48 protein-coding genes and 1 riboswitch are annotated in these 50041 nt (G+C 61.3%); of the genes, 27 read left to right on the top strand and 21 right to left on the bottom strand.

The features are described 5' to 3' along the window. The first annotated feature begins 1 nt into the window (after position 1). The gene (locus AO692_RS19500) at positions 2-1681 is read left to right on the top strand and encodes a formate--tetrahydrofolate ligase (protein ID WP_054308532.1); all 1680 of its coding nucleotides are present in this window, start codon (positions 2-4) and stop codon (positions 1679-1681) included. A gap of 120 nt (positions 1682-1801) precedes the next feature. On the opposite strand, the gene AO692_RS19495 is transcribed toward AO692_RS19500, so the two are convergent. Beyond that, the gene (locus AO692_RS19495) at positions 1802-2971 is read right to left on the bottom strand and encodes an acyl-CoA dehydrogenase family protein (protein WP_054311711.1); all 1170 of its coding nucleotides are present in this window, start codon (positions 2969-2971) and stop codon (positions 1802-1804) included. A gap of 191 nt (positions 2972-3162) precedes the next feature. Here AO692_RS19495 and AO692_RS19490 point away from each other — a divergent pair, with 191 nt between their 5' ends. Next, the gene (locus AO692_RS19490; RefSeq protein WP_054311710.1) at positions 3163-3855 is read left to right on the top strand and encodes a winged helix-turn-helix transcriptional regulator; all 693 of its coding nucleotides are present in this window, start codon (positions 3163-3165) and stop codon (positions 3853-3855) included. Between the two features lie 71 nt (positions 3856-3926). Here the strand turns inward: AO692_RS19490 and AO692_RS19485 are convergent, their stop codons facing one another. Both AO692_RS19485 and AO692_RS19480 read right to left on the bottom strand, forming a co-directional pair. Further along, complete coding sequence (locus tag AO692_RS19485; RefSeq protein ID WP_054311709.1) at positions 3927-4400, bottom strand: 6,7-dimethyl-8-ribityllumazine synthase; 474 nt, start codon at positions 4398-4400, stop codon at positions 3927-3929. A gap of 76 nt (positions 4401-4476) precedes the next feature. After that, a riboswitch (FMN riboswitch) is annotated at positions 4477-4623 on the bottom strand. A 55-nt stretch (positions 4624-4678) separates the two neighbouring features. Then, positions 4679-5230, bottom strand: coding sequence for a sugar O-acetyltransferase (locus AO692_RS19480; protein ID WP_054311708.1), 552 nt, complete (start codon positions 5228-5230; stop codon positions 4679-4681). Positions 5231-5367: 137 nt separating this feature from the next. On the opposite strand from AO692_RS19480, the gene AO692_RS19475 reads away from it, so the two are divergent. From AO692_RS19475 to AO692_RS19465, 3 genes are all read left to right on the top strand, one after another. Further along, on the top strand, positions 5368-5829 hold the full coding sequence (locus tag AO692_RS19475) for a hypothetical protein (protein WP_054311707.1): 462 nt from the start codon (positions 5368-5370) through the stop codon (positions 5827-5829). Next, positions 5826-7208: an FAD-containing oxidoreductase gene (locus AO692_RS19470; protein WP_054311706.1), complete on the top strand. Its 1383-nt coding sequence runs from the start codon at positions 5826-5828 to the stop codon at positions 7206-7208. Before AO692_RS19475 ends, AO692_RS19470 begins: the two co-directional genes overlap by 4 nt. Before the next feature lie 226 nt (positions 7209-7434). After that, on the top strand, positions 7435-8487 hold the full coding sequence (locus AO692_RS19465) for a succinylglutamate desuccinylase/aspartoacylase family protein (RefSeq protein WP_054311720.1): 1053 nt from the start codon (positions 7435-7437) through the stop codon (positions 8485-8487). Between the two features lie 15 nt (positions 8488-8502). Here the strand turns inward: AO692_RS19465 and AO692_RS19460 are convergent, their stop codons facing one another. Together AO692_RS19460 and AO692_RS19455 are read right to left on the bottom strand one after the other, a co-directional pair. After that, positions 8503-9216, bottom strand: coding sequence for a DUF1868 domain-containing protein (locus tag AO692_RS19460; protein WP_054311705.1), 714 nt, complete (start codon positions 9214-9216; stop codon positions 8503-8505). 81 nt (positions 9217-9297) lie between these two features. Next, complete coding sequence (locus AO692_RS19455; protein ID WP_054311704.1) at positions 9298-10203, bottom strand: DMT family transporter; 906 nt, start codon at positions 10201-10203, stop codon at positions 9298-9300. A gap of 102 nt (positions 10204-10305) precedes the next feature. Between AO692_RS19455 and AO692_RS19450 the strand changes: the two genes are divergently transcribed. Further along, complete coding sequence (locus AO692_RS19450) at positions 10306-11172, top strand: LysR substrate-binding domain-containing protein (RefSeq protein WP_054311703.1); 867 nt, start codon at positions 10306-10308, stop codon at positions 11170-11172. A gap of 212 nt (positions 11173-11384) precedes the next feature. Then, positions 11385-12089, top strand: a complete 705-nt coding sequence (locus AO692_RS19445) for a L,D-transpeptidase (protein WP_054311719.1) — start codon at positions 11385-11387, stop codon at positions 12087-12089. Positions 12090-12169: 80 nt separating this feature from the next. On the opposite strand, the gene AO692_RS19440 is transcribed toward AO692_RS19445, so the two are convergent. The 4 genes from AO692_RS19440 to AO692_RS19425 all read right to left on the bottom strand — a co-directional run bounded on the left by AO692_RS19440 (position 12170) and on the right by AO692_RS19425 (position 16570). Continuing rightward, on the bottom strand, positions 12170-12949 hold the full coding sequence (locus AO692_RS19440; RefSeq protein ID WP_054311702.1) for an SDR family oxidoreductase: 780 nt from the start codon (positions 12947-12949) through the stop codon (positions 12170-12172). A gap of 91 nt (positions 12950-13040) precedes the next feature. Next, complete coding sequence (gene araH / locus AO692_RS19435) at positions 13041-13991, bottom strand: L-arabinose ABC transporter permease AraH (protein ID WP_054311701.1); 951 nt, start codon at positions 13989-13991, stop codon at positions 13041-13043. Between the two features lie 11 nt (positions 13992-14002). Beyond that, the gene (gene araG / locus AO692_RS19430; protein ID WP_054311700.1) at positions 14003-15514 is read right to left on the bottom strand and encodes an L-arabinose ABC transporter ATP-binding protein AraG; all 1512 of its coding nucleotides are present in this window, start codon (positions 15512-15514) and stop codon (positions 14003-14005) included. Positions 15515-15577: 63 nt separating this feature from the next. Continuing rightward, positions 15578-16570 (bottom strand): arabinose ABC transporter substrate-binding protein, encoded by a 993-nt coding sequence (locus AO692_RS19425; RefSeq protein ID WP_054311699.1) that lies wholly within the window; start codon positions 16568-16570, stop codon positions 15578-15580. A 186-nt stretch (positions 16571-16756) separates the two neighbouring features. On the opposite strand from AO692_RS19425, the gene AO692_RS19420 reads away from it, so the two are divergent. Beyond that, on the top strand, positions 16757-17506 hold the full coding sequence (locus AO692_RS19420; protein WP_054311698.1) for a FadR/GntR family transcriptional regulator: 750 nt from the start codon (positions 16757-16759) through the stop codon (positions 17504-17506). A 13-nt stretch (positions 17507-17519) separates the two neighbouring features. Next, on the top strand, positions 17520-18668 hold the full coding sequence (gene dgoD, locus AO692_RS19415) for a galactonate dehydratase (RefSeq protein ID WP_054311697.1): 1149 nt from the start codon (positions 17520-17522) through the stop codon (positions 18666-18668). Between the two features lie 22 nt (positions 18669-18690). On the opposite strand, the gene AO692_RS19410 is transcribed toward dgoD, so the two are convergent. After that, entirely contained in the window at positions 18691-20301 is a 1611-nt protein-coding gene (locus tag AO692_RS19410) for a GMC family oxidoreductase N-terminal domain-containing protein (protein ID WP_054311696.1), read from the bottom strand. 8 nt (positions 20302-20309) lie between these two features. After that, positions 20310-21371 carry an ABC transporter ATP-binding protein gene (locus AO692_RS19405; RefSeq protein WP_054311695.1) on the bottom strand — a complete coding sequence of 354 codons (1062 nt, stop codon included), beginning with the start codon at positions 21369-21371 and terminating at the stop codon, positions 20310-20312. 113 nt (positions 21372-21484) lie between these two features. Between AO692_RS19405 and AO692_RS19400 the strand changes: the two genes are divergently transcribed. The 6 genes from AO692_RS19400 to AO692_RS19375 all read left to right on the top strand — a co-directional run bounded on the left by AO692_RS19400 (position 21485) and on the right by AO692_RS19375 (position 28064). Beyond that, positions 21485-22882, top strand: coding sequence for an extracellular solute-binding protein (locus tag AO692_RS19400; protein WP_152979891.1), 1398 nt, complete (start codon positions 21485-21487; stop codon positions 22880-22882). A gap of 84 nt (positions 22883-22966) precedes the next feature. Next, positions 22967-23845 carry a sugar ABC transporter permease gene (locus AO692_RS19395; RefSeq protein ID WP_054311694.1) on the top strand — a complete coding sequence of 293 codons (879 nt, stop codon included), beginning with the start codon at positions 22967-22969 and terminating at the stop codon, positions 23843-23845. A 14-nt stretch (positions 23846-23859) separates the two neighbouring features. Next, positions 23860-24666: a carbohydrate ABC transporter permease gene (locus AO692_RS19390; protein WP_244483418.1), complete on the top strand. Its 807-nt coding sequence runs from the start codon at positions 23860-23862 to the stop codon at positions 24664-24666. Positions 24667-24697: 31 nt separating this feature from the next. After that, entirely contained in the window at positions 24698-26410 is a 1713-nt protein-coding gene (gene araD / locus AO692_RS19385; RefSeq protein WP_054311717.1) for an L-arabinonate dehydratase, read from the top strand. Positions 26411-26418: 8 nt separating this feature from the next. After that, a complete protein-coding gene (locus AO692_RS19380; protein ID WP_054311692.1) occupies positions 26419-27324 on the top strand; it encodes a dihydrodipicolinate synthase family protein in 906 nt (301 codons plus the stop codon). Positions 27325-27365: 41 nt separating this feature from the next. Beyond that, positions 27366-28064 (top strand): FadR/GntR family transcriptional regulator, encoded by a 699-nt coding sequence (locus AO692_RS19375; RefSeq protein WP_161808091.1) that lies wholly within the window; start codon positions 27366-27368, stop codon positions 28062-28064. 52 nt (positions 28065-28116) lie between these two features. On the opposite strand, the gene AO692_RS19370 is transcribed toward AO692_RS19375, so the two are convergent. The 8 genes from AO692_RS19370 to AO692_RS19335 form a co-directional block, all read right to left on the bottom strand. Beyond that, on the bottom strand, positions 28117-29001 hold the full coding sequence (locus AO692_RS19370; RefSeq protein WP_054311690.1) for an aldose 1-epimerase: 885 nt from the start codon (positions 28999-29001) through the stop codon (positions 28117-28119). Beyond that, the gene (locus AO692_RS19365; protein WP_054311689.1) at positions 29001-29756 is read right to left on the bottom strand and encodes an SDR family oxidoreductase; all 756 of its coding nucleotides are present in this window, start codon (positions 29754-29756) and stop codon (positions 29001-29003) included. Before AO692_RS19365 ends, AO692_RS19370 begins: the two co-directional genes overlap by 1 nt. 8 nt (positions 29757-29764) lie before the next feature. Beyond that, a complete protein-coding gene (locus AO692_RS19360) occupies positions 29765-30496 on the bottom strand; it encodes an ATP-binding cassette domain-containing protein (protein WP_054311688.1) in 732 nt (243 codons plus the stop codon). Next, positions 30493-31476 carry an ABC transporter permease gene (locus tag AO692_RS19355; protein ID WP_054311687.1) on the bottom strand — a complete coding sequence of 328 codons (984 nt, stop codon included), beginning with the start codon at positions 31474-31476 and terminating at the stop codon, positions 30493-30495. The genes AO692_RS19360 and AO692_RS19355 overlap by 4 nt, the downstream gene beginning before the upstream one ends. A gap of 63 nt (positions 31477-31539) precedes the next feature. Beyond that, complete coding sequence (locus AO692_RS19350; RefSeq protein WP_054311716.1) at positions 31540-32514, bottom strand: sugar ABC transporter substrate-binding protein; 975 nt, start codon at positions 32512-32514, stop codon at positions 31540-31542. A gap of 53 nt (positions 32515-32567) precedes the next feature. Continuing rightward, a complete protein-coding gene (locus AO692_RS19345; protein WP_054311686.1) occupies positions 32568-33257 on the bottom strand; it encodes a GntR family transcriptional regulator in 690 nt (229 codons plus the stop codon). 172 nt (positions 33258-33429) lie between these two features. Further along, a complete protein-coding gene (locus AO692_RS19340; RefSeq protein ID WP_054311685.1) occupies positions 33430-34629 on the bottom strand; it encodes a mandelate racemase/muconate lactonizing enzyme family protein in 1200 nt (399 codons plus the stop codon). Positions 34630-34632: 3 nt separating this feature from the next. Beyond that, positions 34633-35295 (bottom strand): FadR/GntR family transcriptional regulator, encoded by a 663-nt coding sequence (locus tag AO692_RS19335; RefSeq protein WP_082407454.1) that lies wholly within the window; start codon positions 35293-35295, stop codon positions 34633-34635. Positions 35296-35455: 160 nt separating this feature from the next. On the opposite strand from AO692_RS19335, the gene AO692_RS19330 reads away from it, so the two are divergent. From AO692_RS19330 to AO692_RS19315, 4 genes are all read left to right on the top strand, one after another. Further along, on the top strand, positions 35456-36346 hold the full coding sequence (locus AO692_RS19330) for an SMP-30/gluconolactonase/LRE family protein (RefSeq protein WP_054311684.1): 891 nt from the start codon (positions 35456-35458) through the stop codon (positions 36344-36346). 65 nt (positions 36347-36411) lie between these two features. After that, positions 36412-37194 carry a glucose 1-dehydrogenase gene (locus tag AO692_RS19325; protein WP_054311683.1) on the top strand — a complete coding sequence of 261 codons (783 nt, stop codon included), beginning with the start codon at positions 36412-36414 and terminating at the stop codon, positions 37192-37194. 24 nt (positions 37195-37218) lie between these two features. Further along, positions 37219-38466, top strand: a complete 1248-nt coding sequence (locus tag AO692_RS19320; RefSeq protein WP_054311714.1) for an enolase C-terminal domain-like protein — start codon at positions 37219-37221, stop codon at positions 38464-38466. An 81-nt stretch (positions 38467-38547) separates the two neighbouring features. Then, a complete protein-coding gene (locus tag AO692_RS19315) occupies positions 38548-39699 on the top strand; it encodes a fumarylacetoacetate hydrolase family protein (RefSeq protein WP_244483417.1) in 1152 nt (383 codons plus the stop codon). Here AO692_RS19315 and AO692_RS19310 read toward each other — a convergent pair whose 3' ends face one another. Further along, positions 39700-40554 carry a MurR/RpiR family transcriptional regulator gene (locus AO692_RS19310; RefSeq protein WP_054311682.1) on the bottom strand — a complete coding sequence of 285 codons (855 nt, stop codon included), beginning with the start codon at positions 40552-40554 and terminating at the stop codon, positions 39700-39702. A gap of 438 nt (positions 40555-40992) precedes the next feature. Between AO692_RS19310 and AO692_RS19305 the strand changes: the two genes are divergently transcribed. From AO692_RS19305 to AO692_RS19270, 8 genes are all read left to right on the top strand, one after another. Continuing rightward, positions 40993-41640: an isochorismatase family cysteine hydrolase gene (locus AO692_RS19305; RefSeq protein ID WP_054311681.1), complete on the top strand. Its 648-nt coding sequence runs from the start codon at positions 40993-40995 to the stop codon at positions 41638-41640. Continuing rightward, complete coding sequence (locus tag AO692_RS19300) at positions 41637-42950, top strand: ArgE/DapE family deacylase (RefSeq protein WP_054311680.1); 1314 nt, start codon at positions 41637-41639, stop codon at positions 42948-42950. Before AO692_RS19305 ends, AO692_RS19300 begins: the two co-directional genes overlap by 4 nt. A 126-nt stretch (positions 42951-43076) precedes the next feature. Further along, positions 43077-44309, top strand: coding sequence for an ABC transporter substrate-binding protein (locus AO692_RS19295; protein ID WP_054311679.1), 1233 nt, complete (start codon positions 43077-43079; stop codon positions 44307-44309). 152 nt (positions 44310-44461) lie between these two features. Then, a complete protein-coding gene (locus AO692_RS19290) occupies positions 44462-45193 on the top strand; it encodes an ABC transporter ATP-binding protein (RefSeq protein WP_054311678.1) in 732 nt (243 codons plus the stop codon). Next, entirely contained in the window at positions 45193-45918 is a 726-nt protein-coding gene (locus AO692_RS19285; protein ID WP_054311677.1) for an ABC transporter ATP-binding protein, read from the top strand. The genes AO692_RS19290 and AO692_RS19285 overlap by 1 nt, the downstream gene beginning before the upstream one ends. Next, entirely contained in the window at positions 45918-46781 is an 864-nt protein-coding gene (locus AO692_RS19280) for a branched-chain amino acid ABC transporter permease (RefSeq protein ID WP_054311676.1), read from the top strand. Before AO692_RS19285 ends, AO692_RS19280 begins: the two co-directional genes overlap by 1 nt. Beyond that, the gene (locus tag AO692_RS19275; protein ID WP_054311675.1) at positions 46781-47746 is read left to right on the top strand and encodes a branched-chain amino acid ABC transporter permease; all 966 of its coding nucleotides are present in this window, start codon (positions 46781-46783) and stop codon (positions 47744-47746) included. The genes AO692_RS19280 and AO692_RS19275 overlap by 1 nt, the downstream gene beginning before the upstream one ends. Positions 47747-47782: 36 nt before the next feature. Beyond that, positions 47783-48994: an amidohydrolase gene (locus AO692_RS19270; RefSeq protein ID WP_054311674.1), complete on the top strand. Its 1212-nt coding sequence runs from the start codon at positions 47783-47785 to the stop codon at positions 48992-48994. A gap of 18 nt (positions 48995-49012) precedes the next feature. Here AO692_RS19270 and AO692_RS19265 read toward each other — a convergent pair. Then, positions 49013-50041: ornithine cyclodeaminase (locus tag AO692_RS19265; RefSeq protein WP_152979890.1), on the bottom strand; the 1029-nt coding region annotated here is incomplete at its 5' end.

Genomic DNA, 50041 nt, shown 5'->3' with positions numbered 1-50041 from the left:
CATGGCCGAGTACAAGAGTGACATTGAGATCGCGCGTGGCGCGAAGAAGCAGCCGATCCAGGCGATCGGGGAAAAGATCGGCATTCCCAACGAGCATCTGCTGCCCTACGGCCATGACAAGGCGAAGGTCTCGGCCGAGTTCATCAAGTCGGTGAAGGGTAACAAGGACGGCAAGCTGATCCTGGTCACCGCCATCAACCCGACACCGGCCGGCGAAGGCAAGACCACCACCACCGTCGGTCTCGGTGATGGCCTCAACCGCATCGGCAAGAAGGCGGTGGTGTGCATCCGCGAGGCATCGCTTGGACCCAATTTCGGCGTCAAGGGTGGTGCCGCCGGCGGCGGGTATGCCCAGGTCGTGCCGATGGAAGACATGAACCTGCACTTCACCGGCGACTTCCACGCCATCACCACCGCCCACAACCTTCTGTCGGCCCTGATCGACAACCACATCTACTGGGGCAATGAACTCGGCATCGACATCCGCCGCGTCGCCTGGCGCCGTGTCATGGACATGAACGACCGGGCGCTGCGCCAGATCAACGTCTCGCTGGGCGGCGTCGCCAACGGCTTCCCGCGCGAGGCTGGCTTCGACATCACCGTCGCCTCCGAGGTGATGGCGATCCTGTGCCTGGCCACCGACCTGAAGGATCTGGAAAAGCGCCTCGGCGACATCATCGTGGCCTATCGCCGCGACAAGAGCCCGGTCTATGCCCGCGACCTGAAGGCCGACGGCGCCATGGCGGTGCTGCTCAAGGATGCCATCCAGCCCAACCTGGTGCAGACGCTGGAGAACAACCCTGCCTTCGTGCATGGCGGTCCCTTCGCCAACATCGCACATGGCTGCAACTCGGTGGTCGCCACCACCACGGCCTTGAAGCTGGCCGACTATGTGGTGACCGAAGCCGGTTTCGGCGCCGATCTCGGTGCCGAGAAGTTCTTCGACATCAAGTGCCGCAAGGCGGGCCTGAAGCCGGCCGCTGCCGTCATCGTCGCCACCGTGCGCGCCATGAAGATGAATGGCGGGGTCAAGAAGGACGACCTTGGCCAGGAGAACATCGAGGCGGTGAAGAAGGGCTGCGCCAATCTCGGCCGCCACATCGAGAACGTGAAGCAGTTCGGCGTGCCGGCGGTGGTTGCCATCAACCACTTCGTCTCCGACACCGACGCCGAGATCAAGGCGATGAAGGACTTCGTGGCAGCGCAAGGTGCCGAAGCGATCCTGTGCAAGCACTGGGCACAAGGTTCGGCCGGCATCGAGGAGCTTGCCCACAAGGTGGTGAAGATCGCAGAGAGCGGTGCCTCGCAGTTCTCGCCGCTTTATCCCGACGAGATGCCGCTGTTCGAGAAGATCAACACCATCGTCAAGCGCATCTATCGCGGCGACGAGGCGATTGCCGACAAGTCGATCCGCGACCAGCTGCACCAGTGGGAACAGGCCGGCTACGGCCACCTGCCGGTGTGCATGGCCAAGACGCAATATTCCTTCTCGACCGATCCGAACCTGCGTGGTGCGCCCACCGGCCACACGGTTCCGGTGCGCGAGGTACGCCTTGCCGCCGGTGCCGGCTTCGTCGTCATCATCTGCGGCGAGGTCATGACCATGCCCGGCCTGCCCTCCAAGCCATCGTCGGAGAAGATCTTCCTCAACGATCAGGGCCAGATCGAAGGGTTGTTCTAAAGGGAACGGCAGTGGGGCAGTAAGGGAACAAGGCAGTAGCTGCCCAACCTTACTGCCCTACTCCCCCAATGCCTTACTGCCCTACTCCCCCAATGCCTTACTGCCCTATTCCCCACTGCCTCAGAAAATACTGCCCGTCGGCACACCAAGCGCCATGGCTCCGGCATAACGTGCCTGCGGTCCGGCCTGAAGCGGGTGGAACCGTGCGGCCTGCATGTCGCGGAAGCGGCGCTCGAGCCCCCGGTCGCGATAGAAAGACACTCCGCCAGCGAGTTCCATGGCCAACGCAGTGACTTCAAGGCCATGGCTTGCCACCAGCGAGCGCCCGATCATCACGTCGTTGACGCTTTCCGCCGAAGGCGCATTCCGTTCCGCAGCTTCGACCATGGTGCGATGCGCCATCTGAGCGGCACGCAGAGCCGTATCCATCCGGCCTGCAAGGTTCAGCGCATTCTCGCCTGTGGGCTTCTTGCGGGCGATGTCGACAGCTATGTCCCGCGCGCTTTCTGCGATACCGAGATAGACCGCGTAGATCAGCGGAATGGCAACGGTGGCAATGATCTGGAACACCGGATGCCAATGCCCGGCAGTACGCGAAAAGCCCACGGCGGCATCGGGAATGAAAAGCCCGTCGATGACCACATCGTTCGAACCGGTGCCACGCATGCCGAGCGTGCGCCAGTTGTCCATGATCCGCACTTCCGGCGCCCGCATCGGCACCCCGAAATGGATAACCTTGTCGCCCCTTTCCTCATCGCAGAGTATCGCGCCGGTCATGAGCAGGTCCCCAGCGGCGGCGCCGGAAGTGAAGACCTTGCGAGCGGTAATGCGGTAGCCGCCTTCAACTTTCTCGGCTTTGCCGGAACCACCGATCCAGTCGGACCCGCCGCTAGAAAGAAGGATGATCTTTTCTGTCGCGACGCGCCTGAGCAGCGGCTCGACGGCTGCAACATTCTGGTGACGCCAGCGCCATGCGGGGATCGCCACCTGGTGCGTGTGCATGGCGAAGGCAAGCGCGGTTGATCCACAAGACCGTGCCATGATGCGCAGCATCTCGCACAGATCCGCAATTCCTGCTCCACCGCCGCCAAGTTCGAGCGGCACGGCGGCTTCGACAAGGCCAAATTCCTTCAGAACCACATAGTTGTCGGCGACGAAACGGTCGTCCTCGTCGAATTGAGCGGCTCGCTCGACAAGAATGGACGCCAGCTCACGGGCTACGCCCACCACATCGGTCGGCGCCGTATTACCACCCGCGTCACTCAAGCGAGCTTCTGCAATGTTTGTCATCGTATCTCCTCCTGTTGAACACAGGATCGCGCCATTGCTCGGATTGATCCAGTTCAGGAACTGAATCGCTACGGGAGGCTTACGCCTTGAGGTGTAGGGGCGGCCACCAGGGGGCGTAGGTGCGGGCCACTGGTGTTTGTGCTATCATTTGCCGGCCACCTAATAGCGGTGCGACCCAATAGCGGTGCGAAATGAGCGATCGCGGCGGCTACGGTCAATTCTGTCCGGTTTCGATGGCGTCGGAGATTCTCTGTACGCGCTGGACAACCTTGATCGTCCGCGAAATGCTCATGGGATCGAGCCGCTTCAACGACTTGCGGCGCGGCGTGCCAAGAATGTCTCCGGCGCTTCTGTCGAAGCGGTTGAAGGAACTCGAACGTGCTGGCGTATTGCAAACCGAACGCCGGGCACTGGGCACCGTCGAATACCGCCTGACAGAAGCAGGCGAGCATTTGCGCCCCATCATTCTAGGCCTCGGGGAATGGGGGCATCGCTGGGTGGAAAGCCAGCTAACCCTTAGAAATCTCGACCCTTCGCTCCTGATGTGGGACATGCGCCGGAACTTGAAGCCGGAACCCCTGCCGCCACGGCGCTGCACGATTCACTTTCTGTATCCGGAAGTCTCGAAAGCACGGCAGAACTGGTGGTTGGTGGTCGATAGCGGCAAGGTGGACCTGTGCAACTCCGACCCGGGCTTCGAGATCGACCTGCTGGTCACCGGCTCGCTGCGCAGCATGACGGCAGTCTGGATGGGACTGGCACGGCTTAGCCAGGAGATCGATTCCGGGCGGCTGGAAGTCGATGGCGATGACCGCATCGCCCGTGCGATGCAGGCTTGGCTTGGCTTGAGCAGCTTCGCGCCGATCGAGCGAAAGGTGCCCTGAAAAGGGCTTCCTCCGGAAGAACTTGGCTGCTTCTCCCCGGCTGGCGGGGAGAAGCTTCTTTACAGGGTTGATCAAGCGGCGATCAGTTCGCGGGCCTTGAGGATTTCCACACAGGCGTTAGCCGCCTCTCTGCCTTTGACCTTGAAATGCTCGAAGAAGAAGCGGTGATGCTCGGCGCCGTCATGGAAATTGTGCGGCGTCAGCACCGCCGAGAGCACCGGCACACCGGTCGCAAGCTGCACATTCATCATGCCGTCCAGCACCGCCTGCGCCACGAATTCGTGGCGGTAGATGCCGCCGTTCACGACGAAAGCGACACCGAGGATCGCCGCATGACGGCCAGTCTCGGCAAGCGTCTTGGCGTGCAGCGGGATCTCGTAGGCGCCCGGCACATCGAAGACGTCGACAACAAGGCCACCTCCGCTCAGCGCCTCGACCTCCTTGACGAAGCTTTCGACGCATTGGTCGACGATGTCGGCATGCCAACGTGCTCGGATGACGGCGACACGACGGGTTTCGAACTGTTTCTGGGATTGCTGATTCATGGGTCCTTCTTTCCGTTTCGAACCAGAATCAGGACGCACGACACGGAAAAGCGGAAGCTTGCGCCACCGTTCGCCCGCTCGTTCTCTTCCATCCGGACTGTAACCGTCGGCTCCGGAATCGCACCGGATCTGCTGACCTTTCCGGCAAGCCGGAAAGCGCTCGCGGGCTTGAGCCTAGGCTCTTACCGCCGGTGGGGACTTTCACCCCGCCCTGAGAACATTAACGGCGCTAGTAACGCGGCGGGGGGATCGCCTGTCAACCCGCAGGAACAATGGTTTCAGCCAACTGGCCGAGCGGGATTGCCGACGACGGTGGCACCGAAAGGCACATCGCGGGTCACCACGGAGCCGGCACCGACAATGGCATTGTCGCCAATCGTCACGCCGCCAAGGATGATGGCACCGCCACCGATCCAGACATTTTCGCCGATTGTGACCGGATGCCCGATTTCCAGACCGGCACGACGCTCGGCAGCACCCTTGTGATGTTCCGGGCAATAGATCTGCACATTCGGACCGAGCATGGCAGATCTGCCGATGCGCACAGGCGCGGTGTCGAGAATGGTGCAGGAGGCGTTCAGAAAGACGCCGTCGTCGAGAAAGATGTTGAAGCCATAGGCACAGTGGAACGGCGCTTCGATGCGCGCCCCCTCGCCTGCCCGCCCCAAAAGCGCGTGTAGCGCAGGTGCAATGTCACCACGCCGGCGAGGCGGCAGTGAATTGTGCTCGAAGACCGCCTCGCTTGCCGTGAGACGCAATGCATCGAGTTCCGGATCGACACAACTGTACCATTCACCGGCGGCCATCTTCTGCCGTTCGCTTTTCGTCATGTCGTGTCTCCGGAACGCTTGCCGTCGATCGGGATTCGTACCGATGTCAACTCGTCGCCTAAAGAGCGGTCATGGTCAAATGCCTGTCATATGATAGGTTGCTGATAATGGCTGCTGTCGGTCACTTGGGGGGTGGAATGCTCTACGTGCTTGCACTGTTGATCGGTGTTGTTGCGGGGCTAAGGACGATGATGGCGCCCACCGCCGTGGCTTGGGCCGCCTACCTGGGCTGGTTGCCGGTAACCGGCACATGGGCGAGCTTCATGGGGCATTGGATAACCGTCGGCATCGTTTCAGTCCTCGCCCTGGCTGAACTGGTCGCCGACCAGCTTCCGTCCACGCCAAGCCGCAAGGTGCCTCAGCAGTTCGGCGCGAGACTGGTCAGCGGGGCCCTGGCCGGCGCCGTCATCGGCACAACTGGCGGCGCAATGGTCGGCGGACTGATCGCCGGCATTGTCGGCGCGGTCATCGGCACCTATGGCGGGGCCGAGCTACGGGCCAGGATGGCGGCCGCTTTCGGGCGGGACCTTCCCGCAGCTCTGGTCGAGGATGTGGTTGCAATCGTTGGAGCGCTTCTGATCGTGATGGCAGTCTCATGACGGACCGAGCTAAGAAATTCGATGCAATCGTCATCGGCTGTGGCCAGGCGGGCCCCTCGCTTGCGGGCCGCCTGAGCGCCGCCGGCATGACGGTCGCGCTGATCGAGCGCAAGCTGGTTGGCGGCACCTGCGTCAACACCGGCTGCATGCCGACAAAGGCCATGGTCGCCAGCGCTTATGCCGCGCACCTCGCTCGCCATGCCGCCGACTACGGCGTGACGCTTTCCGGACCGGTCGGGGTCGACATGAAGGTGATCAAAGCACGCAAGGACAAGGTTTCCAACGACGCACGCAAAGGTCTGGAGGATTGGATCGCCTCCATGCCCGGCTGCACGCTGTTTCGCGGCCATGCCCGTTTCGAGGATGAGCACACCGTGCGCGTCGGTGAGGAATTGCTCACCGCCGATAGGATTTTCCTCAACGTCGGCGGCCGCGCCTCTGTGCCGAACCTGCCCGGCATTCACGACATCTCCTTTCTCACCAATTCTTCGATGATGGACCTCGATGTCCTCCCCGAACATCTGATCGTCGTCGGCGGCAGCTACATCTCGCTGGAATTCGCACAGATGTTCCGCCGTTTCGGCTCAGAGGTCACCGTCATTGAAAGGGCTCCTCGCCTGATCGGGCGCGAGGACGAGGATGTTTCCGCCACCATCCTGTCGATGTTCGAGAAGGAAGGGATCACGGTCCATCTCGGCGCCGAAGACATCTCCTTTGCCAGGCAGGGCGACCGAACCACCGTCACTTTCACAAACGGTAAGCCTCCGGTGGTCGGCTCGCATGTGCTGCTGGCGCTTGGCCGCGCTCCCAACACCGACGACCTCGGCCTCGACAAGGCTGGCGTGGCCATCGACAAGCGCGGCTTTGTCGAGGTGGACGATCAGTTGCACACGAGCGTGCCGCACATCTGGGCGATGGGCGACTGCAACGGCAAGGGCGCCTTCACGCATACCTCGTACAACGACTTCGAGATCGTCGCCGCCAACCTGCTCGACGGCGATCCACGCAAGGTCAGCGACCGCATCGAAGCCTATGCGCTCTATACCGATCCGCCACTCGGCCGTGCCGGAATGACGGAAGCTGCGGTGCGGAAATCCGGTCGCCGTGCCCTGGTTGGCCAGCGGCCCATGACGAGGGTCGGACGCGCCGTGGAAAAGGGCGAGACGCAAGGGTTCATGAAAATCCTGGTCGACGCCGACAGCGGCGAGATTCTTGGCTGTTCGGTACTGGGTCCCGGCGGCGACGAGGCGGTGCATTGTGTGCTCGACCTGATGTACGCCAAGGCGCCGGTGAAGACGCTGCAGCGCGCAGTGCACATCCATCCCAATGTCGCCGAACTGCTGCCAACGATTGCGCAGGAACTAAAGCCGCTGGTCTGATCTCTGGCGACGTGGCCGTCCCCGGTGCTCGCAGCCGCCGCTGCGCTCATCTTCCAGAGTGCTGGACCACTCGACACGCGCCCGCAGGCGCGGCAAGAACGGTGATCATTAGAGCATTCCCGTTTTTCCACGAAACGCGAAAACGCTCTAACTTTTTGTTTTTACGCAATTCCGGATGCAAAACCGCTACGCACTTTTGCTGGAATTGCTCCAGACGGAGAAGACCATGGAAAAGACGATCGAGCGGCTAGCCGGCGACAGCGAGGGTGTCGCCTATGAATTTCCGGTCTATCGTTTCAAGGGAAGCGACGCCAAGGCGCCGACCGCCTATCTGCAGGCGGCGCTGCATGCCGGCGAGCTGCCCGGCATGGTTGCCATCGACGCGCTGATGCCGCTGCTGGCCAAAGCCGAAGCCGAAGGGCGCATCAAAGGCTCGATCACCGTCGTGCCGTGGGCCAATCCGGTCGGTCGCGCGCAATATGTCTTTGGCGAACTGGAAGGCCGGTTCCATCTGCCGAACCGTGTCAACTTCAACCGCGACTTTCCTCTGATCGATGAGCCGGATGTCTCGCTGCTGCCGGATGAAGACAGCCTGCCGACGGTCGACCAGCGTCTGAAGGCACGGTTGCTCAAGCTGTCGGTCGGCCACGACATCGTGCTCGATCTGCATTGCGACGACGAGAGCACTGCCTATCTCTACGTGCCTGCGGTGCTGTGGCCTGCCATGCAGGATTGTGCCGCCGCAATGGGAGTGGAAGCGGTGCTGCTGTGGGAAGGTGAAAGCGGCGCGGCTTTCGAGGAAGCCTCGCTGCAACCACATCTGTCCGGCGGCAGGGAAAGGCTCGACAACCTTGTCGTCACCACCGTCGAATATCGCGGCACCGCAGATGTCGATGGGAAAACGGCTGAAGCCGATGCTGCTGGTCTCTACCGGTTGCTGGTCGCGCGCGGCGTCATTGCCGATACCGCAGTGGCAGAGCCCGGCCGCTTCGAGGGTGTCGTCGCTCCACTCGAGAACATCGACATGATGCCCGCCCCCAAGGCCGGCGCCGTGCTTTATGACGTGAAGCCTGGCGACTGGGTCAAGAAAGGCGCAAGGCTTGCCACCATCGTCCATATGCCAGGCGAGCCCGGCGGCCGTGAGGAGATCTTCGCACCACAGGACGGCTATATCCTGACCCGCCGTTCCCATCGCATCACGCGAAAGGGGGACGACCTCGTCAAGCTGGTGGGCAGCAAGCGCAGCGACGACGCACGTTTTGGTACGCTTGAGGACTGAATCGAGATTGCGGGCTCAGGCCAGGTAGTGCTGTGGCTTGAACTCGGTCATGTCGTTGAAAGTGCAGAATGCCGGCACCTCGAGTTCAAGGACCTCGACTTCCGTCACAAGGCGCTGCGTCAGCTCAGCCAAAGCCGGCAGGTAAGCGGCTTCAGCATCTGCCGGCAGCCACGCTTTCAGATAGGCAAGCGTGACGTGGAAGGTATAGCTGTCGTGATCGGGATGGCTGTAGCCGAAAGGCACGGTAAGCCGATCACGCAGCGCACGGATGCTCTGTTCATCCGCGAGCGTGGCGCCCGTTACCACCACGCCCAGCGGCGTGACCTCGACAGGCCGCATGCGGAATTCCGACGCCTTGGGGAATGTCTTCAGGCGCTCCAGAAAGAAGGTCGTGGTTTCATCGATCGGCGCCTCGGATGCAAGCTCCTGCGGCCAGTAAGCAGGCTTGCGCCGTCCTTCGATCGTACCTTGGAAGACTGTCATATGCAGGCTGGAAACCGGCGTGTAGGCGAAACGATCGCCGTAAGGCAGCGCCTTTAGCGCCTCCCGCACCCGCACCAATGCCTGCTGCGTTGCCGATCCGTCCACAACATGACTGACGATGGTGTTGCCCGGCTGCGGCAGGAATATGCCATCCGCGTCGAACCGACGATTGAGATAGTGCGGAGGCTCGCTCCTGCCGATCTCGGTGAAGGTCTTGGCAAAGGCGTCGTTTCGTTCGTAGGCCACGGCTGCTCCAGGAAAGGATGATGCAGCAGCTCTGTAGGTTTCCGGCTTGAAGGCTGTGTGACAACTGCCGCCGGCGGCACGCTATTCGGCAGGAGAAATCGATGCCGCTCGTCCAGGAAAACGCCATCCCAAACGCACACCCAGCGTCGCGGCCGCAATCATGATCATGCCGGTCGCCTGCGGCAACGCAATCGGATGGTGGTAGATCGCCCAGTCGATCAGGATGGCAACCACGGGATAGATGAAGGTCAGCACCCCGATGACCGGAGTGGAAAGCCGCGGATAGGCTGAGAACATCATCACATAGGCAATGCCCGTGTGCAGCACGCCGATACCGATCAACCAGCCCCAGGATGCGGCTGCGATGTTCTCCGAGAAGTTCGCCAGCGGCGCCAGCATGAGCACTCCCACCACGGTCTGGCACAACACCGTCACTTCCGGACGCTGTTCACCGAGCCCTTTGGCGAGAACCGTCACGATCGCATAAAGCAGCGCGCCGCCGAGCGCCATGAGAATGCCGATCGTCCAGCTCGCGGTGATCACCGTGTTCGACGCGACAAGACCGCTCGCCAGCACGACACCGACAAAAGCCAGGACCATCCAGACGATCTGGTCGGCGCTGACCCGTTCCTTGAGGAACACGACACCGATCAGGACCACGAAGAATGGCTGGATATGATAGATGATCGTCATCACCGCGATCGATGTCCGGGCAAAGCCCGCGAAGAAGACCACCCAGCTCGACACCATGCACACGCCGCAGAGTGCCGCGCGCAGCAGCCGCGTTCTGGAAAGGCGAGGATCAGGCAGATAGCCGCGCAGCAGGCACCAGGCGCCGAGAAACAGGGTGGCGAAAAAGCAGCGCCAGAACACGGTGGTGATGGGATCGACCCCCGCTTCCGTGACGAAGGCACCGACTGTGCCGGCGATCATCATCGCAACCGCCAGGCTCAGGGCAGGAAATCGGCTGGTCGGCGTGTCGTTCATTCGGGTCGGTCCGTGTCGGTGTGGACGATCACCAAGCCACCGCCCTTTCTTTCATGCAAACGAATAGATTTGGTGAAAGCTATTCGATATGCTGATAAGACTATGGCCCTGCCCCTTGACCTCGATCTGTTGAAGACTTTCGTCGCGATCGCCGATAGCGGGAGCTTTTCCAACGCCGCCCCTCGTGTTGGGCGCAGCCAGTCCGCTGTCAGCATGCAGATGCAGCGGCTCGAGCAGACGATCGGAAAGCAGCTCCTTATCCGCACTCCGCGCGCGGTGACGCCGAACGCCGCAGGCGAAGAGTTCCTGGTCTATGCCCGGCGGCTGCTGAAACTCTCGGATGAAGCCTTGGCCAGCGTCACCCGCCCTGAGGAAGCCGGCAGCGTCCGGCTTGGAGTCCCGGACGACTATGCCGCCTATCTGCTGCCGCCGGTGCTGTCGCGCTTCTCGGCCGCACATCCGCTGGTGACGGTGGAGCTTGTCTGCGAGCAGTCGACCGCATTGGTGAAGACGCTGGAGGAAGGCCGTCTGGATCTCGCGATCATCACCCGTCTGCCGGACCAGGCATTGGAAGTGCTGCGGCTGGAGCGTTGCGTATGGGTTGCCTCCCCAAATCACGTCGCCTGGGAAAAAGACCCCTTGCCGGTCGCCCTGTTCGAACCCGGCTGCGCGGCCAGGATCAACATGCTGCAGATTTTGGCCAACGCCGACCGTGCCTTCCATTGCACCTATTCCAGCGCCAGCCTGCTCGGCCTCATAGCGGTCGTACAGGCCGGACTGGCCGTTGCCGGACTGGCTCAGCTCAGCGTTCCACCGTCGCTACGCGTCATCGGCGAAAACGAGGGGCTGCCGCCGCTTCCCGATCTGGAGATCGGCATCATGCGCAATCCGATGTCGGCGACACCGGCGGTCGAGCGGCTGAACGAATTTCTCCGCCGCGACCTGACGGAGAAACCTCAGCCAGGTTGAGCCCTCGCCCGCGCCGTCCCTGCCGCCTCGTCTGGTCCGCGATCAGGGTACCGCAAAGGAAGATGTTGCCGGCACACCACATGGCAAAACAATCTGCTTTGCGGCGCCCGCAGGCCACACCGTGGTCATGTTGAGGTGAAGAAGAAAACGCGGCTTTCAGCCCCACATTCCATACCCAAAAAGGCAACAAACCAGAAATGACTATCCTCTCGATGCTTCGGCGGTGCTTGCCGGGCATTGCGGTTCTGCCGCTCATGATCGCCGCCGGTTGCTCACAGACAATCCAGGCCAACACAAAAAACACGGCTGTCTTTCCACCGACACCAGCCGTTGCGGCAGCCGCGGCACCCGCGACGGTCGAGCCGGTGGCCTATCAAAGCAAGGACGCGGAGCGGTATGCGGCCGTCGACGACGGCGGCTATAGCCTGCCGGCCATCGACGTCAGCAAAGTCGATCCGAAATTCCTGCGCCAGCTTGTCGATGATCCGACGGGGGAACCCGCCGGGTCCATCGTTGTCGATACGCGGCAGAACTTCCTCTACCTGGTGCAGCCGAACGGCAAGGCCATGCGCTATGGCGTGGGCCTCGGGAAGCAAGGGCACGCCTGGAAAGGTCGCGCGATCGTACAGTGGAAGCGCAAATGGCCAACCTGGACGCCGCCGGCAGCCATGATCCGCCGCGATCAAAAGCTGGAAAAATGGCGGCAAGGCATGCAGCCCGGCGTGTCAAACCCGTTGGGTGCGAGGGCGCTGTACATTTTCAAGGACGGCAAGGACACGCTCTACCGAATTCACGGGTCGCCACAATGGCGTTCCATCGGCAAGTCAGCCTCCGCCGGTTGCGTACGCATGTTCAATCAGGACGTGATCGACCTTTATGGTCGTGTTTCCGGAAAGGCCCCGCTGCTGGTCATGTGAGCCTTGACCGCTCGCCCATCAGGCTTCCCGGCTGTGGTCGGAGTCGTTTCTCGAACGGATCGACTCGCGGACCGGAGCCGTCAAGCCGGATGTTGCAGCATGCTGAGCCCGCCATCCACGACCAGGCACGCAGCGTTCATGAACGGACATTCGTCGGAAATCATGAAAACGGCTGCTTTGGCGATTTCGCTCGACGTCGCAATGCGTCCTCCGGGATGCATGGCGAGCGTCTTTGCCTGGGCCGCTTCCGGATCCGGAAACGAATTCCAGTACTCCACCGCCTTTTGTGTCTCGACGTAACCTGGCGCCAGCGCATTTACGCGCACGGACTGGGCCGCGTATTCGAGTGCCAGCGCCTTGGTCATACCGAGCAGCGCGTGCTTGGCGAGGGGATAAGGGAAAGTGTGCGGGATGATGGTGAACGCGTGGGTGGAGGCTATGTTGAGAATGGCACCTCCGCCGTTGGCGATCATGCCAGGCAAGATTGCCCGACAGCAGTTCCATGCCCCTTTGAGGTTGATGTCGAAACAGCGTTCCCACTCGTCGTCACTGGTTTCGAGCGGCGCATGAAAGACGTTGACGCCTGCGTTGTTGATGAGCGCGTTGACGGGACCGATGGTCCTGGCAGCTTCAGCCACGGCGGCTTCGATCGCGCGGGCATCGGTAATATCGACGGCAGCAGAGCCGAGTGCACCTTGCGGTGCCTCAAGGGTTCCGACGGTATGGGCCAGCAGATCGCCGTCGCGGTCGATGAGGAAGACCCCCGCACCCTCCTCGAGGCATGCCCTGGTGATCGCCTCGCCTATGCCCTGCGCTGCCCCGGTGATGAAAATGCGTTTGCCTGCGAGCCGCTCACCCATTCTGTTCACCCACCTTTGATCGTGAAAGCGGACTGGCCGTGCGCAATTCAGGTTCACTTGCTTTCCGGACAACCGTCTCCATGGTCATGGTCTACCGACGGCCGAGCGTGGTCGACCGCAGATTGTCGAGCAGTACGGCGATCAGCAGGATCACGCCACGGACGATGTATTGATAGAAGGCCGGAATGTTGAGCAGGTTCATGACGTTTTCAGCGATGCCCATGATGAGCACGCCGACGATCACACCCGACATCGTAGCGCGGCCACCGGCCAGTGAGACGCCACCCAGAACGCATGCCGAGATCACCGAAAGTTCCAATCCGACCGCCGCATTGGGCTGACCCGACGTGATGCGGGAAGCCAGCAATATGCCGGCCACCGCGCAGGTGAGTCCCTGGAGGGTGAAGATCCAGATACGCGTCATGTCGACATTGACGCCGGCAAGCCGTGACGCTTCGGGATTGCCGCCCACGGCCAGCGTATTCTTTCCGAAAACGGTACGATTGAGCACGAACCCAAACGCGACGAACAACAAGATCAATACCCAGATCGGTGTCGGCACGCCCAGAAGTTTCGACAGGGCCAGCTGATAGAAATTGGGATCGTTGATGCCGACCGCACGCCCGTCGGATGCGATAAGTGCCAGGCCGCGCACGATCTGCATGGTCGCCAGCGTGGTGATCAGCGCGTTGATGCGGAACTTGGCGATGACCACGCCGTTGATGGCGCCGACGAATGCGCCACAGGCCAGGGCGGCCAGAAGTCCCAGCAGGATGGACCCCGTCGCATTCGAGGCCATGACCGCGACCATGCCGGCGAATGCCACGTTGGAGCCGACCGACAAGTCGAAATCCCGTGCCGCAAGACAGAACATCATGGTGCAGGCAACGATACCGACCGTAACCACCGATTGCAGCAGCCCCAGCATGTTGCGCTCGGTCAGGAAGTTCGGAACGAGCAGTGAAACCAGCACGAATGCAAGCACGAAGATGACCACAAGGCCCTGTTCGCCGAGGAGGATCTTCTTGAGCGACGTTTGCATGAACAAGCTCCTCAGGATGCGATTGCCGCCGGCACGCTCTTGTCCGGCAAGGCGGCGGCCAGGATTTCGCGTTCGTTGAAACGGTCGCGCGTCAATTCAGCTCTTATGCGTCCTTCGCACATGACGTGGATGCGGTCGCAGATACCCATGACCTCGGGCAATTCGCTGGAGATGACGACGATCGCCATGCCTTCTTCGGCAAGCTGGTACAGGATTTCATAGATCTCGGACTTTGCCCCGACGTCGATGCCGCGGGTTGGTTCGTCGACGATCAGCGTGCCGATGCCCTGCTCGGAAAGCCAGCGTGCCAGAATGACCTTCTGCTGGTTGCCGCCGGACAGATTGACGACATCCTGCCTGCGCGAGGGCGTGCGGATCTTGAGCTTGCGGATGAAGGTTTCCGCCGTGTCCGCTTCGCGCTTCCTGTCGAGCAGCCCCAGCCGCGCATTGTGACGCCGTGAGGAGATGTTGATGTTTTCCTCGACCGAACGGCCCTGGATGATGCCGTCATACTTGCGGTCCTCCGAACACAGCACGACGCCCGAGCGTATGGCGTGATGTGGATCGGAGGCCAGAACGGGCTTGTCGTCGACATGGACCGCACCGGCCCAGCGCGGATCGGCGCCGAATACCAGCCGCATCAACTCCGATCGACCCGCGCCGATCAAGCCGAAGAAACCCAGAACCTCACCGGCACGCGCTTCGAAATTTGCAGGCTGCTGCAATTTTTCGCCGGCGACGCCTTCCACTTTCAGGCGTACTTTGCCGACCGGTCGGCCTCTCCAGCCCCAGACATTGGAGATCTCGCGCCCGACCATTTCGGCGACGACCTGATCGCGTGTCACACCCGCCAGATGCGGGTGGTGGGCCGCCAGCTTGCCGTCGCGCAGCACCGTCAGACTGTCGCAAAGGCGGAAAACCTCATCCATGCGGTGGGAGATGTAGAGGATGACCTTGCCCTCGGCGCGCAGGCGATCGATCAGCGAAAAGAGGATCTCGCTCTCGCGGGACGAAAGCGAGGATGTCGGCTCGTCCAGGGCGATCACCCGCGCGTCCAGCATCACGGCTTTGGCGATTTCCACCATCTGGCGTTCGCCGATGGAAAGTGTCTTGATCTTGCGCCGGGGATCGATATCGATGCCCGCCGCCTTCAGTTTGTCGCCGACATCGGCAAACATCTGCCCGGACTGGATGATACCGCCACTGTTGGGGAAACGCCCCAGATACAGGTTCTCGGCGATCGTCAGCTCCGGGATAAGCTGCAGCTCCTGGTGGATCACGATGACGCCTGAGTGAAAGGCGTCGCGCGTGGAATGATAGTGCTGGGCGTGACCTTCGATCCTGACTTCGCCGGAATCCGCTGCCTGATCGCCGGACAGAATGCGGATCAGCGTCGACTTGCCGGCGCCGTTTTCTCCCATCAGGCCGTGCACTGCGCCCTTCTCGACGCCGAACGACACGCCCGAGAGCGCTTTGACGCCCGGATAGGATTTGGAGATTTCGGAAAATTCGAGAAACGACATCGGCTCCGCCCCAAGGCGGCGGCGGGCGAGAGCCCACCGCCATCAGGTTGATCTGCCCGAACCCTATTCGAGACCGAGGTCCTTGCGAACTTTCTGGTAGTCGTCACGCTTGGCAAGAGAGCCGGAGGTCAGGATCAGCTTTTCCGGTTCCTTGTCGTCGGCGACCCAGCTGTACATGTTGAGCGAGGTCTCGTAGCCATGCCGCTTGGGTGAGATGATGACGCTGCCGACGAAACCGGTCGGCTGCGGCTTCTTGAATTCGTTGATTGCCGAATCCGCACCACCGATGCCGACGCCGATCATGTTGGCCGCCGGAATGCCAACACTCTCCGAAGCGCGCACCGCGCCAAGAGCCGCCTCGTCGTTAAGGCCGAAGGCAACCCATTTCTTGATGTCCGGATGAGCGTTGAGCACGACGGTCGCGGCGTTCAGCGCGGCTTCCGTGTCGGTCTTGGCCTGTGGTGCGTCGAAGATGCTGGAAGTCTTGAAGCCGTTGTTCTTCAAAACCGAGATCGCTCCTTCGACCCGGTCCACCGCAGTCGGCAACTGGTCGTAGGAAACACGGATCGCACCAACCTCATCGGCATTCCAGCCGCGCGCCTTCATCTCGTCGACGATCGCCTGCCCTACAGCCTCGCCGATCTTGGTCGCCGAAATGCCCATGTGTGGCACGTCTTCCAGCGGCTTGCCGTCGGCGCCGACCAACCGGTCGTCGACCGTCATCAGCTTGAGATTGTTCGCTGCCGCCTTGGCAACGATGCCAGGTCCTAGCTTGACGTCGGGCGTGCAGACTACAAAGCCCTGGACGCCCTGCGCGCCCAGATTGTCGATCGCCGACATGAGCTTCTCGCCGTCTTCGGCCCCAATCTTCACAAGGGTGAAGCCTTTTTCCTTCGCAGCCTGGTCAGCGAACTTCCATTCGTCCTGGAACCAGGGCTCCTCCGGTTGCTTGACAACAAAACCGATCTTTACGTCCTCCGCATAGGCGGACGTACCCATGACAATGGCGGTCACGGCAAATGCGCTGGCGACGAGCGCCTTCCTCAGAAATCGCATGGTTTCCTCCCGAACGCGACATGGGCTGCAAGCCCCGGACAGAGCAATATTTTAAATTATCATACCAGTCAATTGTCTTGGTATGATAATTAAGATAACAGAATACGACTTGGGAAGATTGCGGTAGCCGTTGTCGCCATTAGTCTCGGCCGGGGAATCACGGGATCGCCCGCGAGGGAGGAACACATGGCTGATACGCCGCAGCGATTGCAGGAGAAGGAACGAAAGGTGCAGCGCCCTCGTGTCATGACGGACATCACGCGGGCGATCGCATCCGACATCGTTTCGGGCCGCTACAGGCCGGGCACCTTCCTGCCGACCGAAAACGACCTGGGCGCCGAGCATGGCGTCAGCAGAACGGCGATACGCGAAGCTTTGAAAGTGTTGGCCGCAAAAGGACTGGTCTCAAGCCGTCCCCGCGTGGGGACGATCGTCTGCGACGAGGACAACTGGAACATCATCGACTCCCAGGTGCTTGGCTGGCACGCGCCGCATGCTTTGGACGACAAGCTCTTCGATGCCATCCTCGAGACCCGGCGCGCGATCGAACCGCTGGTGGCGGAACTTGCCGCGGCGCGCGCGACGTTGCGTGAAGTGGCCGATCTGGAAATGGCATGGGAGGGAATGGCTGACGCAGGCGAGGACATCGTCAAGTTCTCGCGATCGGACATCGCCTTTCACCAGATCCTCTATCGGGCGAGCCACAATCCCATCTTCAGGCAGATCGGCGGTATGATCGACACGGCACTCAAGTTCTCACTGGAAGCGACGGCCATGATCTCGCTCGATCGCCGCGCCGAGGCCGTGGAAGCCCACCGCGAGGTTGTCGAGGCGCTGCGGCTGCGCGATGGCGATGCGGCGAGGAAGGCAGCTGACCACATTCTCGATCTCGCAGCCCGCGACCTGGTGAGCGCCAAGCAAGTCAAGAACAGCTGACCGGACCGACAAGATGAAGATCACCGCCCTCACCACCTATATCGTGCCGCCCCGCTGGCTGTTCCTGAAGATCGAAACCGACGAAGGTATCTGCGGTTGGGGCGAGCCCGTCGTGGAAGGACGCGCTCTTACCGTCGAAGCGGCGGTGAAGGAGCTGGCGGACTATCTGGTCGGCAAGGATCCGCGACTGATCGAGGACCACTGGTCCGTGATGCATCGCGGCGGCTTCTATCGTGGCGGCCCCATCTTGATGAGCGCCATCGCCGGCATTGATCAGGCGCTCTGGGACATCAAAGGCAGGGCGCTCGGCGTGCCGGTGCATGAGCTTCTTGGCGGACGCTGCCGCGACAGCATCAAGGTCTATTCCTGGATCGGCGGTGACCGCCCCTCGGAAGTCGCGGATGGTGCCAGGCAGGTGGTTTCCCGCGGATTCACCGCGCTCAAGATGAACGGCACGGAGGAATTGCAGATCGTCGACAGCCATGACCGCATCGATGCCGCGGTCGAGCGCGTAGCTGCGGTGCGCGAAGCCGTCGGGCCGCATATCGGCATTGCTGTCGATTTCCACGGCCGCGTGCATCGGCCGATGGCGAAGGCGCTCGTCAGGGAACTGGAACCCTATCGGCTGATGTTCATCGAAGAACCGGTGTTGAGCGAGAACCGCGAGGCCCTGAAGGAAATCGCCGCCATGTCGTCCGCCCCGATCGCGCTGGGCGAGCGTCTCTACAGCCGCTGGGATTTCAAGCACGTGTTCGAGGAAGGCGCCGTCGACATCATCCAGCCGGACCTCTCACATGCGGGCGGCATCACCGAATGCCGCAAGATCGCCGCCATGGCCGAGGCTTACGATATTGCGGTGGCTCCGCATTGTCCGCTTGGACCGATCGCGCTGGCCGCCTGCCTGCAACTCGACGCGGTGAGCTACAACTGCTTCATCCAGGAACAGAGCCTCGGCATCCACTACAATACGGGCAACGACCTGCTCGACTACGCGAAGAACAAGGACGTCTTCCGCTACGAGAAGGGTTTCGTCGCCATTCCCGACGGCCCTGGGCTGGGTGTCGAAATCGATGAGGACTATGTCAAGGAACGCGCCCGGGAAGGTCATCGCTGGCGCAATCCTATCTGGCGCCATGCCGATGGATCCTTCGCCGAGTGGTGACAGGCACGGCACGTCTGGACAGTTAGCGCAACGCTTCGTGGATCAGGCCTGCGGCCTTGTGGGCGATCGCCATGGCCGGCGCATTGGTGTTGCCGCTGACGATCGTCGGCATCACCGAGCAGTCGATCACATGCAAGCCCTCCAGCCCATGGACTGTCATGGATTTCGGGTCGACTACCGCCAACGGATCATTTGCCAATCCCATCCGGCAGGTCCCGACCGGATGATAGTTTGTCTTGACCATTCGTTTGGCGTGGGCCAGCAAAAGCTGATCTTCCACAGCTGCGTCACCTGGTACGATCTCGCCTTCGAGCAGGCCGGCCAGCGGCTGCTGGCGCGCGAAGGAGCGCGCCGTCTTCAGCCCCTTGACGATCGTTTCCATGTCATGCGGATCGCGCAGGAAACCGCCGTCGATGAGCGGCATGTCGTCTGGTTCGTTTGAATGCAGCATGACCGTGCCGCGCGAACGCGGGCGCAGCAGGCAACAGGTCATGGTCAGGCCATCGCAAGCTTCGACGTCGGAGATATCGCGATCCACATAGACGGTCGGAACGCAATAGATCTTGAGCGTTGCATCCGCCTCGGAATCGTCGGGATTGACGAAGGCGCAGGCTTCGACACCGATCGATGTGACAGGGCCCGATCCGAACAGCAGATATTGCAGCCCGTTGCGGATCATGCGCCAGCCACGATCCTCGCCAAAATAGCCGTAGCGGCCATTGCTCCTGAAGATGACTGGCACCTCGCAATGATCCTGCAGGTTGCGTCCGACACCTGGCAGATCGCAGATCGGAGCGATCTCAAGCGATCGCAGATGATCGGCATCGCCGATCCCCGACAGCATCAACAGCTTGGGAGTGATGTAGGTACCGGCGGCAAGGATGACGCTGCCGGCATGGACACGTTCGACCTGGCCGTTGTGGCGGAACTCGACGCCCCTGGCTCTGCCCGCTTCGACCAGAACCCGGTCGACCTTGGTCCGTGTACGCAGTTCCAGCCCGGGGTTCCGCTGAACCCGCGACAGGAAAGCATCCGCGGCGCTGCAACGTCGTCGGTCTCGTCCGATCGTCGATTGCATGTAACCGACGCCGCGCTGCCGGCCACCGTTGAAATCGGGAATGAAGGCCTCACCTGCATTCTGTACGGCAGCCACGAAAGCGTCGGTCATCGCGCAGCGGTGGAACGGTGCTGACACGCTGAGCCGACCGGCATTGCCATGAGAAGGCGCACCGAGATGGTCGTTGTTTTCAAGGATTTTGAAGTGATCGAGCACATCCGCCCACGACCAGTCGTGCCCGGTGCCCAGCATGCCGGCCCAGTTGTCATAGTCGGCCGCCTGCCCACGCATGTAGACCATGGCATTCACCGAAGACCCTCCGCCAAGAACCCTGGCCTGCGGCACGATCGTGCTTCTTCCATCCAGCTGCGGCTGCGGCACCATGTGATGCATGTCGAGATAGGTGTCGCGCCCCAGATATTTCATGTAGCCGGCAGGCATGTGCATGAGTGGGCTCATGCCCCGCGCTCCCGCCTCCAGAAGCAGGACGCTGGCACCGAATTCCTCCACAAGGCGCCACGCTGCCACGCAGCCGGAACTACCACCGCCGACGATGATGTAGTCGTAATGCTTCATGGTTTGGCTCAGGCTGGACGCAGCCGCTTTTCGTTTGCCGTGTCGAAGAAAAAGATGCGGCTGCGGTCGAGTTTGAGGAAGACCGTCTCGCCGATACCCACCTTCCGGTTGGCGTCAGCCACCGCGCAGAAGAGATCGTCGCCGGCCTTGATCGAAACCAGGGTACTTTGACCGACGAACTCGGTGGCAAAGACCGTGGCGACGATGTCGGCGCCTTCCCGGCTTACGAGAAGCGCGACATCATCCGGGCGAATGCCCATCGTGACATTTCCACCAACCGATGCCGGCAGCCCGGCTATTTCAAACCCGACCCCTCGGAATGTCCCGTCCGACATCGTCCCGCGCAGCAGGTTCATCGGCGGCGAACCGATGAACGCGGCGACGAACAATTCCGAAGGGTCGTTGTAGATCTTTTCAGGCGTATCGAGCTGGACGATGCGGCCGCCATGCATGACGGCGACGCGTGTCGCGAGCGTCATCGCCTCGATCTGATCGTGCGTGACGTAGATCGTGGTCGTCCTCATCTCGTGATGAAGGTGCTTGAGTTCCGCGCGCATCGAAACACGCAGCTTGGCGTCGAGGTTGGATAGCGGCTCGTCAAGCATGAACAGGCGCGGGGTGCGCACGATGGCCCTGGCCAATGCGGCACGCTGACGTTGCCCTCCCGATAGGGCACGTGGCTTGCGCTCGAGCAGCTCTTCGAGATGGACCCGGCTGGCGGCGGATCTGACCCGCTCGCGACGCTCATCGACCCGGACTTTGCGCAGCCGCAGCGGATAGCCGATATTGTCGGCCACGCTCATATGCGGGTAGAGCCCATAGTTCTGGAACACCATGGCAATGTCGCGCTCACGGGCCAGTTTGCCCACGACCGACTGGCCTCCTATGCGAATATCGCCTGACGTCGCATCCTCAAGGCCCGCGATCATGCGCATGGTTGTGGTCTTTCCACAGCCGGAGGGACCAAGCAACACCAGGAACTCCTCGTCTTTCACGTGAAGATCGAGATTGCGGATGACCTCCACCGCGCCCCAGCTTTTTCCCACATTGGACAGTTCGACGTCGACCAAATGTCCTCTCCCTTATTCCGTCTTGACCATTAATAACTCCGATAATATGAGTATTCAAGATGTTGAGTTGATCTTGTTGCCCGGCATGGTGCCGGTTCCGTTGGGAGGATGTGATGAACAAGATGAAAATGCCGACGGGAGGGTTGCACCTTACGGTGGACCGCCGCTCGTTCCTGCGTGCGACTTCGATATTGGCCGCGGGCGGTGCGATTACTCTCCGCTCGGGACTTCCGGTCCATGCGCAGGAAAACAGCGCCGAGCTGCTCAAACTCTACGCCGACGCAAAGGTCGACTGGCAAAAAAACAAAGGTCAAACGATCGTGCTCGGCGGGTTGGAACACCCCTGGATGAATGCAGTCGTGCCGCTGATCCCGCTCTTCACGCAATTGACCGGCATCGAGGTGAAAGTCGACAAACAGTCCGAAACGGAGTTTTCAGCCTCCATGCCGGTGAAGCTGGGAGGCGGCAGCGCCACACCGGACGTCTTCATGATCTGGGCACTTGGCCAGGCGATCTCAGCCAAATGGCTGCAGCCCCTCGACGCATTCCGCAACGATGCCTCCCTCTTTGATGCTGCATGGTACGACGAGCCCGATATCTTCTCGTCCGCCCGCAGCTTCGAAAAATGGAGTGACGGCGCGTCCTATGGGCTCGCCATCACCGCCGAGGCGCAGACCCTCTTCATGAACAAATCCATGCTGGATGCGAAGGGCCTTTCCGCCCCTGCCTCGATGGACGATCTGCTCAAACTCGCCGTCGCGCTAAAAAGTGAAGAGGTCGCCGGCATCGCCATGCGGGCAAAACCGACGGGCGACGCTGCGCCCTGGACGCTGGCAGGCTTCGTTTTCTCTTATGGCGGTGCCTATGTGACAAAGGACGGCAAGTCCGGCCTCGCGATGCCGGAATCGATCGCCGGGCTCGACATGTATGGCAAACTGCTTCGCGAGGCAGGACCGGTCGGCATCGCCAGCTACCATTGGATGGAATGTCTGAACGACTTCATGCAGGGAGCCGTGGCGATAGGCTGCGATTCCTCGAACTTCGCCACCGACATCGAGGACAAGTCGAAAAGCACCGTCGCTGGAAACACGCTGTTCGGCGTCCTGCCGGCGTCCGAGGGCAAACCTGCCAAGCCCAACATGTGGCACTGGATGGCCGGCATCAACGCGAAGTCCGCCAACAAGGATGCTGCCTGGCTCTTCCTGATGTGGGCAACATCCAAGCCCACCTCCACCCTGGCCGCCGCAGTTGGCCTCGCGACGCCGCGCGGCTCCGCCTGGCAGACATCGGCCTTTCGTGACCGCTTCGGTGCTCAAGCCGCAGATGCCGCATTGAAGAACCTGCAGGCTGCCGATGGCGATCTGTTCAAGGCCGCATGGTTCCATCCGAAGGCTCCGGAAATCCTCGATGCGGTCGGCATCGCCGTCAACGAAGTCGTGACCGGCAGCAAGGATGCGACCAAGGCCTTTGGCGATGCCGACGGCAAGGTTCGCCAGGCTTTGGAAATGTGAGGCCAGGAACTTGCGCGAGAAATCAGTCGATAAGGGTTGCGCCTGTGACGTGGCGCAACTTCCAAAACAGGCGGTGATCTAGAAATGGACGCGCGGACGCGTTTCATCATTCTCATGCTGACACCGGCGACAGTGCTGTTGCTCGGCCTCACCATCTTCCCCTTCATCGCGTCCGTCGCGATGAGCCTCAGCAACTATTCGATGGTGACGCCTGACTCCCTGGCCTTTGCCGGGCTGCAGAACTACTTCAAGCTCCTGCAAGCAGAAGAGTTCTGGACCGCATTGCGCGCGACGGCGTTGTTCACCGTGCTTGCAGTCGCAATCCAGCTCGCGCTCGGCGTGGCAATTGCCACATTTCTGCATCACGAGACCCGAGCCGTTCCGCTTCTGCGGGCCATCTATCTCCTTCCCATGGCGATCACGCCGGTCGCTGCCGTCTTCACCTTCCGCATGATGCTCAACCCCTCGCTAGGCGTGTTCAACTACCTGCTGAAGCTGGTGGGCCTGCCACCACAGGATTGGCTCGGCACCCCGGCAATGGCCATGACATCATTGCTGATCGTCGACACCTGGCAGTGGGCACCCTTCATCCTGCTCATCGCGGCAGGTGGACTCGCAGCGATGGACGAAGAGCCGCTGCAGGCCGCCAGGATGGATGGCGCGACCGAAGCCCAGGTTTTCTTCCATCATACCCTGCCCGCGCTTCTCCCTTATCTTGGCGTCGCCATCGTCTTTCGGGCCATTGATGCCTTCAAGACCTTCGACATCATCTTCGTGTTGACGGGCGGCGGGCCGGGTGTCGCGACCAGAACGTTGAATCTCCTGGCCTACAAACATGGCATAGAGTTCCTCTCGATGGGTTATGCCGCCGCCATCGCGATCGTCATGCTGGCCATAACCATCATCGCCGCACAGGTCTTCCTCCGCCGCATGCGCATGTTCGTGCCGAGGGCGGCGTTATGAGAGCGCTGCGTTCCTTGACACCTTTTGCGCGCCGCCTCGCCTTATCGGCCTTTGCCCTCTGGTGCATGTTCCCCATCTACTGGCTGGCCATGATGTCGCTGAAGACGCAAGTCGACGCGATGGCGCGACGGCCCAAATTCCTGTTCGCTCCGATCCTCGACAACTACCTCACGGTTCTTTCCGATCCTGCGATCTGGACCTATTTCGCCAACAGCGCCATCGTGGCGCTCGCCTCGACAGCGCTTGCCTTGCTGATTGGCCTTCCAGCCGCCTATGTGCTGGCACGATACCGCTTTCGCGCCAATGCCGACTATGGTTTCTGGATTCTGACCACCCGCATGACGCCGCCGGTCGCGGTGCTGATCCCGTTCTTCGTGATGTATGTGAAGACGGGGCTCATCGGCACTCATGCCGGCCTCATCGTCGCTCATGTGGCGATCAACCTTTCCATTGTCGTCTGGCTAATGAAGGGTTTCTTCGAGGATCTGCCAGGCGAACTGGAGGAGGCTGCGGCCATCGACGGCGCGACCTACTTCCAGGCCTTTGCCCATATCTGCCTTCCCGTCGTTCTGCCTGGAATTGCGGCCGTGGCGATCCTGGCATTCCTGTTCTCCTGGAACGAGTTCCTGTTTGCACTGGTTCTCGGCGGCAACGATGTGCGGACCGTACCTCTCGGTCTTTATGCCTTCGTCGGCTACCAGCAGGTCCGTTGGGGCGAGCTGTCCGCCGCTTCGATCGTCTTGCTGGTCCCCGTTCTGCTGTTCGTTCTCATTTTCCAGAAGCAGCTGATCCGCGGCCTGACCATGGGGGCCGTCAAGTGAGGTGGGTGCAGACAAGATTGGAGTTCGCAAGGTGACAAAACTGCGCTCGCAGCACTGGTTCGGCGGCTTTGGCAAGGACGCCTTCATCCATCGCAGTTGGATGAAGAACAACGGTCTGCCGGACGATGCGTTCGACGGCCGCCCCGTGATCGGTATCTGCAATACCTTCTCCGAGTTCACGCCCTGCAACGCGCATTTCCGAGGGCTTGTCGAACACATCAAGGCGGGGGTGCTCGAGGCGGGCGGCTTGCCCTTGGAGTTTCCCGTGTTCTCCTGCGGGGAATCCAATCTGCGTCCAACCGCCATGCTCTTCCGCAATCTCGCCTCGATGGATGTCGAAGAGGCGATCCGCGGCAATCCGATGGATGGCGTGGTGCTGATGGCCGGCTGTGACAAGACCACGCCGGCGTTGGTCATGGGAGCGGCCTCCTGCGACCTGCCCTCCATTGTCGTCTCGGGCGGGCCGATGCTCAACGGACGCTTTCGCGGCCGGGAGATCGGCTCGGGAACGGACGTGTGGAAGTTTTCCGAGGACGTGCGTGCCGGCATCATGAGCGAGCGCGAATTCGCCCAGGCCGAAAGTGCCATGTCGCGCTCTGCCGGTCATTGCATGACCATGGGCACGGCTTCGACCCTGGCCTCGATGGTGGAGGCGCTCGGCATAGCCTTGCCCGGCAATGCCGCCTACCCCGCCGTGGATGCCCATCGTGCGCGGCTGGCGCGGATGAGCGGCCGTCGCATCGTTGAAATGGTGAAGGAGGATCTGCGACTGTCGCAGATCCTGACAAAGGAAGCATTCGAGAACGCGATCCGGATCAACGGCGCCATCGGTGGCTCGACCAACGCCGTCGTCCACCTTCTCGCAATCGCCGGTCGTGTCGGTGTGGACCTCACGCTCGACGATTGGGACCGGTCCGGGCGCGACGTGCCCACCATCGTCGATCTCATGCCTTCAGGGCGCTTCCTGATGGAAGATTTCTGCTACGCCGGCGGCATCCCCGCGGTCATGAAGGAGATCGCCGATCTTCTCCACCTCGACGCCCTCACGGTAACCGGCAAAACTTTGCGTAACGAACTCACGGACGCGATGAACTACGATCCTGAGGTCATCCGACCGAAGCAGGAAGCGCTGACGCAGCAAGGCGGCATTGCTGTCCTGCGTGGCAATCTGGCCCCGGATGGGGCGATCATCAAACCTTCCGCCGCCTCACCTCAGCTGATGTCTCACCGAGGTCGGGCGGTCGTGTTCGAAGGTATCGACCACTACAAAGCCACCATCGACGATCCGACACTCGACATCGACGAAAACTGCATCATGGTGCTGAAGAACTGCGGCCCGAAAGGCTATCCCGGCATGGCCGAAGTCGGCAACATGGCGTTGCCGCAGAAGCTTCTCAAGAAAGGCGTGCGCGACATGGTGCGTATTTCGGACGCGCGCATGTCCGGCACGGCCTTTGGCACGGTGGTGCTGCACACGGCACCGGAAGCCGCCGTCGGCGGACCATTGGCTCTTGTGCGCAACGGCGACATCATCGAGTTGGACGTGGGTGCGCGCAGGCTTCATCTCGACGTTTCGGATGAGGAACTGGAGCGACGCCGAAGAAAATGGGAGGCGCCGATACCCGATATGCCGGGTGGCTATCAGGGCCTCTATGTCGGGCACGTTCTGCAGGCGGATCGGGGCGCGGACCTCGACTTCCTCGTCGGCTGCCGCGGTCACGCCATTCCGCGTGAAAGCCATTGAGGCGTCAGATGAGCAAATTCGACGCCGACCATTTCCATGGCATCCATGCCATCGTCTACGCCTTGTTCGACGGCGAGGAGCGATTGGATCGCACCGCCATGCGAAGGCAGGTGGAACTTTGCCTCGCAACCGGGGTCCACGGCATGGCGGCGCTGGGCCTCGCCACGGAAGTCTCGAAACTCACGGAGGCCGAGCGCCGCACGCTGATGGACTGGGTCGCGGAAGACACCGCTGCGAGAGTCCCGCTTGCCTTCACCATCTTCGGCGCTTCGGTCGCCGAGCAGATCGCGCAGATCCGCCATGCCGAAAGTGTCGGCGCGGATTGGGTCATCCTTCAGCCACCGCCGGTCGGCACCTATGGCGCTGCCGAATATATCCGCTTTTTCGGACGAATCGCGCAGGCAACCGATTTACCGGTGGCCATTCAGAATGCTCCGGCCTTCTTCGGACGCGGGCTGACCGCCGACGAAATACGCGACCTCGTCGGCCAGCATCCTAACATCCGTCTGGTCAAAGGCGAAGGACCCGTTGTCGACATAGCAGGTCTGATCTCACGCACCGACGGTCGGGTGCCCGTGTTCAACGGCCGCGGCGGACTGGAGTTGACCGATAATTTTCGCGCCGGCTGCCGAGGCATGATCCTTGCCCCCGACTGCGTCGACTACGCGGTGCGTGCCTATGAAGCTTTTCGTATCGGCGACGAAGACAGCGCGGAGGCAGAGTATCGGGCGATGTTGCCGGCAGCGGTTTTCGTCATGCAAGGCATCGAAAACCTGATCTGTTACGGCAAGCGCCTCTTTGGCGCCCGCTCCGGCATTCCGGTCCATGATCGTGCTCCAGCCCTTCGTCCCGACAAGATCGGGCTTGAGATGGTGGAGCGTTTCGCGGCACAACTCGGCCCGCTGACACTATGAATAGTGGGTAACGCGAGGGGACAGCCGAAATGGCGAGCGAGATGATGGAACCTGTGCCTGCTTCCGGCAGGGGGCTGCCGGCCCAGATAGCAGCCCGGATGGGACGCAGCATCTTGCGTGGCGAATTGCGGCCGGGCGACAAGCTGCCGAAGGAAACCGACCTGCTCGACCAGCTTCAGGTCAGCCGCACGACGCTGCGCGAAGCGCTCACCATCCTGACCAGCAAGGGTTTCATCGAGGCCAAGCAGCGCATCGGCACGAGCGTTCGCGCACCGGAATTCTGGAACACGCTCGATCCTACGGTCATGGCATGGCATGGCGAACAAGACGAAAAGGCCTTGGCGGAGGAATTGTTCGAGATAAGGTCGGCGATCGAGCCGCTCGCAGCGGGGTTGGCAGCGCGGCGCGGCACCGAGACCGATCTTGCCCAGCTTCGCGCGGCACTCGCGACAATGGCTCAGGATCATTCCAATCCGAGACTTGCCATGGAGGCCGACATCGCCTTCCACCTGGGCATCATCCAGGCTGCACATAACCGCTTCCTCGCGCCTGTCGGTTCCGTCATCCGCGCGGCGCTCACCATCAGCGTTCCGAAGACCTTCGCCAGATTCGGCGGCATGGGTCATGCGCTCGGCATGCACGAGGCAATCGTGAAGGCGATAGAACAGCGCGATCCCGGCAAAGCCACCAAGGCGGCCGAGAGGCTCATTGCAGATACGTACGAGCGCAATTTCACATGAGCATTTGAAAGGCTGGACCCGCACGCGTCGGCTGTTCGTAACAACAACCTGATCAAGTAGTGACAGAGAACCTGGCGCTGGCTTTTAGTTCGTCCCCAGGCGCCAATCTCACCATGCCGTGCGCGATCGGGCCTTCAGGCAGATTGAAGGCATCGACAGGATGAGAGACTGGTTCAAAACAAAAGAAGTCGGCGTCGCTCGACGGCGAAAAAAGAACATACTGGTTCAGCAACTCGCTCGCCTCGACCACGACCGCCAGGTCTCGATCCGGCCAATCGATGCGTGCCTGACGATCCCAGCCGACAAACCAGTTGTTGACCCAGGATCGCGGCAGGTCATGCCTTCGGTTGAAATCCAGTTCTGAATGCGCAGACACGGGCTCCAGCGCTCTCGGCAGATGGTCGTCACGCTCGAGCCAGACGCGCCCGGCAGGAGCCGTCAGGCAGGTGTTGCGATCGCGCACGAACCACGGATGAAAACCCAGACCGTAAGGCAAGGTAAGTGCCGCCCTGTTGGTGACGGCAAGCTCCATGACAAGCGTCGCCCCCGACAGCCTGTAGGTCATCGCGGCGTCATAGCGGAAGGGACCGGGTCCATCTCCATCCAGGGAAAGCGTGACGGCCTCGGCCGTGCTTTCGACAACCGTCCAGACTGCGGAGAACCCACTGCCATGGATGGGATATTGTTCGGTCTGCATGTTCCGCTCGACCGGATGAAACGCGCCGTCGAACGCAAAGCCGCCTCCCGACACACGCCCCGAGAACGGAACCAGCAGGATGTTCGACAGGCCAAAGGGATGCTCGGTTTCAGGATCGACCGAACGGAACACCGGTGTCCAGCCGCCGCGATGCATCACATCGAATGACGTCAGTCCCGCGCCTAAATCCGGCCGGATCGTGATCCTGGCGGCCGCGTTGGACAGACTGAGAGGCTTCATCACCAGCCGCCGTCGATAGGGATGTTCTGTCCTGTGATCAGATCGGAAGCGGGCGAAACTAGGAACAAGACCAACTCGGCAACATGCACGGGTTCGATGCGAAGTTTCAGGCACTGATTCTCGAGGATCCAGTCGTTGTATTCCTGCAGCCGATCGGCAAAGACCCGCCGTTCGGCATCCGAAACGACCGCACCGGGGGAAACGGCATTGACGCGCACGCCGTGCGGGCCGAGTTCCCGGGCCAGCGACTTGGTCAGGCCGAGCATCGCGCCCTTGGAAGCGACATAGGGCACGTAGCCGTCCCAGCGGCCATTCAGCGTCACCGAGCAGAAATTGACGATCTTGCCGTAGTGCTTTTGCTTCATCGCCGGCGCCACCGCGCGGGCAAGCGCGAAGGCAGCCGCGGAGTTCACCCGCAGCTGGTCCTCATATTCCTCGAGCGAGAAGTCTTCGAACGGCTTGTTGATGATCAGGGCCGCATTGTTGATCAGGATATCGATGCCACCGCAGCCTGCCGCGAGCGCTTCGGCGCGCGCCTGTGTCGTGGCAAGGTCGTTGAGATCGTGACCAACATAGGACGAGCGGACCCGATGCGTCGCGGCGATCTCGGTTGCAAACGCCTCACCGTCTTCCGCGCCCGGGCGATCGAGCAGCAGGAGGTTGGCTCCCGCGCGAGCGAGCGTATCGGCCTGGGCGCGACCCAGAGTTCCCAACGCTCCGGTCAGAAGCACGGTTTTTCCGGTAAGTATCGTCATGAGGCTGCTCACAAAAGATCGTGGACTTCGTCGATCGAGGTCTCGGTCGTCGGTCGATCGAAAACGATCTCCCCGCGCGCCATGGCCACGATCCGGTCGCAGGACTGGAACACGTGCTGCATGTTGTGCGAGATGAAGATGCCGGTCAGCCCCTGCGCCTTGAGGCCGCGCACGAAACCGATGACCTTGTTGGTTTCCTTGACCGAGAGATGATTGGTCGGTTCATCCAGGATCAGCACCTTCGACTTGAAGTGCATGGCGCGCGCGATCGCCACACCCTGCCGCTGACCGCCCGACAACTCGCCGACCAGCGCGTCCGGCGATCGCAGATGCAAATCGACATCGGCGATCGCCTGCACGCTTTCCTGGCGCATGCGCTTCTGGTCCATGAGACCGAAACTGCCGATCTTCCACTTCAACGGCTCTCGGCCGATGAAGAGGTTCCGCGCGATGGACATGGTCGGAACCATGGAATTGTACTGGTAGATCGTTTCCAGCCCGTGATGCATGGCATCCTTTGGCGAGCGGAAATGAACCTCCCTGCCCTCGATCAGGATTTCGCCGGCATCCTGGTGATGCACGCCGGACAGGATCTTGATGAGGGTCGATTTGCCGGCGCCGTTGTCGCCGACGAGGCCGACTGTCTCGCCGGGATGTATGGTGAGGGAAACATTCTTCAGCGCATGGACACCGCTGTACCATTTTTGCAGGTTGCGGCACTCGATGATCGGCGTGGTCATTTGTGGGCCTCCACCTTGATCTTGCGCGACATCTTGGCCATCCAGGCATTGGCGATGACCGCGAACATGGTGAGCAGGCCGATCGCGAACTTGAACCAGTTGGCATCCACGCGCGACAGGACCAGGCCGTTGTCGATGGTGCGGATGAGCAACGTGCCGATGATCGCGCCAAAGACGGTGCCGATGCCGCCGGCAAGCGCGGTACCGCCGATGACAGCGGCAGCCACGGCCTGCAGCTCCAACCCCTCGCCGATCGACGGCAAGGGTGAGCCGAGGCGCAGCACCTGCAGCAGGCCGGCAAAGCCTGCCAGCATTGAACACAGCATGAAGCAGACGATCTTCACGCGCTTGACTGGAATGCCCATCGAGGCAGCTGCCTCATTGAAGCCGCCGGTGGCGCGGATCCAGTTGCCGAAATTGGTCAGCGACAGGAATGCTCCGGCAAGGACCGCGATGACCACGAACCAGACAAAGGACATGCGCAGGATCGAGCCCTGCCAGATATAGTCCGTAAACAGCCAGGTCGGCAGGTTGTCGGGCAGCAGCGGCGGAAAACCGCCTGAGATGACGATGGTGAGCGAGCGGGCGATGAACAGCATGCCCAGCGTCGTGATGAAGCTCGGTATCGCGAATTGCAGGGTGATATAGCCGTTGATGAAGCCGATCAGCGCGCAAAGCGCCAGCCCCAGCAGCAAAGCGACCGGAAAGGGAACTCCGCCGTTCAGCATCACCGCTATGCTCATCGGCATAAGCGCGAATACGGAACCCACGGAAAGATCGAATTCGCCGCAGATCATCAGGATTGTCACACCGATGGCCACAAGCGCCATTTCCGGCAGAAGTCCCATGACGCCGCGGATGTTCTCCACGGACAACAGGATCCCGTTCGACTTGATCTGGAAAACCGCGATCAGGATGACGAGCAGCGCGAGACCAGCCAACTCGGGCTTGTCCAGATAGATTTTCAAAAACCGCTTCATGGGGTTCACACTCGTGCTTGGCGTCCCGCACCGGGAGCGCGGGACGCCGGGGAAAACCGGGGATCAGCGCAGACCCTGTTTGGACATTTCCATGATCGCCGCGACATCCTTCGGCGTGACGATGCCCTGCCCCGTGTCGATGTCGGCCGGAGTAAGGCCGGCGGTTTTGTAGAGATAGGCCTGCATGACGGGCATGAAGCCCTGCATGTAGGGCTGCTGATCCACCTGGACCTGCACATAGCCGGCCTGCATCTGCTGGAGGACCTCCGGCACCAGGTCGAAACCGCCCAGGAGCACCTTGCCGGGTTCGACGCCGCGATCCTTGAGCACCTTGGCGACGCCGGCTTCCCAATAGCCGGTGTCGAAATAGGCGGTCGTGTTGGGATTGGCATTCAGATAGGCACCGATGCGGTCGGCGGTGAGCGCAAGATCGGTGGCGGAATCGATGCGCGTGATGTTGATCTCGCGATCCTTGTGCTCTGCCTTGTATTCTTCCAGGAACTTGGTGACGCCGGCTGCGCGCTGCTCGGACCAGGTCTGCCCGGGAGCATTGACGCCAACCAGCAGGTTGAGCGGACCTTCCTTCGGGAAATTCTCGGACTGGGCCTTTGCCAGCGCATAACCCGCGGCGACGAAGCCCTGGCCGATGAAGGCCTTGCGGGCATTGCCCTTGGCGCCCTGGCTGTCGTCCACATTGACCGCCAGCACGAGAATGCCGGCATCCGTGGCTTCCTTGATGGCGTTGTCGTATGCCTTGTCGTCGACAATGGCGACGAAGATCGCGTCCGGCTTGGATGCAATCGCGGCCTGCAGATTGGCCACAGCCTGTTCGACCGAACCCTCCTGCTGCGTCAGGATCAGCTGACAAGTGGCCACGACCTTAGCACAGGCATCGTCATACCCCTTCTTGACCGACTGCCAGAACGTATTGGACGCCGAAGAATGGCTGATGAAGGCAATGTTGAGACCTTCGGCACCTGCCGGCGAAGCCATCAGCGACAGGCCGAGTGCGGTGGTGGCCAGGAATTTTTTGAGCATGCTTTCCTCCTTTGACATGTTGTTGTTTTTGAGCGTTTCCACGCTGCTCCCGTTCAACCGCGGTCGAACAGTTCCGCACGGCTGCTGGCGATTTCCGGCAGCGAGTTCAGGATTTCCCTCAGGTGCAGGCGCATCGCCTGTTCAGCACCGGCCTGATCGTTCGTCGCGATCGCCTCGACGATGCGCTCATGCTGATCGATCAGCCGGGTGACATGCATGTCGTCGACGGATAGAAACCGCACGCGGTCCATCTGCGCCTTGACGCCTTCGATGACGTTCCAGGCGTAGCTCTTGCCCGCGGATGCCGCGAGTGTGTGGTGAAAGAGCTCATCGAGGCGCAGGAACGCGGCGCGGTCGTTGTGCGGAACTTTCTTCTGTTCAGTGATTTGTTTGCGCAACTCATCGATCGCACCGGGTTCGCCGCTTTCGGCGATCAGCCGTACGACATCGGCCTCGATCGCCTCGCGCACGAAGCGCGCATCCATCACGGCCGCGACCGAGATCTTCGTCACGAAGGTCCCGCGCTGGGGCAGGACCTGCACAAGCCCCTCTTCGGACAGCTTGATGAAAGCCTCGCGCACCGGCTGGCGGCTGACGGAAAGGCTCTTGGCGACTTCGGATTCGGAAAGACGTTCGCCCGGCAGGAGTTCAGCCTGGATGATGCGCCGGCGCAGCAGACGATAGACCTGCGGTCCGACCGTCTCCCCCAGGGAAATGCCGGCAGGCACTTCGGCGATCTGCATGGAGCCCTCCTCCCTAGAGCGTTTCCGTTTTTCACGGAAACGCGGAAACGCTCTAGTTTTTGTTTTTACGCAACTCCGGACGGAAAACCGCTGCGCACTTTTCCTGGGGTTGCTTTAGGCAAAGCCAACCTACCCTACTACCATACCAGTTAATCGCATTTCTGGTTTCCGTTCAACTGGTCTTTGACGAACGACGGTGGACAGTGAATTTCCGATCGAGATCCTCGGCCAGATCGACGCCATGACCAGGACCCGGCGGGACCGTGATCATGCCGTCCTTGACGCTCGGAAGTTGCGTGGTGAGATCGGCGTACCAGGTCTTGTAGTAGGCCCGTACGCTTTCCTGGACGAGCGCATTGGGTGCGTTCAGGGAGAGATGCGTCGAGGCCGAAAGCACGACCGGCCCCGTGCAATCGTGCGGAGCGACCGGCAGATGCCAGGTCTCGGCCATCGTTGCGATCTTCTTCGCCTCTGAGAGGCCTCCGCACCAGGACAGATCGAGCATCACCACGCCCGCAGCATCGGTCTCCATCAGGTCGCGGAAGGCCCATCGTGTCGCCAAGGTCTCGGAAGCACAGAGCGGCGCGCGGCTGGCAGCCGCGTAACGCTTCAGGCTCGACAGCGAATCCATCTTGATCGGGTCTTCGTGCCAGAAAGTGGCGTATGGTTCGAGCGCCCGTGCAATCTGGATGGCCGGCGTCAACTGCCACATCGAGTGGAACTCGACCATGATGTCGATCTTGTCACCGACCCGCTTGCGGATCTTCTCGAACGGCTCGAGCGCCTTCCTCATATCCGGCCCTGAAATGTACTGGCCCGAGGTTTTCTCGGCGGCAATGTCGAACGGCCAGATCTTCATGGCGGTGATGCCATCGGACAACAGATCCTCGGCAAGCTCATCCGCCCGTTCAAGGAAGCCGTTCAGGTCGTCATAGTCCCGCGCCCGCTCGCCGAGGCCGTAATTGGCCGTCTGCTGCCCTTTGGCGTGGCGCATGTAGGTGTTGCCGGCGCAGGTGTTGTAGGTGCGGATCTCGCGGCGCGAGAAGCCACCAAGGAGTTGGGCAATAGGCAGGTTCGTCGCCTTGCCGAACAGGTCCCAGAGCGCGATGTCGATCGCCGAATTGCCGCGTGTTTCGACGCCCGTCGAGCGAAAGCCGAGATAGCCGGTCAGGTCCCTGGATATCTTGTCGATCTCCAGCGGATCGCGCCCGAGCAGCTTGGGCGCCGCGACTTCATGGATGTAGGTCTCGACCGTCTCGGCCATGAAGAAGGTCTCGCCGAGGCCGGCGATGCCTTCGTCGGTGTGAACGCGCACCCACAGAATATTCGGGAACTCCGTGACCCGAATGGTTTCGAAACAGGTGATCTTCATCGATCAATACACTCCAGCGGCCAGAAGCGCCTTAACCGTCAGGTCGAAATGCTCGACCATGGCGGCTTCTCCCTTGGCGGGGTCGCCATTGGCGATGGCCTGGGCGATCGCCAGATGCGTGTCGACGCTTTCCTGGCGCGTTTCATTGCTGCCGCGGCTTGCCCATCCGATCGGCCAGGTGTGGCGCGTGACGACATGGAAAGAACCGACGATCATCGAAAACATCGGGTTCTTGGAAGCCACGCCGATCGCTTCGTGAAAGGCGATGTCGTGCTCCATGACCTTTTGCGGCTCATGGAAGTCGCGCAGCATGGCTTCGGCGAGCTTCAGGATGTCAGCCGCCTCCTTGTCCGTGCGCCTGAGCGCAGCCAACGCCACCGTGCGCCGCTCCACCGTGCGCCGGACATCGAAAATCTGCTGGATGGTGGCCTGGTTGGTGTGAACGGCATGATCGGTGATCATGGCCAGAACATCCGCTCTCGGTGCCGCCACGCGGGCGCGCCGCCCATTGCCGATATCGATCAGGGTCAGCGCGGCAAGCGACCGATAGGCTTCGCGCACGATGGTGCGCGACGTGCCCGTCAATTCGGAGAAGGCCCCTTCGCTCGGCAATTCGTCTCCGACCTGCAGGCCATTGTCGCGAATATGGCTCTGCACCGCGGTCATCACGCGATCGAGCAGCCCCTCACCGCCTCCACGGTCGATCGGCTCCCGGGAGCTCAAAGCCGTTTCCATCGCCATTTTTACCTATCATATAGGTTGATACAGACCTTGCAATAGATTCGCATTTGCCTATTGTCAACGCGATTTGAAGACAGGAGGACGGATGCGGGCCGATATTTTCTTCGATGCGCACGATGTCGTTGGCGAAAGCATCATCTGGTCTGATCGGGAAAAGGCTCTCTATTGGGTCGATATCGGCGGCAGACGTATTCACCGCCTGGAGATTGAGAGCCGCCGGCACGACATTTGGACGACGCCGGATTTTCCGACGTCGATCGGCATGCGCAAGAATGGCGGCTTCATCGTCGGCCTCCGCCGCGAGGTCTGCTTCTGGCAGCCGGATGGAAAATTTGAGATCTTTGCCGCTATCGAAAACGACCTGCCGGACAACAGGCTGAACGAAGGTCGCGTCGCCCCTGATGGATCGTTCTGGGTATCGACGATGCAGAACAATCTGAATGCGGACGGCTCACCGAAAGACATGGATCGCGCGTCCGGCGCGATATACCGGATCGACCCGTCAGGTCAGGTCAGGCAGCTGACGCCCAACGAATATGGCATCACCAACACGATGGGCTGGACGCGCGACAACCGCTTCTTGTTCGCCGACACGGTGGCCAATGCGATCTATTGCTTCTCCTATGATCCGACCGCGAAGACAATTTCCAAGCGGCGCACCATCGTTGAGGGTTTCGCGCGCGGCCTCCCCGACGGCTCGTGCCTCGATGCGGAAGACAATCTTTGGAATTGCAGGGTCGTTGGCGGCAGCGCGGTCGCCAAGTTCACGGCCGATGGCAACCTCCTGGATCTTGCCGAACTGCCGGTGAGCTGGCCGACGAGCTGTACGTTCGGTGGGGACGATCTCACGACGCTGTATGTCACTTCGGCCCGCTTCACCATGACGGCCGACCATCTTGCCGAACATCCGCAGGAAGGGAGCCTCATCGCAATCGGCAATGCTGGATGCGGCGTTCCCGAACCCAAGTTCGGCTGACGACAATCCCGTTGACAAACTTGTATGGTAGCATTCTAGTTGCAACGAACAGCGGACATTCCAGCATGCAATTCGAAGGCAAGAGCATCATCGTCACTGGAGGCAGCCTCGGCATGGGCCGTGCCTGCGCCGAACGCTTTGCCATCGAAGGCGGACAGGTCCTGATTGTCGCCAACGACAGCGAAACGATCGAGCGCGCGGTTTCAGAGATCGACGGCAAGGTAGCCGGCTTTGTGGGGGACGTGAGAAACGTCGCGGACATGGAGCGAGCAGTCGCCGACGCAGTCCAGCGTTTCGGTGGGGTCGATGTCCTCGCCTGCTGCGCCGGAATCCAGCGCTATGGAACCGTTGTCGATACGCCCGTGGATGTTTGGGATGACATCATGGACGTCAATTTGAAGGGCATCTTCCTGGCGTCGAAATATACAATCCCGCAGATGAAAAAACGCGGTGGCGGCGCCATCGTCGCGATCTCGTCGGTGCAGGCCTATGCATCGCAGGCTGGAGTGGCGGCCTATACTGCCTCGAAAGGCGCAATCAACGCCCTGGTGCGCGCGATGGCGCTCGATCATGCAGCGGACAACATCACAGTCAACGCCGTCTGCCCGGCCTCGATCGACACCCCCATGCTGCGCTGGGCCGCCGACCTCCACAAAGGCCAGATGAGCCAGGACCAGTTGATCGAACAGTGGGGCAAGGGCCATCCGCTCGGCCGCGTCGGCAAGGCGGAGGAAGTTGCCGAACTGGTCGCCTTCCTTGCCAGCGACAAAGCCCGCTTCATCACGGGCGCCGACATCAAGATCGACGGTGGCACGATGGCCAAGCTAGGCATCGTCCTTCCCGACTGAAAACAGCGAATTCGAAAGCATATGATGAAGCGGCCCAAGATCACCGATATCCGCGCCACCACCGTAACGGTTCCGCTGGAGGCGCCACTCAGGCATTCCAATGGCGCCCACTGGGGACGCTTCGTGCGAACGATCGTGGAGGTTGAAACCGACATCGGCATTGTCGGCCTGGGGGAGATGGGCGGCGGCGGTGAAAGCGCCGAAGCCGCCTTCGCGGCGCTCAAGACCTATCTCGTCGGTCATGATCCCTTCGAACTCGAACAGCTCCGGTTCAAGATCTGCAATCCGACGGCCAGCCTCTACAACAACCGCACTCAGATGCACGCGGCGATCGAGTTTGCCTGCATCGACATCATGGGAAAATTCCTGGGTGTGCCGGCCTGCGACATTCTCGGCGGCAGGATGCGCGATGAAGTCGGCTTTGCCAGTTATCTCTTCTTCCGGTTGCCGAACAAGGAGAGCGGCCAGGGCGAAATCCGCACGGCTGACCAGTTGATCGCCCAGGCGCTCGAGTTGAAGAAGACGCATGGGTTTACCGCACACAAGCTCAAAAGCGGCGTGTTCCCACCCGAATATGAGCTGGAAGTCTATCGTGCGCTCGCCAAGGCGGTCGGCTCGGACACGGTCCGTTATGATCCGAACGCCGCGTTCACCGTCGAAGAAGCGATCCGTTTCGCCAAAGGCATCGAAGATCTCAACAACGACTACTACGAGGATCCCACCTGGGGCCTGAATGGCATGCGGCGCGTGCGCGAAAACACGCACATGCCGTTGGCAACCAACACGATCGTGGTCAATTTCGAGCAGTTGGCGACCAACGTGCTCAACCCGTCCTGCGATGTGATCCTACTCGACACGACGTTCTGGGGAGGTATTCGCGCCTGTATCAAAGCAGCCACGGTCTGCGAAACCTTCCAGCTCGGCATTGCCGTGCATTCCTCAGGCGAACTCGGCATCCAGCTCGCCACCATGCTGCATCTCGGCGCCGTGCTGCCGAACCTCGTTTTCACCGCGGATGCCCACTATCACCAGCTTGTCGACGACATCATCGTCGGCGGTCCGATGAAATATGTGAACGGGAAGATCCCGGTGCCGACAGCGCCTGGACTCGGCATCGAACTCGACCGCAACAAGGTCGGCAAATATGCCGATCTCTACAAGACGCTTGGCGGCTATCCCTATGACCGTGACCCGGCCCGGCCGGGCTGGTTCGCAACGGTGCCGAACACGCGATGGGCCGATCCGAATGACGACCGGGTGGTCGACTACTAGCTGTAGCAAACCAGGCTCCATGCTGGAGCTTGCGAACATCCTGAAAATCGAACCTAATCGCCCAAACAGGAGCAAGTGACAGTGACAATCGGGCATGATGTCTTCGCCAGCGGCACATTCGTCGGGCGGGTTTGGGATCCTTCCATCGCAGGCCCCAGCCTTGTCACGATCCGTGACGGCGAGCTGATCGATATCACGTCAAAGACCACACCCACGATACGCGACCTGCTCGAACGTGAAGACGCGGCTGAATATGTCGCCCGCGCCGACGGTCCGGTGCTGGCATCGCTGGCGGATCTGCTGCTGCAATCCGGCGACCAGAATCAGCAGGCCGTGCATCTTCTGGCACCCAATGATCTCCAGGCGGTCAAGGCCTGCGGCGTGACCTTCGCGCGCTCGATGATTGAACGCGTCATCGAGGAGCGGGCTGCCGGCGACCCCGACCTCGCCATCAAGATCCGCGAAAAAGTCGTCGCCATCGTCGGCGACAGCCTACGTAACCTGAAGGCGGGCTCGGCCCAGGCGGCCAAGGTCAAGGAAGCGCTGATCGAAGACGGGATCTGGTCGCAATATCTGGAGGTCGGAATCGGTCCGGATGCGGAGGTCTTCTCGAAGGCGCAGGTACTTTCCTCGGTCGGCCATGGCGCGGATGTCGGGCTTCACCCGATCTCGAAATGGAACAATCCCGAACCGGAAATCGTGCTTGTCGTGAACTCCACCGGCACGGTGAAAGGGGCAACGCTCGGCAACGACGTCAACCTACGCGACGTTGAAGGACGGTCGGCCCTGCTGCTTGGCAAGGCCAAGGACAACAACGCCTCATGTTCCATCGGACCGTTTATCCGCCTGTTCGACGCAACTTATACGATCGATGACGTGCGCAATGCCGAACTGAGGCTGAAGGTGGTCGGCGAAGATGGCTTCGTGCTCGATGGCCGCAGTTCGATGAAGGAAATCAGCCGTGATCCGCTGGATCTCGTGTCACAGACCATCGGCCGGCATCATCAATATCCGGACGGGCTGGTGCTGTTCATGGGCACGCTCTTCGCGCCGACCGAGGATCGCGGAACACCAGGACAAGGCTTCACCCACAAGATCGGGGACATCGTCACGATCTCCAACGACGAGCTCGGCGCGCTGACGAACCGGGTACGCCTCTCGACGGATTGCCCGCCCTGGGAGTTCGGCACGTCCCATCTCATGCGCAACCTGGCGGCTCGTGGGCTGCTTTGACTATGTATCCCCAGACTTGTCGCCTCGCTCGAACCTGACGGCGTCCCAGGCCTTGATCCGGTCACGCGTCGCATCCCAATCGCGCTCGGAAATGCTCGCGACCATCGCGTCAACGATCGCCAGGGCGCCTGCATAGCTGTCCCATGCAGTCCTGTTTTCCGTCGGCAGGGCGATGACCTCGGCGGCATAGGCGGCAGCCGGCGACATCCATTTGTCCGTAACGAGTATGACGGATGTCCCAGCCGATTGGCGCACCTTGCTCGCCAGCTCGACCAGGCGCTGCTGATAGCGGCGGAAATCGAAGATGATCAGCAGATCGCGCGCCCGCATGCGCAAGATGTATTCGGGCCAGATTTCCGTGTCTGGCGGCAGGTGGAAAACGTTGCGCCTGACCTGCCGCAAATGCCGCGAGAAGTGCTGGGCGATGGCATCGCTGATACGCCCGCCGACAATGTAGATGGCGCGCTTGTCGTCGGCCAGCAGATCGCAGATGCGTTCGAACTGGCTTTGCGTCAGCGACTCGCCAACGGCACGGACGGCTTCAGCAGTCAGGTCCAGGAAGGACTGCAGGAAATCCGCGCCGTCGCTTGTCATGCGTTCGTGCAGATCGACAGGGGACCGGTGCCCTTCCTTCAGTTCGCCGATCAGGCGCCGCTGGAAATCCTGGTAGCCGTGACAGCCGAGTTTCGTGACGAAACGCGTGATCGAGGGCGCCGACACACCCGTCTGCTCGGCTAGCGTCTGGATCGTCTGCAATCCGGCGAACGGGTAGTCGGACAGCAGTGCCGCGGCAAGCTTTCGCTCCGCAGGGGTAAGCGTTTCGGCAAGGCTGTCGATCTGTTGACGGAGCTCCATGCTTCACCCTTCCATATAGAAATTTTTCAGTCAATCTCGATTCATCGGTTGACATTGATGGAATTTTTTCATCATCTTTTGGAAAAAAGAATGGGAACTGAAATTGGAATTCAACTTGCCATCAGCACTGCGCACATCGCGTGTTGAGGTCCCTTCGCCTAAGGGGATCGACAGCGCCGCGCAGTGTCTGTTTTTTCTTGGCTACAGGCATAGTCTACAGCCCGTTCCGGCCGGCCTTCGCAGCCCCGGCATGCCACCGCGTCGACCTGAAACGCCATATAGCTCAGGGCATCGACTCAGAAAATCGCGTGAAGACAGCCTCGCAGCAGCGCGCACAACGGCACCTCATTCCCGTGCATGCACCTTCATTGCCACGCCCGAAATGGACACACGCCTGAACACCGCTGGCAGTGGTGCAGCCAGGCTGGAGACTATCCTATGACACTCACCCGCGACGTGGCGCTTGTACCCGAACAGTCCGCCCTGCTTTTCATCGATGTTCAGAACTTCTCTGCCCATCGCAAGGGCGCCGAGTTCGCCGATCTCGACGACGCCGAATTCGATCGGCAATACGGCTGGTTTTTCGGTGAACTCAGCAACCATGTCATTCCCAACATGCAGCGGCTGCAACGGGCGTTCCGGGATCGCCGCATCGAGGTGATGTACACCACCATCGAGAGCCTGACGAAGGACGGCCGTGACCGCAGCCTCGATTACAAGATCACCGGCTTCAACGTGCCGAAGGGGTCGTGGGACGGCAAGGTTATCGACGAACTGGCCCCCGGCGACGACGAGATCTGCCTGCCCAAGTCATCATCGTCGGTCTTCGTCTCCACCCACATCGACTACATCCTGCGCAATCTGGGCGTTCGGCAGCTGGTCGTCAGCGGCATGCTGACCGACCAGTGTGTTGAAAGCGCCATCCGCGATGCCTGCGACCTCGGCTATCTGGTGACCCAGGTGACCGACGCGTGCGCCACCTACACCAGCGAGCGGCACACCAACTCGCTCAGCACCATCAAGGGTTACTGCCGCCAGGTCACGACCGACGCGCTGATTGCAGAATTGGGAGAAACGAGCCGATGAGCAATGGAACGAACGACGTCTGGAGCCGTATCGACGCCGATCGTGACTATGTGGTCAACCTGGCGCGAGACCTGGTTCGGATCCCCTCCGTCAACCCGAAATTCCAGGTCGAGCAAGGCCTCAACCGCGAGGCTGACGTTCAGGTCCTTCTCGACGGTCACCTCAAGGACCTCGGCTTCCAGACGCGGAACTGGGATGTCTTCCCCGATCGCCCGAACCTGATCGGCGAATGGGATGGCTCCGATGACAAGAGCTTGATCCTGTGCGGACACATCGACGTTGTCCCGGTCGGCGACACGAGCCGCTGGGCACGCGATCCCTTTGGCGGAGAGATCGCCGAAGGCAAGCTCTGGGGACGCGGAGCCGTCGACATGAAGGCCGGTGTGGCGGCCTGTGTGGCGGCGGCACGCGCGGTGAAACAGGCCGGTATCAAGCTCGAAGGCCGGTTGGCCATCCACAGCGTCGTTGATGAGGAAGCCGGCGGCTTCGGCGCCATGGATCTCGTGAAGCGCGAAAAGCGTCTCGCCCGCCGCGCAATCGTTGCCGAGCCGACCTGGGGCAACATCGTTCCGGCCGAGGGCGGGCTGACCTGGGTAAGGGTCACCATCTTCGGAAAACAGGCTCACGCCGGCTGGCGCTTCAATTCGATGTGGCCGCAGCCGCATGTCCAGGGCCGTCTCGAGCCTGGCGTCAACGCCATTGAACTCGCGACGCGTTTCCTCATGGCCTTGCGCGATTTCGAGCAATCCCGCTGCCGCGACAACTGGCATCCGCTGACGCCAGCCGGGCTCGCCACGATCAACCCCGGTGTCATCCGCGGTGGGGCGGGTCTCGGGCCCGACGGCACGCCGCAGATCATGACCAATGCGGCGATCATTCCCGACGTCGTCACCATCGACCTCGACTACAAGTTCATGCCGCAGGAACAGTTCGAGGACGTCAAGGCGGAGTTCGAGAATTTCGTCAGCCATTTCGCCCAGACGGACGCATGGATGCGCGATCATCCTCCGGCGATTGAATGGGACCTGTTCGGCCTGAATTTCCCGCCGATGAACACGCCTGTCGACGACCCTCTGGTCTCTTCGCTCACCGAAAGGGCCAGGCACGTGCAGCGCAAGGCGCCCGAGATCAAGGGATTCGAAGCCGTCACCGACGCTGCCCACTACGCGGGCGCGGGCGTCGTACCAGTGATCTACGGACCGGGCGGCGACGGCTTCCACGGCGACAATGAATGCGTGGAGATCGAGAGCCTGATCGAGACGACGAAGGTGATTGCGGCCGCGATCATCGACAACTGCGGAACACGCTAGAGCAATTCCAGCAAAAGTGCGCAGCGGTTTTGCGTCCGGAATTGCGTAAAAACAAAGAGTTAAAGCATCTCCGCGTTCCGTGAAAAACGGAAACGCTCCAGACACAAAAACGGCAAGGGGAACGACATGCTGACAAGACGTATTTTCATGGGCGCGGTCTCGGCGCTTGCGCTAACCGCCGCAACCGCTTCCGCCAGCGCCGACGTGATCAAGCTGGGCATCCTAGCTCCCCTCACCGGCCCCGCCGCCGCGGACGGCCAGGAGGTCGCCAACGGCGTCAAGCTCGCCGTGGAGGACCTCAACAAGGCAGGCGGCGTGGCCGGGCACACCTTCGAGGCCGTCGTTGCAGACGTCGGCGACGCCAGTGCCGACAAGGTCGCCACCGCGGCCGAACGCCTGCTCGGAGACCAGGCGACGGGTGCCATCTTCACTGGCTACGCATCCACCAGCAATTTCGAGATCGACATGATGGCCGAGCAGGACATGATCTATCTCGTGTCGGGCAACTCGCAACAGACGAAGGACATCGTCTCGCCCGACCCGTCCCGCTTCACCACCATCTGGTCGCTGACGCCATCCTACGATGCCTACAACACCGAGATCGTGCCGGTCATCGATGAACTCGCCACGAGCGGCAAGCTGAAGCTGCCGAACAAGAAAGTGGCGCTGGTGGCGTCCGACAATCCCTATTCGAAGGGCATCGCCAACGGCATGGCCGAGGCTTTCAAAGCCGCCGGCTGGGAAGTGACCCAGAATGACCTCCTGCCCTTCGGCGAGATCAACGACTGGCGGGGATTCCTGGCCAAGGTGCGGCAGGATCCGCCCGCCCTGCTGATCAACACCGACTACGTCTCAGCGAATGCCGCGACCTTCATGCGGCAGTTCATGGAAAATCCGACCAACAGCCTGGTCTTCATCCAGTACGCGCCCTCGGTGCCGGAATTCCTGGAACTGACCAAGGAGAAATCCTCGGGCATCGTCTACAACGCGCTCGGCGGTCCGGTGCGTGCAGCCAGCAACCCACGCGCCGACGAAGTCATCGGCAAATACAAGGCCGCATACAATGTCGAGCCGGGCTCCTATGGCGTCATGCTCTACGAACAGGTGATGCTCTATGCCGACGCCCTGGCCAAGGTGGGCGATCCTGCGAAGCGCCAGGAGATCGGTGCGGAGATCGGCAAGGCCGACAAGCAGACAGCCATGGGGCGCACGCGATTTGATCCGGCTACACACCTTGCCGTCCAGGGCAAGGATGGAATGCCTATCCAGTTCTATCAGATCCAGGATGGCAACCGCGTGCTGTTCTATCCGAAGGAATATGCGGGCGGCGAGTTCAAGCAGCCGGTCTGGATGAAGTGATCCACAGTGCCGCGCCTGAGAGCAATTCCAGGAAGAGCGTGCAACGGCTTTCCGTCGGAATTGTGTAAAAACAAAGAGTTAGGGCGTTTCCGAATTTCCGTGAAGAACGGAAACGCTCCAGGCGCGGCACTCTCTTCCATCGAGCGACACGCATGAGCGAAAACATTCTCGAGATCGCCGGGGCCTGCAAGTTCTTCGGCGGCCTGAAAGCTGTCAATGATGTCAGTTTCGCTGTCGCGCGTGGCGAGATCTTGGGCATTGCCGGACCCAATGGATCCGGCAAGAGCACCCTGTTCAACCTGATCACCGGTGTCCCATTCGGCCCGACATCCGGCGAAGTACGGTTCATGGGAGAACGCATCGATCGTTGGCCAGCGCATCGCATCTCGCGGGCCGGCCTCGTGCGCACTTTTCAGAAGGATGCCGAATTTCCGGCGCTGTCCGCGCATGACACCTTGCTCGTCAGCGCCACCTATAATGGCCGACTTTCTCGCCCTCAGGCCGAAGCGCGCATCGATGATGCCTTCCGCTCGGTGGATTTCGGCCAGACGCGTCGCTCGATGCCGTCGCGCGAATTGTCTGTCTATGAAAAGAAACAGCTTATGATCGCTTCGGCCCTGATCTCCGAGCCGGCCTTGCTGATGCTGGACGAGCCTGCGTCGGGACTGACGAAACCCGAGATCCAGCGGCTTGACGACCTTCTGATCACTGTCAACAGAAGCGGTGTCACCGTGCTCCTCATCGAGCACGTGCTCAGCCTGCTGTTGTCTGTCTCGCAGCGCCTGATCGTGCTGAACCAGGGCAGCGTCCTTGCCGCGGGCGACCCGCACGACGTCGTCAAGAACCCGCAGGTGATCGAGGCCTATCTTGGAGGGCGCAGCTGATGCGGAGGCTTCTCGACATCACCGGCCTTCGAGCCGGCTATGGGGCGTCCCGCGTCCTCAACGGCTTATCGGTCCACATCGATGAAGGCGAGTCGATCGGCCTGTTCGGACCGAATGGCCACGGCAAGTCGACATTGCTCAAGACCATCTCCGGCCTGTTGCGCCCGACTGCCGGCTCCATCGCCTTTGACGGCAACGATATCACCACACAACGCCCGCCGGCTGTCGTGGCGGCGGGCCTCATCCACGCACCGCAGGGCAACACCCTGTTCGGCAATATGCGTATTGCCGAGACACTGGAGCTTGCCGCATTCAGCAAGCGCGCCAAGGCGGAAGCAACACGGCGCATCGAGGAAGTCTATGTGCTGTTCCCGCGCCTCGCTGAGCGCAAGCAGCAGTTTGCCCGCACGCTGTCAGGCGGCGAGCGCCAGATGCTGTCGATCGGCTGCGCATTGATGTGTGCCCCACGCCTGCTGATGCTGGACGAGCCGACGCTGGGGCTGTCGCCGAAGCTGAAGGAAGAGCTGGCGGGTGCTATAGCCAAGATCTCCAAGACCGGCGTGCCGCTGATCGTCGTGGAGCAGGATGTCGAGTTCCTGCTATCGCTGACCGACCGTCTCTACATGATCGAGCACGGCGAAGTGGTGCGCGAGATCAGCAGCGCCAATGCACCCGACCATGAAGAGGTCATGCGCCTCTACTTTGGTGCGGAGGGAGCACACTGATGGACGCCCTTCTCGCAACACTCGTCTCCGGTCTGGTGCTTGGTTCGCTCTATGCTTTGATGTCCAGTGGCCTCAGCCTCGTGTGGACCACCTTGGGCGTCTTCAATTTCTCTCACGGCGCGCTGATGATGGTTGGCGCGTTCGTTGCATGGACGATCAGCGAGGTCCTCGGCCTCGGTCCGGTCGTCGGTATCCTGTCAGGCACACTTGCCGCCGGCCTGATCGGCGTGATCATAGAGCGCCTTCTCGTCCGGCCGTTCTACAACAATCGCAACATGCTCCTGATCACCGCCATGACCACGCTTGCCGCAATGGTCATCCTCGAGCGTGGTGCACAGATGATCTGGGGCGCGCGATTGAAGCAGCTGCCACGCCTCGTCCCTGGCGAAGTTCAGATCCTGGGCACCACCATTTCCGCGCATGAAGCCCTGCTGATCGTGCTGGCGCCGCTCATCCTCGTAGCATTGTGGCGCTTCACGGTGATGACCAATCGCGGCCGCAGCCTTCGTGCCGTCGGCCAGAACCAGGATTCGGCGGCGCTTCTCGGCATCGACGTACCCGTCGCCTTCGCCCTGGCGTTCGGCATCTCCGCCGCGCTGGCGGGACTTACCGGTGCCCTGCTTGGCTCGATACGCTTCATCACACCCACGATGGGCAGCGAACCGCTGACCAAGGCCATGATCGTCGTCATCTTCGGCGGGCTGGGCAATCTCGGCGCGACGGCAGGAGCCGCCTATCTGATCGGCTTCATCGAGGCGTTTCTGATCTTCGGACTGGGTCTCTACTGGACGCCGTTCGTGCTGTTCCTGCTCATGATCCTGGTCCTGCTCTTCAGGCCGAATGGCGTGTTCGGAGGCAAATGATGGCCAACAAGCGTCAACTCCTCGCCATCGTCGCACTGTTTGCTGCCCTGGCACTCGTGCCCCTGTTCGTCACCGACAGCTATATCAGGCACCTGTTCATCATCGCCTTCGTCTATGCCGTCATCGCCTCGAACTGGAACCTGAGCCTCGGCCATTGCGGCGTCTTCAATTTCGGGCACCTCACCTTCTTCGGCATCGGCGTCTACACCGCCGCGATCGCCAGCAAGACATTTGGCATCAATCCCTGGCTCGCCATGCTGCTGGGTGGCGGCACGGCCGCCCTTTCGGCGCTGCTGTTGGCGGCGCCGGTGGCGCGGTTGAAGGGTATCTATGTCGTTCTGGTCACCTTCGCCTTCAGTCAACTCGTGTTGCAGCTGGTGCTCAGCCAGTCCCAGATCACCGGGGGAGCCGAAGGCATGGTCCGCCTGCCGTTCCTGCAGCTGGGCAGCTACAGCTTCCTGAAGGATTTCAAATTCGGCTACTACTATGTCGGCCTGGCGCTGCTAGCGCTTTCCTGCCTCTTCCTTGCGTTTGTGAGCAACTCCTCCTTCGGCAAATCGCTCAAGGCGGTTCGCGATGCCGAGGATTACGCAGCAGCACGCGGTATCTCCGTTGCCCGCCAGCGCATCCTGGCCCTGACCCTGAGCGCCATTTTCACCGGCATCGCCGGTGGCTTCTACGCGACATATCTGCGTGTGGCCTCGCCTGAAGTCTTCGGTTTCGGAACGCTGTCGCTGGCCCTGTCGATGGTTCTGATCGGCGGCGTCAACACCGTCTTCGGACCTGTGCTTGCCGCGCTTGTCCTCACCTTCGCCACCGAGGCCATGGCCGGCCTGCAGGGTTTCGAGGATGCGCGTTTCATCGTCATCGCCGTGGCGATGATCCTGGTGCTCAGACTGGCTCCCGAAGGGCTGGTCGACCTTCTGGGCAAGCTGCGGCTACCGGTCCGAAGGACACAGACATAATCGCAGCCCCGGCGGAATAACTGGAGGAGACAACAGATGGCCAAATCACCGATCGACAACAACCTCGTTGAGGAGGCTACGGCCTGGCGTCGGCACCTCCATGCCCATCCCGAGACGGCTTTCGAGGAAAAAGCGACTGCCGACTTCGTCGCCACGAAACTGGAGGAATTCGGCATTGAGGTGCATCGCGGTCTTGGTGGAACAGGTGTGGTTGGAACGCTGAAGCGCGGCACCAGCCCCGTCGCGATCGGCCTTCGCGCCGACATGGATGCCCTGTTCATCCAGGAAGAGAATACGTTCGGCCATCGTTCGAAGATCGACGGCAAGATGCACGCGTGCGGGCATGATGGTCACACCGCCATGCTGCTCGCCGCCGCCAGCCACCTCGCCAAGAACGGCAATTTCGACGGCACCGTGCGCTTCATCTTCCAGCCTGCCGAGGAGACGGGGGACGAGCATTGCGGCGGCAATGCCATGGTCAAGGACGGCTTGTTCGAGAAGTTCCCCGTTGATGCCGTCTTCGGCATGCATAATTTTCCCAATGCCCCGGCCGGACGCTTCATGATGCGAACCGGACCGATGCTCGCATCGATCGACACCTTCGAGTTTCATGTGCTGAGCCGCATCGCGCACCCTGCGACGCAATTCGCCGTCGCGGATCCGTTGCTGACGGCTGCCACGATCGTGCAGGAAATGCACATGTTCAAGGCGCGTTATCTGAACCCGGCCGAACCTGTGGTGCTATCGATCACGCAATTCCGCAGTGGCGATCCAAGCCACCGGCAAAGCGTCCATGTCACGCCGGACGAAGCGGTCGTTCGGGGCACTCTCTATACGCTCAACGACAGCGTTCGCGACGCTTTCGAGGTGGGATTGGAGAAGATCGTGCGCAACGCCACCGAAGCAGCCGGCGCGGGACATAAGTTCATTTTCGAGCGTGGCTATCCCGTTCTGCACAACACCCGCAACGAAACGCGGTTCGCCGCGTCCATCGCGGAAGAGGTCGTTGGCGAAAAGCTCATCGATGATGAGATGCAGCCGATCATGGGCGCCGAGGATTTCGCGTTCATGCTGGGCAGCGTGCCCGGCTGCTATGTTTTTCTTGGCGCGGCCCGCGAAGGCGAGCCAGCGCCGCGTCCTCTGCACACCGCGCAATATGATTTCAACGACGACATCATAGCGACCGGCGTGCGTTATTGGACAACGCTGGCGGAGCGTTATCTGAGCGGGGCTCCGGGGCGGCACTAGCCTAAATTCAGTTTGCTATCAGGCGGCGCCCTTGGCGCCGCCTTGCTTTTTCTCTGCCCTCAGCAACATGCCGAACAGGTCACGCGGCTCGTCGGGATCGGCAAGCAGGTCGAGCTCTTCATACAGGCCGGTGGCGTGGAGCTGGTCGCGCACATAACGCAGCGCCGAGAAATCCTCGGTGGCAAAGCCGACCGAGTCGAACAGCGTGATCTGCTTGTCGCTGGTCCGGCCCGCCGCCTTGCCTGCCATCACCTGCCACAGCTCGGTCACCGGATGATCGCCATCCAGCTGCTGGATCTCGCCCTCGATGCGCGTCTGCGGCGGGAACTCCACGAAGATATCGGAACGCAGCAGGATGTCGCGATGCAGCTCGGTCTTGCCGGGACAGTCGCCGCCGACCGCATTGATGTGCACGCCCGAGCCCACCATGTTGTCGGTCAGGATCGTCGCATACTGCTTGTCGGCGGTCACCGTGGTGATGATCTCCGCGCCCTCCACCGCTTCCTGGCCGGAAGCGCAGATGGTGATGTCGAAACCCATGCCGGCGAGGTTCTTCGCACAACGCCGCGAGGCCGACGCATCGATGTCGTAAAGGCGCAGCCTGTCGATGCCGGTGATGGCCTTGAAGGCGATCGCCTGGAACTCCGACTGCGCGCCATTGCCGATGATGGTCATGGTGCGGGCACCCTTCGGCGCCAGGTACTTTGCAACGAGCGCCGACGTGGCTGCGGTGCGCAGCGCCGTCAGGATGGTCATTTCGGTGAGCAGCATCGGATAGCCGGAGCCGACATCGGCAAGCACGCCGAAAGCGGTCACCGTCTGCAGGCCCTCGCGCGTGTTCTTCGGGTGGCCGTTGACATATTTGAAGCCGTAGAGATGGCCGTCGCTGGTCGGCATCAGTTCGATGACGCCATCATGGCTGTGCGAGGCGACGCGCGGCGTCTTGTCGAACAGCTCCCAGCGGCGGAAGTCCTCTTCGATATAGGTGGCCAGCTCGGTCAGGAAGCGTTCGACGCCGATGGCCAGCACCAGCTTCATCATGGAATC

It is taken from the genome of Mesorhizobium sp. 1M-11, from assembly GCF_001303895.1.
GTDB lineage: Bacteria > Pseudomonadota > Alphaproteobacteria > Rhizobiales > Rhizobiaceae > Mesorhizobium.
This window is presented reverse-complemented; position numbering and strand designations above follow the sequence as displayed.

What these genes read in the sequence shown, in the direction of transcription:
- AO692_RS19500 (WP_054308532.1), top strand. Translation starts at nt 2, where the DNA reads ATGGCCGAGTACAAGAGTGACATTGAGATCGCGCGTGGCGCGAAGAAG.
- AO692_RS19495 (WP_054311711.1), bottom strand. Translation starts at nt 2,971, where the DNA reads ATGACAAACATTGCAGAAGCTCGCTTGAGTGACGCGGGTGGTAATACG.
- AO692_RS19490 (WP_054311710.1), top strand. Translation starts at nt 3,163, where the DNA reads ATGAGCGATCGCGGCGGCTACGGTCAATTCTGTCCGGTTTCGATGGCG.
- AO692_RS19485 (WP_054311709.1), bottom strand. Translation starts at nt 4,400, where the DNA reads ATGAATCAGCAATCCCAGAAACAGTTCGAAACCCGTCGTGTCGCCGTC.
- AO692_RS19480 (WP_054311708.1), bottom strand. Translation starts at nt 5,230, where the DNA reads ATGACGAAAAGCGAACGGCAGAAGATGGCCGCCGGTGAATGGTACAGT.
- AO692_RS19475 (WP_054311707.1), top strand. Translation starts at nt 5,368, where the DNA reads ATGCTCTACGTGCTTGCACTGTTGATCGGTGTTGTTGCGGGGCTAAGG.
- AO692_RS19470 (WP_054311706.1), top strand. Translation starts at nt 5,826, where the DNA reads ATGACGGACCGAGCTAAGAAATTCGATGCAATCGTCATCGGCTGTGGC.
- AO692_RS19465 (WP_054311720.1), top strand. Translation starts at nt 7,435, where the DNA reads ATGGAAAAGACGATCGAGCGGCTAGCCGGCGACAGCGAGGGTGTCGCC.
- AO692_RS19455 (WP_054311704.1), bottom strand. Translation starts at nt 10,203, where the DNA reads ATGAACGACACGCCGACCAGCCGATTTCCTGCCCTGAGCCTGGCGGTT.
- AO692_RS19450 (WP_054311703.1), top strand. Translation starts at nt 10,306, where the DNA reads ATGGCCCTGCCCCTTGACCTCGATCTGTTGAAGACTTTCGTCGCGATC.
- AO692_RS19445 (WP_054311719.1), top strand. Translation starts at nt 11,385, where the DNA reads ATGCTTCGGCGGTGCTTGCCGGGCATTGCGGTTCTGCCGCTCATGATC.
- AO692_RS19440 (WP_054311702.1), bottom strand. Translation starts at nt 12,949, where the DNA reads ATGGGTGAGCGGCTCGCAGGCAAACGCATTTTCATCACCGGGGCAGCG.
- araH (WP_054311701.1), bottom strand. Translation starts at nt 13,991, where the DNA reads ATGCAAACGTCGCTCAAGAAGATCCTCCTCGGCGAACAGGGCCTTGTG.
- araG (WP_054311700.1), bottom strand. Translation starts at nt 15,514, where the DNA reads ATGTCGTTTCTCGAATTTTCCGAAATCTCCAAATCCTATCCGGGCGTC.
- AO692_RS19425 (WP_054311699.1), bottom strand. Translation starts at nt 16,570, where the DNA reads ATGCGATTTCTGAGGAAGGCGCTCGTCGCCAGCGCATTTGCCGTGACC.
- AO692_RS19420 (WP_054311698.1), top strand. Translation starts at nt 16,757, where the DNA reads ATGGCTGATACGCCGCAGCGATTGCAGGAGAAGGAACGAAAGGTGCAG.
- dgoD (WP_054311697.1), top strand. Translation starts at nt 17,520, where the DNA reads ATGAAGATCACCGCCCTCACCACCTATATCGTGCCGCCCCGCTGGCTG.
- AO692_RS19410 (WP_054311696.1), bottom strand. Translation starts at nt 20,301, where the DNA reads ATGAAGCATTACGACTACATCATCGTCGGCGGTGGTAGTTCCGGCTGC.
- AO692_RS19400 (WP_152979891.1), top strand. Translation starts at nt 21,485, where the DNA reads ATGAACAAGATGAAAATGCCGACGGGAGGGTTGCACCTTACGGTGGAC.
- AO692_RS19395 (WP_054311694.1), top strand. Translation starts at nt 22,967, where the DNA reads ATGGACGCGCGGACGCGTTTCATCATTCTCATGCTGACACCGGCGACA.
- AO692_RS19380 (WP_054311692.1), top strand. Translation starts at nt 26,419, where the DNA reads ATGAGCAAATTCGACGCCGACCATTTCCATGGCATCCATGCCATCGTC.
- AO692_RS19375 (WP_161808091.1), top strand. Translation starts at nt 27,366, where the DNA reads ATGATGGAACCTGTGCCTGCTTCCGGCAGGGGGCTGCCGGCCCAGATA.
- AO692_RS19370 (WP_054311690.1), bottom strand. Translation starts at nt 29,001, where the DNA reads ATGAAGCCTCTCAGTCTGTCCAACGCGGCCGCCAGGATCACGATCCGG.
- AO692_RS19365 (WP_054311689.1), bottom strand. Translation starts at nt 29,756, where the DNA reads ATGACGATACTTACCGGAAAAACCGTGCTTCTGACCGGAGCGTTGGGA.
- AO692_RS19360 (WP_054311688.1), bottom strand. Translation starts at nt 30,496, where the DNA reads ATGACCACGCCGATCATCGAGTGCCGCAACCTGCAAAAATGGTACAGC.
- AO692_RS19355 (WP_054311687.1), bottom strand. Translation starts at nt 31,476, where the DNA reads ATGAAGCGGTTTTTGAAAATCTATCTGGACAAGCCCGAGTTGGCTGGT.
- AO692_RS19350 (WP_054311716.1), bottom strand. Translation starts at nt 32,514, where the DNA reads ATGCTCAAAAAATTCCTGGCCACCACCGCACTCGGCCTGTCGCTGATG.
- AO692_RS19345 (WP_054311686.1), bottom strand. Translation starts at nt 33,257, where the DNA reads ATGCAGATCGCCGAAGTGCCTGCCGGCATTTCCCTGGGGGAGACGGTC.
- AO692_RS19340 (WP_054311685.1), bottom strand. Translation starts at nt 34,629, where the DNA reads ATGAAGATCACCTGTTTCGAAACCATTCGGGTCACGGAGTTCCCGAAT.
- AO692_RS19335 (WP_082407454.1), bottom strand. Translation starts at nt 35,295, where the DNA reads ATGACCGCGGTGCAGAGCCATATTCGCGACAATGGCCTGCAGGTCGGA.
- AO692_RS19330 (WP_054311684.1), top strand. Translation starts at nt 35,456, where the DNA reads ATGCGGGCCGATATTTTCTTCGATGCGCACGATGTCGTTGGCGAAAGC.
- AO692_RS19325 (WP_054311683.1), top strand. Translation starts at nt 36,412, where the DNA reads ATGCAATTCGAAGGCAAGAGCATCATCGTCACTGGAGGCAGCCTCGGC.
- AO692_RS19320 (WP_054311714.1), top strand. Translation starts at nt 37,219, where the DNA reads ATGAAGCGGCCCAAGATCACCGATATCCGCGCCACCACCGTAACGGTT.
- AO692_RS19310 (WP_054311682.1), bottom strand. Translation starts at nt 40,554, where the DNA reads ATGGAGCTCCGTCAACAGATCGACAGCCTTGCCGAAACGCTTACCCCT.
- AO692_RS19305 (WP_054311681.1), top strand. Translation starts at nt 40,993, where the DNA reads ATGACACTCACCCGCGACGTGGCGCTTGTACCCGAACAGTCCGCCCTG.
- AO692_RS19300 (WP_054311680.1), top strand. Translation starts at nt 41,637, where the DNA reads ATGAGCAATGGAACGAACGACGTCTGGAGCCGTATCGACGCCGATCGT.
- AO692_RS19295 (WP_054311679.1), top strand. Translation starts at nt 43,077, where the DNA reads ATGCTGACAAGACGTATTTTCATGGGCGCGGTCTCGGCGCTTGCGCTA.
- AO692_RS19290 (WP_054311678.1), top strand. Translation starts at nt 44,462, where the DNA reads ATGAGCGAAAACATTCTCGAGATCGCCGGGGCCTGCAAGTTCTTCGGC.
- AO692_RS19285 (WP_054311677.1), top strand. Translation starts at nt 45,193, where the DNA reads ATGCGGAGGCTTCTCGACATCACCGGCCTTCGAGCCGGCTATGGGGCG.
- AO692_RS19280 (WP_054311676.1), top strand. Translation starts at nt 45,918, where the DNA reads ATGGACGCCCTTCTCGCAACACTCGTCTCCGGTCTGGTGCTTGGTTCG.
- AO692_RS19275 (WP_054311675.1), top strand. Translation starts at nt 46,781, where the DNA reads ATGGCCAACAAGCGTCAACTCCTCGCCATCGTCGCACTGTTTGCTGCC.
- AO692_RS19270 (WP_054311674.1), top strand. Translation starts at nt 47,783, where the DNA reads ATGGCCAAATCACCGATCGACAACAACCTCGTTGAGGAGGCTACGGCC.